We start from the raw sequence: 54755 nt of genomic DNA on the forward strand, positions 1-54755 counted from the left end.
ATTGAGTGACTCGATTTCGCCGCTCTCGCTGCCAAAGCAGAGCGAGTCGACAGCGCCGAGCGCATCCAGCACCGCAACCGAGCCGTACGCGAACAACGTGGCGCTTTGCGTCGAGTAGGCGACGGGCAGTTCAACGACCAAGTCTACGCCTTGCTGCAGGGCCATCTGAGCGCGTGCCCATTTGTTGACGATGGCGGGCTCGCCGCGTTGCAGGAAGTGCCCGCTCATGACGGCGACGACAGCGTCGGCCCCTGTCTCGAGCCGAGACTGTTCTACATGGTAGAGATGCCCGTTGTGCATCGGATTGTATTCCACGATCACGCCGGTGACGTGCATGGGCATTTCCTCCTGTCTTGAGAGACGATTCCAACAGGTCTCATTATAGCAAGCAACCTCTTTATTGACAATTTGCCAACTCCTAGCTATAATGAACTCTGTTGCTTACGAGGTGATATCGTTGAAACTGCGTTGGCGTGACTTGCGCGAAAGCACCGATGGTGTTGATATTCAGGAGACGGTAGAAATGCCGACCCTGGTGAAAGAGAATCGCCAGTTGATTGCCCTGTCGCCCGTTCAAGTGAACGTGCACGGGAGAGAGACGGCCGGTCTCGCAGAGGTTGAAGGGAAACTTTTTGCCAACGTGACGTACCGTTGCTCTCGCTGTCTGGTTGATTTTTCGGAAGAGCTGCACGTCCCGTTTGCGGAGCAGTTCGTCCAAGTTGAGGAGGACAAGCTGGCTGACGTCGAGGCTTCCCTTGAGGGGGACCGCATCCCTGTCGCCGGTGACACGTTTGACTTGACACCGTATGTGGAGCAGGAGGTAGCGCTTGCGTTGCCGTATGCCCCGTTGCACGCGCCAGACTGCAAAGGTCTGTGTCCTGTCTGCGGTGTGAACCTCAACGAGACGACGTGTTCATGCAACACGGAACGAATCGACCCTCGATTAGCGGATCTGGCTAAATTTTTTGAGACTGACAAGTAGAGCATTCTTCTCTTCTTTTTATTAAGGAGGTGTACTTAGAGATGGCAGTACCGCAACATCGTACTTCGAAGACCCGTAAACGCATGCGCCGCACCCACTTCAAGCTTACCCTGCCGGGTATGGTTGAATGCCCGCAATGCCACGAGATGAAGATGGCTCACCGCGTGTGCAAAAACTGCGGCACCTACAAAGGCCGCACGATCGTGGAAAGCAACTAATCTTTCCCGACAAAAAGCGAGTGCTCCTCATGGAGCGCTCGCTTTTTTTGTTTTTTTTCCTCGAAAAATTTTTCTGAGAAACGAGTTGTATTTCTAGAGGCTCTTTTATATACTTCTAATAGCACTAGGTACTAAAGACAGATTAGAGCTAGTACACATGGGGGTTCGGCTGGAGATGGTTGCGAGAAACAAACAGATGAGGCAGCAGGAGTTGACCGCACTGATCGAGACAGAGCCCTTCATGACCGATGAAGAGTTGGCGGAACGCTTTGCTGTAAGTGTCCAGACGATTCGATTGGATCGATTGGCGCTTGGCATCCCTGAGTTGCGGGAGCGAATCAAGTTGGTCGCCGAGAACAACTACGGCAAAGTTCGTTCGCTGGAGTTGGCCGAGGTGATCGGAGAGTTGATCGAACTCGATCTCAACCGCCTGGCGATCTCCATTTTGGATATCGGCCCTGAGCATGTTTTCACTCGCACCAAGATTGCGCGAGGACATCATTTGTTCGCGCAGGCGAATTCATTGGCTGTCTCCGTGATAGACGCCGAAGTTGTGCTGACCGGCACGGCGGAAGTGCGCTTCACCCGTCAGGTTAAACTTGGCGAACGGTTGATCTCCAAGGCGGTCGTCGTGGAGAATCGAGAAGACCGTGCCCATGTGGACGTCACGACCAAGGTTAGTGATGACATCGTGTTCGAAGGGCAGTTTGTTGTCTTCAAGAACAAGTGACATCTGGGATCTACAGAGTGGAGGAAGCAACTGTGAGAATCGCGATCGATGCCATGGGCGGGGATCATGCCCCACACGCTATCGTAGAAGGTACGCTCCAGGCGGCTCGCGCGCATGCAGATGTGACGTTGATCCTCGTCGGTGACGAAGAGGCCATCAAGAAGTGCATCGGCGGCGAGAGACCCTCAAATGTCGAAATTGTACATACAACAGAAGTGATCACCGCAGACGACGAACCTGTGCGCTCTGTCCGTCGCAAAAAAGACGCCTCCATGGTAGTCGCGGCACGAATGGTGAAAGAAAAGCAAGCAGACGGCTTCGTCTCCGCAGGGAACACGGGGGCCTTGATGGCAGCCGGGTTGCTGGTGGTGGGGCGCATCCCGTCGATTGAACGCCCGGCTCTGGCTTCGATCTGGCCGACGTTTGGCGGCAAAGCGATGCTGGTGCTCGATGTCGGGGCGAATATGGATGCAGAAGCCACACACCTGTACCAGTACGGGTTGATGGCAAACGCATTCTCCAAGGAAGTGCTCGGGTTGTCGAAACCGCGCATCGGACTGCTCAATGTCGGTTCAGAACCGGGCAAAGGGGACAAGTTACGCAAGGAGGCGTTTGAACTCCTCCAGAACGGACCGTTCCACTTCGTCGGCAACATCGAAGCTCGAGAAGCGATGCATGACAAATGTGACGTGCTCGTCGCCGATGGTTTCACCGGCAACAACGTCTTGAAGTTAATTGAAGGATTCGGCCTCGGGCTGTTTGATAAGTTGAAGGACGTGTTCATGGCAGGTCCTCTGACCAAAATGGCGGCGTTGATCCTCAAACCGGGTCTTCGCCAGTTTAAGAAAACGTTCGATTACTCCGAGTACGGCGGTGCGCCGTTGCTTGGAATCGACGGCGCAGTGATCAAGGCGCACGGCTCCTCCAATGCCAGAGCGTTCGAAATGGCGATTGAGCAAGCACGTCGTTTCATCGCCGGGCGGGTCCTAGAGCAAATTTACAACGATGTTCAACAGCAGTGATGAGGGGGAGAACAGCATGACGAAACTTTCAGTCGGGATCCTCGGCACCGGGTCTGCTTTGCCGAATCGCGTGGTAACGAACGATGACATGGCGAAGATTGTAGATACTACCGACGAATGGATTCGCACCCGCACCGGCATCAGCGAACGCCGATGGGTTTCAGAGGAGGAAGCGACTTCCGACCTCGCCCTTGAAGCGGCTCGCAAAGCCATTGAAGCCGCCGGGATTACACCGGAAGACATCGGCGTCATCATCGTGGCGACCGTAACGCCGGACTTCGTGTTCCCTGCGACGGCTTGCCTCCTTCAAGATCGTCTCGGTGCGAAGAAAGCAGCAGCTTTTGATGTGTCCGCAGGTTGCAGCGGGTTCCTTTACAGCCTGTCCTGCGCGGTTCCGATGGTTCAGAGCGGCATGTACAAGTACGCGCTCGTCATCGGAGCGGAGACGCTATCCAGAATCACGAACTTTAACGACCGCAGCACGTGCGTGCTGTTCGGTGATGGAGCAGGCGCTGTCGTCATCGGACCGACGACCGAAGGACGCGGGTTCCTATCCTTCGAGATGGGCTCAGACGGTTCCGGTGGCGAGTTGCTGAAGCAAATCGCCGGCGGTTCGCGCAACCCGGCTTCTCAAGAATCCGTGTTGGCAAATGAGCACACGATTGCGATGGCGGGCAGCGATGTGTTCAAGTTCGCGGTTCGGATCTTGGGCTCCGCTTCGGAAGCGGCGCTGGCCAAGGCGGGGCTTACCAAGGATGACATCGACTTCCTAATCCCGCACCAAGCGAACGTCCGCATCATCGATGCGGCGGTCAACCGACTTAAACTTTCATCTGACAAGGTCTACGTCAATCTTGACAAATACGGCAATATGTCGTCTGCCTCCATCCCTGTTGCGCTCGACGAAGCGGTCCGTCTCGGGAAAGTAAAAGAGAACGACTTGCTTGTGCTCGTCGGTTTCGGGGCCGGTTTGACTTGGGGTGCAACGGCAGTGCGCTGGTAAGCTAAAAAGCAGGAGGACGACTGATCATGACCAAAATTGCACTTGTATTCCCGGGTCAAGGCTCCCAAATCGTCGGCATGGGCCGCGAACTGGCGGATGCTCGCCCGGTTACCGCTGAAGCATTCCGCCAAGCGGATGCAGCAATCGGATACAATCTCTCCCAGATCATGTGGGAAGGTCCGCAAGAAACGCTCTCTCTGACCTACAACGCGCAACCGGCGATCTTGACGGCAAGCATCGCGCTCTACCGGGCCCTGTTGCAAGACCACCCAGAATTTGAGTTCGTCTGCACGGCGGGTCACAGTTTGGGTGAGTACACCGCACTGGTGGCGGCAGATGCGCTGTCCTTTGAAGATGCGGTTCGTCTCGTCAACGCACGCGGTCGCTTCATGAACGAAGCGGTTCCGGCGGGCCAAGGCGCGATGAGCGCGGTCATCGGGATGGAGCGCGCTCTGCTCGCTGAAATTTGCGAGCGCGTATCGGCCGAGCATGGTCCGGTCGAGTTGGCCAACGTCAACTGCCCGGGGCAAATCGTCATCTCCGGCAAAGCAGAAGCGGTTGCCCACGCAGGGGAAGTCATTTCGGCAGAGGGAGGTCGTGCCAAAGCGCTCGTCGTCAGCGGTCCGTTCCACTCCTCGTTGATGGCACCTGCTGCGGATCGCCTCGCCGAAGAACTCAAGACGATCGAAATTCGCGATGCAAAAGTCCCGGTGATCGCCAATGCAACGGCGGGTGTGGTACAGGGAGCAGAAGAAATCCGTGAAGCGCTGGTCCGCCAAGTGGTGGCTCCGGTACTTTGGGAGGATTCCGTGCGCCTGATGCTCGATCAGTTCGGTGTGGAAGCGTTCCTTGAAGTCGGTTCGAGTTCCGTTCTTGCCGGGTTGAACCGAAAAATCCACAAAGGCGTTCCGACGCACTTCTTCAAGGACCTCGAAACTCTCGCCAAAGTTGAAACCGCGCTCAAAGGGGAATCCACGCATGCTTAATGACAAAGTAGCACTCGTCACCGGTGGCTCCCGCGGCATCGGCCGTGCCATCTGCCTCGAACTGGCGGAGCAAGGCGCAAAAGTCGTGGTGAACTACTCGGGTTCGCAAGCGGCCGCCGAGGAAGTCGTCGCCGAGATCAAGGAAAAAGGCGGCGAAGCCATCGCTGTCCAAGGGGACGTCGGCACGTTTGCAGACGCAGAGAAAATGGTGTCCGCAACGACCGAAGCTTTCGGTCGCATCGACATCGTGGTCAACAACGCGGGCATTACCCGTGACAACCTCCTCATTCGTATGAAAGAAGAGGAGTGGGACTCTGTCTTGAACACGAACCTCAAAGGCGTGTTCAACGTCACCAAGGCGGTTGCGCGCCCGATGATGAAGCAGCGCTCCGGCCGTATCATCAACATCACCTCCGTCGTCGGGCTGATGGGCAACGCGGGTCAAGCCAACTACGTATCCGCCAAAGCGGGCGTGATCGGTCTGACCAAGTCCAATGCCAAGGAACTCGCATCCCGCGGCATCACCGTCAACGCGATTGCTCCGGGCTATATCGAAACCGATATGACCGACAACCTCGGGGACGATGTGAAGGGCAAATTGTTTGAAGCCATTCCGCTCTCCAGACTGGGTCGTCCGGAAGATATCGCAAACGCGGTTTCCTTCTTGGCGTCAGAACGTTCTGGGTATATCACAGGTCAAGTTCTCACTGTCGACGGTGGCATGGTGATGTAGTATACTAGCACTTTGGGAGGAGGTGAAAGCATGTCCGCAGAAATCTTGGAACGCGTAACAAACATCGTCGTTGACCGACTGGGCGTTGATGCAGCTGTTGTAACTCTTGAAGCATCCTTCAAGGAAGACCTCGGTGCAGACTCCCTCGACGTCGTCGAATTGGTGATGGAACTCGAAGACGAGTTCGATATGGAAATTTCCGATGAAGATGCAGAAAAGATCAACACCGTAGGTGACGTTGTTACTTACATTTCGGCTCAAAAGTAATCCGAAAACCCATCTGTGGTTGAGAAGCCCTGATTCGCTCCATACTAGCATTTGGGGCTTCTCATCTCTGTGATACCTAACCTCACGATAAGCGAAGGTGAACCAACATGAAAAGGCGTGTAGTGATCACCGGTATGGGTGTTATATCCCCCCTTGGTAATGATGTGGAGACGTTTTGGAGCAACTTGAAAAACGGAAGATCGGGAATCCGGAAGATCGAACGCTTTGACACCACAGGACTTGCTACCACCATCGCAGGACTGGCTGACCCGTTCAATCCGGAGGACTTTATCGATAAAAAAGAAGCACGCAAAATGGACCGTTTCGTCCAGTATGCGGTCGCTGCTTCGCAAGAAGCGTTGAAACACGCAGACTTGAGCATCAACGAAGAGAATGCAACACGTATCGGCGTTTACATAGGTTCAGGCATTGGCGGTATCGGGACGTTGCTGGATAACTACGATGTTCTCCAAGAAAAAGGTCCGCGTCGCGTCTCTCCGTTCTTCGTCCCGATGATCATCGGGGACATGGCGTCCGGTCAAGTTTCCATCATGCTCGGGGCGCGCGGCCCGAACTCCTCGCCGATCTCGGCTTGTGCAACCGGCACGAATGCCATCGGGGACGCGTTCAAAATTATTGAACGCGGTGCGGCAGACGTCATGGTCTGCGGCGGTTCGGAAGCGGCTGTGTATCCGCTTACGATTGCTGGGTTCAATTCTGCAAAAGCCATGGCCACCGTGTTCAATGATCGTCCTGAGATTTCCTCTCGTCCGTTCGACCGCGACCGTGACGGCTTCGTTCTCTCCGAAGGCGCAGGCGTTTTGGTCATCGAAGAACTCGAGCACGCCAAGCAGCGCGGCGCGCAGATTCTCGCCGAGATCATTGGCTACGGGATGAGCGGTGACGCTTACCACATCACAGCACCGTCTCCGGAAGGGGATGGCGCGGCACGAGCGATGCAACACGCGCTTGAAGATGCGGAGATCGCACCGGAGATGATCGGGTACATCAACGCACACGGCACCGGCACAGCAGCCGACGTCATCGAGACGCAAGCGATCAAAGCGATCTACGGCGACCATGCTTACAAATTGGCGGTTTCCTCGACCAAGTCGATGACCGGCCACATGCTGGGTGCTGCAGGTGCAGTGGAAGCGATTGCCTGCGTGGAAGCGATGCGTGACGGAATCTTACCGCCGACGATCAACCTTGACAACCCGGACGAAGGCTGTGATCTCGACTATGTTGCGAATCAGGCTCGCCCGGCGAGCGTAGACTATTGCATGTCGAACTCGTTTGGTTTTGGCGGTCACAACGCTTCGATTGTCTTGAAAAAATACACCGAGTAACGACATACAGAAACGACGTTTTGTCCCTGGCAACCCGATCGGTGGTTGCCAGGGTATCTCCATTTTCTAGGGTAAGGTGAAGATGCGGTGGTCATTCAATTTGAAAAATTATTGTCGGACCTCGGGATTCAGTTCCAGAACCGCAAGTTGTTGAAGCAGGCGTTCACGCACGCCTCCTACCGCAACGAGCATCGAACGGAGATCGGGCAGGACAATGAACGGTTGGAATTCTTGGGAGATGCGGTGTTGGAGTTGCTCGTGAGCGAGTATCTGTTCCTCAAGTTTCCGAAGATGCCGGAGGGCGAGTTGACTCGTCTGCGGGCTACGATTGTCTGTGAACCTTCTCTGGTGCGTTTTGCAACCAAGCTGAACTTCGACAAATACATCCGCTTGGGCCGCGGTGAAGAAATTTCCGGTGGGCGCAAGCGTCCGGCCTTGCTTGCGGACGTGTTCGAGGCGTTTGTGGGTGCCTACTACCTCGACCAAGGTCTGCAACCGGTCAAGGAGTTCCTGCATCGCTTCGTCGTTTCGGAATTGCAAGATGTGAATGCACCGCTGTTGACCGATTACAAGACCATGTTGCAGGAACATGTGCAGCGTGAGGGCTTGGGGGCGCTGTCCTATCACATTCTCGAAGAACGCGGCCCGGCACATAACCGCGAGTTTGTAGCGCAAGTGATGTTGGATCAGAAGCCGATGGGGGAAGGGACAGGCCGTTCGAAAAAAGAAGCGGAACAGCATGCCGCTCAGATGACGATGATGATGCTCGGCAAGATCTGAGCGGGGCTTCCTGGGGCGATCAGGAGTTGTGGACAAGTACTGCAGTTGAGGTTTGGCTTGATCGCTTGAGGAAGCCTTCCAGGCTCAGGGCTGACGGGCCGGCTCCGAATGGAGCCCACGTAAAGTTGCGAGTTGACGGCGGAGCATCTGGTTTTCAGACTCCAGCTGGTCTTTGCGGGCTTGCAAGTAAAGGGCATGTCGATGGAGACCTGGTGCAAAGTGACGGGCGATGAGCTCGTCCACTGCATCCAGGTCTTTTTTGTCGAGGGTGATCGGTTCGCTGAGGCCGTCGAGGTTTTCCTGCTCATGCCAGTTGCGGGTATAGAAATAGCCGAGGATGCGACGTTTGTCGATCACTTTGATGGCGTCGAGTTGCAGAGTGGACGGAGCATCGAGCGGGTAATGGGTGGGAAGGTCATAGTGGAGGGGGATGGGATCGCCGTACTTCTTGCTGGTCATCGGCGCGATAAGGGCCCAGTTGCGGCCTTCGTGGATGAGGAGGCAGGGGTGGCGGTAGGAGGTTTCCGAGCCGATGTTGTAGGCGCCGAGGTCGGCGTAGATCAAGCGGCCGCGTTTGTAGCGGGTGTGGTTCTCGGGGAGTTGGTTGCGTTCGAGCCAGAATTCGTGCCAGAGGATCAGGGGGACGGTGCGGCGGAGGTTGTGGGTGTTGAGGTAGAGGAGGAGTTTGCCGACAGACTTCATCATCTCCGGCAGCAGTCCTTCCTGAGCGGCGTTGCGGTCGGGATGGACACGGTAATACTCGAGAAGCAATTTTTTGTTGGGCATGGACATGAGGTCTCCTTACGAGGAAAGTTGAGAGGGTGTACAGGGGAACGTTCGTCCTATTTTAACCACAAACTCGTTTAACATGTCAAGGATGTGTTTGGTAAAAGAATCCCCGACACGCAAACGTGCCGGGGATTTTTTTGTAAAAACTCGCAATCAGGTGCCGGTCGTTGTATCTGCAGCGGGTACAGTACCTGTATCAGGACCTGCAGTTGCCGGAGTTGTCGTATCTGCAGCAGGTGCGGTACCTGTATCAGGACCTGTAGTTGCGGGAGTTGTAGTATCTGCAGCAGGTGCGGTACCTGTATCAGGACCAGTAGTTGCGGGAGTTGTAGTATCTGCAGCAGGTGCGGTACCTGTATCAGGACCTGTAGTTGCCGGAGTTGTAGTATCTGCAGCAGGTGCGGTACCTGTATCAGGACCTGTAGTTGCCGGAGTTGTAGTATCTGCAGCGGGTACGGTACCCGTGTCAGTACCTGTTGTCGTACCCGGTGTCGTCGTGTCACCCGTCGTGGTGCCGGGCGTATTCGCGGCCTTCACGAGATCTGCGGCTTGAGCGGCGAGAGCGGTGTGGTTGGTGTAGAATTTGTGGAGAAGGAGTGCAACGGCTTGTCGTTCTGCATGAGCCGTCGGCTCGAATTTGAATGCGCCGTCACCTGCGGGATTCCCCACGACGAATCCGAGTTGTTGAGCCATCGCAATATTCGGTTTCGCGTAGTCGGCAATATCTTCGTTGTCCACGAATGTCGAGTTTTTCGTTGCGTACGTGGTCGCAAGGTCCGGCTGTCCGAGCGCACGCATGAAGATCGTCGCCATCTGCTCACGAGTCACCTCATGACGGCCGCCGAAGGAGTTGGTTTCTTCGCCTTTCATGAGTCCGGCTTTTTCCACTGCGGCGACGTATGGTTGTGCCCAATCGGAGACGTCGGTGAACGTACTTTTTGCATCCATGTCGATGGTGAGTCCTGCCGCTTTTGCCAAACCGGTTGCGAATTCTTCGCGGGTCATTTCAGCGTTCGGGCGGAATGTGTTGTCTTCGTAGCCCGTCAGAATTCCTGCGCTGACCAATTCGCCAATCTCTTTGGACGCATACGAGCCTTCCAAGTCGGTCAAAGTCCGTCCCGTCACAGTCCCGGTCGTTGTGCCTGTATCCGTACCTGTGGTACCGCCAGTCGTGGTACCTGTATCAGTCCCCGTTGTAGTACCTGTATCCGTGCCAGTAGTACCGCCAGTCGTGGTACCTGTTTCTGTACCAGTCGTCGTGCCTGTATCAGTGCCAGTAGTACCGCCAGTCGTGGTACCGGTTTCAGTCCCTGTGGTCGTGCCGGTCTCGGTCCCCGTAGTACCGCCAGTCGTGGTACCCGTCTCAGTCCCTGTTGTCTCCGAAGTCGTACTCGTATCGGTGGTGTTCTGACCTACCGCTCCGCCGGTGGTCGTGGTGCCCGTATCTCCGGTGGCATTGCCGGCGGTCGCCGTAGTCGTCCCCGGAGTTGCCCCTTGGGTATCGGCAGTCGACCCACTGGCAACCCCGGTGTCCGTTCCCGTCGCAAACGCCGCCGGAGCTGCTGCTGCTCCGACCAACGGAATCGCCGCCACCAACGCAGTCCCGAGCATCACCTTTGCACGGGTCACTTTCGAATTCGGGAAGCGTTCACGCACATACTCCCGAACCCCTTTTTCCAACTCCTGACGTCGCTTGCCTTCGTTTCGCTCCCCCGGCTCAGCCGCAAATTCCTCCAAGTCGCGCTTCAGATGCAAGACAATCGTGAAACTGCCATCATTCATCGGTTGCAACTCATATCGTTCGAACAAGGTAAAACCCCCTCTTGTCGTCGAATTTTGTTCACACAACGCCACTAGCATTCGCAAAAAAGCACAAAAAAAGCCCCCCATTCTCTCTCACAAGAATTCAAACACTATGATAAAATAGATAGGTTGAAAGCCCATTCGATGCTTCTGGAGGGGAACACGTTGTATCTGAAACGAATAGAGGCGATCGGATTCAAGTCGTTTGCCGACCGCACGGAGTTGGAATTCGTTCCGGGCGTTACGGCGGTCGTTGGACCCAACGGTTCCGGCAAATCGAACATCTCCGACGCCATCCGCTGGGTTCTTGGTGAACAGAGTGCCAAGTCCTTGCGCGGGGCCAAGATGGAGGACGTTATTTTCGCAGGTTCTGACGGGCGCAAGGCCGTTAACTTTTGCGAAGTGTCGCTCACGCTCGACAACGCCAACCGCGAACTTGACCTCGATTATAACGAAGTCACCGTCACCCGCCGCGTGTACCGCTCGGGCGATTCCGAATATATGATCAACAAGCAATCGTGCCGCTTGAAGGACATCACCGAACTGTTCATGGACACCGGTCTTGGCAAGGAAGCCTACTCGATCATCGGCCAAGGCCGCATCGACGAGATTTTGTCCAACAAATCGGAGGACCGCCGCGGTATTTTTGAAGAAGCCGCCGGGATCGTCAAATACAAATCCCGCAAAAAAGAAGCGGAGAAAAAACTCGACGAGACAACCGCCAATCTCATCCGAATCGGCGACGTCATCGGCGAACTCGACGCTTCCATGGAACCGATGGGCTACCAAGCGGAGGTCGCCAAGGAAGCCCGCGAACTCCGGCAACAGTTGGAGCGTTACGAAGTCGCGCTCTACGTCCACGACATCGAGGACCTGCACCGCCGTTGGACGGAAGGCAGCGGGGAGGGCGACAAACTCGCCAACGACCACCTCGACAAGTCCGCGATTGTAAGCTCCCAAGAATCGGACTACGAAAAACTGCGCTGGGAACTCACCCAGATTGAAGAGTCGATCGAAACCGCTCAGAAAGCGCTCGTCGAGGTCGTTCAAGAACATGAAAAGTCGGAAGGCCACCGCAAACTTTTGCAGGAGCGCCAACGGAACTTACAAGTCAGCCGAACCGACCTCGACGCCGTCTTGGAAAAACTGCTCCGTGATCGGGAGCAGAACACCGCTTTGTTCACCGAGGAGCAGGCGAAGGCCACTTCTCTGCACAGACATATCGAGAACGTAAAACGCGACTTGGAAGAGAAGCTGAACCTCGCCAAGGGCTTCCTCGACCGCGCCGAACGCGAAGGCGAAGTCGAGCGCATGAAGTCGGACTTGATCGAGAAGCTCAACGACAGCGCCTCCAAGCGCAACGAGCTGAAAAATCTCGAATCCTCGCTAGAAATCCTCCAACGCCGCCTGTCCCGCCAAATGGAGGAGGAGCGCGACTTCACCGAGCGCGTCAAGCAGTTGCGTCAAGCGCTTGAGGAAGCCAACAAACTGCGCGGGGAAGAGGGCGCACAGGAAGCGGAAGTCGTGGAGATGCTCCAAACTCTGCGTCAGAAAGTCGAGTCCGAAACCCGTGACCAAGAAAAACGCAGCGGCATCCTCCGCCAATGGCAGACCGACCACGCTTCGCACCGTTCGCGGCTGGAACTCTTGCGCGACATGGAATCTCAGTACGGAGGCTACCAAGTCGGTGTACGGAACATCCTCCAAGCCGCCCAACGTGGCAACGTGCAAGGGGTAAAAGGCGCCGTCGCCGAACTGATGCAGGTTCCCCGCGAGTACGAATTGGCGATGGAGACCGCTCTGGGCGGCGCCATGCAGAACGTCGTTGTTCGCGACGAGAAAGCCGGCCGCGACGCCATTCATTTTTTGAAAAACAGCGGTGGGGGTCGTGCGACCTTCATGCCGCAAGATGTGATCAAAGGGCGTCCGCTTGGCAAGCATGAGCGCACGACGATCCAAGGTCACAGCGGCTTCGTCGGCATCGCGTCCGAACTTGTCAAATGCGACCCGCAATACCAAAACATCGTGGACAACCTCTTGGGCTCCGTTCTCGTCGCCCGTGCCATTGCCGACGCGAACGCCCTCGCACGCCTGTTGCAATACCGCGTGCGCATCGTCACCCTTGACGGAGACGTCGTCAACCCCGGCGGTTCGATGACCGGGGGTTCTGTTCAGAAAAAAGGCACGTCCCTGCTCGGACGTACCCGCGAGATCGAAGAGATGGAAGAAAAACTGAAAGCGATGAACAAAAAAATCGCCGATGCCCAATCCGTCTACGAAGAAAAAGACAAACAACTTCAACAAGCCAAGTCCGAAATCACCCGACTGTCGGAGCAAAGCGAGCAGCAGCGCGGATCGTTGTACAGCTACGACGCGCAGATTCGTGAACTCACCGTGCAACTTCGCGGGGTTGAAGAGCGCCTCGAACTGGTGACACTGGAATTGGGGCAGTACCGTTTGGAGGAAAAAGACAATCTCAACAAGCAAGACGGGGTCCGCAACTCGCTCGTTGTGCTGGAGTCCGAAACGATCTCTCTGCAAAAAGCGGTCGACGAACTCCAAACCGTGCTTCGAGAACAGCAAAATGTCGCTGCAGACGTCAATGAGGAAGTGACGGCGTTCAAAGTCAAACTGGCGGGCGTCGAGCAAGAGTATGCCAACGTCAAAAGCAACGTCGAACGCCTGGGCGCGCGACTTGCTGAGCTTGCCACCGAAATGGAAGCGCGGGAGCAGGAACGCAACGCGCTGGTTCAGCGTCTCGAAGAGACCGCGCAAGAACTCCAATCCGCCGAGTCTCTCTATACAAACTTTGAAGAGCACCGCAAGGAAGCGGAAGCCAAGTTGGACGCACATCGCGAAGCCAAACTGGCGCTCACGTCCCGGATGAGTGCGACAGAAGCTCAACTGCGGGAAGCTCGTCTGCAATTGAAGAACCTCGAACAACTCGTCCACCACAACGAAGTCAAAGTCAACCGTCTCGACGTTGAGCTGAACAACTCGTTGACCAAACTCGCCGAGGAATACCACATCTCGTTTGAACTCGCCAAGGAACGCTACCCGATGCCGGAGGAACTGGGCATCACCAAGCGCAAAGTGCAAGAATTCCGCCGCGAGATCGAGCGGTTAGGCGATGTCAACTTCGGTGCGATCGAAGAGTACGCGAGGATGCAAGAGCGTCATGCGTACTTGACTGAGCAACGCGATGACTTGGTCAAAGCGGTGGAGCAGTTGTACGAGGTCATCCGCGAGATCGAAGGCGAGATGTCGAAGCGCTTCAATGAAACGTTCTATGCGATCCGTGAACAGTTCTGCGATGTGTTCGTGGCGCTGTTTGGCGGTGGACGTGCCGACTTGATCCTCACCGACCCGGAGAAGCCGCTCACGACAGGCATCGACGTCGTCGCCCAACCGCCGGGGAAAAAGCTGCAGAACCTGCAGCTGCTCTCAGGCGGCGAACGGGCACTGGCGGCGCTTGCGTTGCTGTTTGCGATTTTGCGCATCAAGCCGGTGCCGTTTTGCGTGCTCGATGAAGTCGAAGCGGCGCTCGATGATGCCAACGTGGCCCGTTATTCGATGTACCTGCGCGACTTTTCCAAGCAGACGCAGTTCATCGTCGTCACGCACCGCAAAGGCACGATGGAAGGGGCCGACGTGCTCTACGGCGTGACGATGCAAGAATCGGGCGTCTCCAAGGTCGTCTCGGTACGCCTCATCGACCAAGCGATGGAATTGACGAGTTGATTCTCGCCGCTTTATATAGTAGAAGGGAGTGTTGGGTATGGGTTTTTTCAGCAAGATTAAGGAAGGTCTCGCCAAAACGCGCGATGCCTTCATGGGCAAGGTCGAATCGATCATCTCGTTTGGCCGCAAGATCGACGAAGAGTTTTACGAGGAGTTGGAGGAAGCGCTGATCATGGCAGACGTCGGCGTCAACACCGTCATGGAGATCATGGAGGAATTGCGCTCCGAGGTCAAAAAGCGCAAACTCACCCAAGCGGAAGAGTTGCGCCCCGTCCTCCAAGAGAAGCTCGCAGAGCTGATGGGCACCGAGCAAGAGGGCCTGCGCATGGCGCCAAACGACCAACTGACCGTCATCCTCTTCGTCGGGGTCAACGGCGTCGGCAAAACCACGACGATCGGTAAACTTGCCCACAAGTTCAAATCAGAAGGCAAAAAAGTCATCCTCGCCGCGGGCGATACGTTCCGCGCCGGGGCGATTGAACAGTTGGAAGTCTGGGGCCAACGCGCCGGCGTCGACGTGATCAAGCAGTCGGCAGGCTCCGACCCGGCAGCTGTCATCTTCGACGGTCTGGCCGCTGCACGCGCCCGCAAAGCGGACGTCCTGCTCTGCGACACCGCAGGTCGTCTGCAGAACAAGTCCAACCTCATGGATGAATTGAACAAAGTCTACCGAGTCATCAAGCGCGAAGTGCCGGATGCTCCGCACGAGGTCTTGCTCGTCCTCGATGCCACCACCGGGCAAAATGCACTTCAACAAGCCAAACTGTTTGGCGCGACCGCCGGCGTCACCGGCATCGTGCTGACGAAACTGGACGGCACGGCCAAAGGCGGGATCGTCGTCGCGATCCGCAAAGAGCTGGAATTGCCCGTCAAATTCGTCGGTCTCGGGGAAAAGATCGACGATCTGCAGCCGTTTGCACCGCAAGAATTCGTCTCTGCGCTGTTCACCGGAGACGAGGAAGAGCACGAATAGAAAGATTTTTCACGAGAGAGTTGACAACACGCATGCTTTTCAGTAATATACGTCTGTAAAGCAAATCGACTTGACAGGCAGAGGGGCGTCGGACATGCTAGAAAAGACCACCCAGATGAACCTGTTATACGACTTCTACGGCGTGATGCTCACCGAGAAGCAACGTGAATTTGTAGAATTGTACTACCTGGACGACCTCAGTTTGGCAGAGATTGCCGAGCAGTTTGAGATCTCTCGACAGGCTGTACATGACAACATCCGCCGGGCGAGCGCACAGTTGCTCGACTATGAGGCGAAGTTGCACTTGGTCGAGCGGTTTGAACGCCGCCGCGAAGTCGGAAGTCGGGTGTTGTCGCTCCTCGAGAACAACCCGTCGCAACAGGAGCGTGAGCAGATCTCGGCTCTCGTGCGCGAATTGATCGAGGAATAACCGACACAGAGGAGGATGGCCATGGTCTTCGAAGGATTGGCGAACCGATTACAGGACACCTTTAACCGTTTGCGCGGCAAGGGCAAGCTCAGTGAATCGGACGTAACTGAAGCCATGCGGGAAGTGCGACTCGCACTCCTGGAGGCCGACGTCAACTTCAAAGTCGTCAAAGACTTTGTGGCGAAGGTCAAGGAGCGTGCAGTAGGACAGGAAGTCCTGCAAAGCCTGACTCCGGGACAACATGTCATCAAGATCGTCAACGAAGAACTCACCGCGTTGATGGGGGGCGAGCAAGCCAAGCTCACCGTCTCCTCCAAACCACCGACCGTGTACATGATGGTCGGCTTGCAAGGGGCAGGTAAGACCACCCACACCGGCAAGTTGGCGAAACTTCTGCAGAAAGACCGCAAGAAACCGTTGCTTGTCGCCTGCGACGTCTATCGTCCGGCTGCCATTAAGCAACTCCAAGTGCTCGGCGAACAGCTCGACGTCCCGGTGTTCTCCCTCGGCAACGAGGTCAGCCCGGTCGAGATTGCCCGCCAAGCGATGGAGCACGCAAAGTCGCACGGTCATGACTATGTTCTGATCGACACCGCAGGTCGTTTGCATATTGATGAAGCGTTGATGGACGAACTCAAGCAGATCAAGGAAACCGTGCAACCGGACGAGATCCTGTTGGTCGTCGATGCGATGACCGGTCAAGATGCTGTCAACGTAGCGGAGAGCTTCAACACGCAGCTCGACGTGACGGGCGCGATCCTCACCAAGCTCGACGGGGATACCCGCGGCGGTGCCGCCCTCTCGATCCGTGCCGTCACCGGCACGCCGATCAAGTACGCCGGCATCGGGGAGAAAATCGACGCGATCGAACCTTTCCATCCGGACCGCATGGCGTCCCGCATCCTCGGGATGGGCGACGTATTGACCTTGATCGAGAAAGCGCAAGCGAACATCGACAAGGACAAAGCGCTCGACCTCGAACGGAAGATGCGCAATGCCGACTTCACGCTCGAAGACTTCCTCGATCAGTTGCAGCAGGTCAAGCAAATGGGCCCGCTCGACCAGATCATGGGGATGCTGCCCGGCATGAACAAGATCAAGGGCATGCAGAACGTCAACGTGGATGACAAGCAAATCGGCCGTGTCGAAGCGATTATTCGCTCGATGACGCCGGTGGAGCGCACGGAACCGGGTGTGATCAACTCCAGCCGCCGCAAACGCATCGCGGCCGGGAGCGGAACCTCGGTGCAGGAAGTCAACCGTCTCTTGAAGCAATTCGAAGACATGCAGAAGATGATGAAGCAGTTCTCCGGAATGGCGAAGAAGATGAAAGGCAAGAAGGGCAAGGGTGGTTTCAAACTCCCGTTCATGCCGTAGATTGTCATCATCGCAACAAAATTTGATGAGTTATCAACTTTTCTGTTCCCTTGGAACGGAAGTTATGATATGATTTTGATTCTGTGGAGGTGAAAATAAAATGGCAGTTAAGATTCGTCTCAAGCGTATGGGTCAGAAGAAAGCTCCGTTCTACCGTCTGGTAGTAGCTGATTCCCGTTCTCCGCGTGACGGTCGTTTCATCGAGGAGATCGGTACCTATAACCCGGTTACCCAACCGGCTCAAATCAACATCGATGAAGAGAAAGCAATCGCATGGCTGAACAACGGTGCACAACCGTCCGATACCGTGAAGAACCTCTTCTCTAAGACCGGCATCCTCAAGAAGGTACACGAAGCGAAAGCAGGCAAGTAAGCATGAAGCAATTGGTGGAAACCATTGCGAAGGCTCTTGTCGATCAGCCTGACCAAGTTCGGGTATCCGAAGTGGTTCTGGATGATGCAATCGTGTACGAATTGTCCGTCTTCCCGTCCGATATGGGGAAGATTATCGGCAAACAAGGCCGGGTAGCGAAGGCGCTGCGCACTGTCGTCGCGGCCGCCGCTGCCGGACAAACCAAGAAAGTCACCATTGAAATCGTTTGATTGAAATCGTGTGACGCAACGAAAGCTAGGAAGCAGAGATGCTCCCTAGCTTTTTTGTTTGTGGTATAATAAGGAACATACCAAAGGAGTGTGAATTTCATTGTTTACTGTAAAAGTACCTGTGGCGATTAAGCTGATCTTGACCGAAGGAACCAAGAAAGGCATTACCGGTGAAATCAACCAAGCGATCCAAGGCATCCAGCACGAACTGGAGCAGATCGAATTCCAAGCGCGCAAAGCGTTGCAAGATGCAGAACAACACGGCCCGGAAGCTGTGCAAGGTCTGACCGCGCGCATCAACCAAGAGCGCGGCGCACGCATGGAGCGTCGTGAACAACTGATGCAGCAACTCGTGCAAATTCAGCAATCGGAGATTGGTGCGGAAATCAACGGCGGCCAAGTCGAATCGACGGTCGACATTCGTGTGGGCGACAACTGGGAAGAAAAAGTACAAGTGAACGAAATCGTGCTCAAGGACGGCGTAGTCGTAGAAATTCGCCGCGCGGGTCTTTAATGAAAAAGGAGCAACTGATCCTCGTCGGCCACTTGGTGAACACCCAAGGGGTGCGCGGAGAAGTGCGCGTCGTGTCACGGACAGACTTTGATGATGTCCGTTTTAAGTCAGGCTCGACCGTTCTGCTCGTGCATCCGAACTTCCAAAAGCCAATTGAGTTGAAAATTTCGTCGTCCCGACCGCACAAGCAATTCATCCTACTGACATTTGAGGGGCATTTCAATATCAATGATGTGGAAAAGTACAAAGGCGGCGACCTGATGGTCCGCGAACAAGACCTCGTCGAACTGCCGGAGAACACGTACTACATCTACCAATTGATTGGCTGCCAGGTTGTCACCGATGAAGGAGAAGTGCTTGGCGTCCTCAAGGACGTACTCCAACCGGGGGCGAACGACGTCTACGTCGTGAAGCCGCCCAAGGGCAAGGACATTCTGTTGCCGGTCATTCCGAGTTGTGTGTTGGATGTAGACGTGGAGAACAAAAAAGTTCTTGTACATATCCTGCCGGGCCTGCTGGACTGAGGGTAGGAGGGAACCAACGTGCGCATTGACATCGTGACGATTTTCCCGGAGATGTTCGAAGGTGTGATCAACTCTTCCATTCTCGGCCGCGCCCGCCGCGAGGGCTTGGTGGAGATCAACTTGATCGATTTCCGCGCCTACTCCAACAACAAACATAACACCGTCGACGACACCCCTTACGGTGGCGGCGGCGGCATGGTCCTCAAGCCTGAACCGATTTTCTCTGCCGTCGAATCGCTTACCGAGCAACAGGAGGCGGGGACAAGCTCTCCACGCGTCATCTTGACCTGCCCGCAGGGAGAAGTCTTCTCGCAAGCCAAAGCCCTTGATTTCGCCTCTGAGGAGCATCTGGTGATCATCGCGGGCCACTATGAGGGCTACGATGAACGCATTCGCCAGTATCTCGTCACAGACGAGATCTCGATCGGGGACTATGTGCTGACGGGGGGAGAGCTGCCGGCGATGGTGATCGTGGACAGCGTAACCCGGTTGTTGCCGGGCGTGCTTGGCAACAACACCTCCGCCGTACTGGACTCGTTCCGCGAGGGTCTGCTGGAGTATCCGCACTACACCCGTCCTGCCGAATTTCGCGGCTGGAAGGTGCCTGACGTGCTGCTCTCCGGTCACCACGGCAACGTCGAGCGCTGGCGGCGCAAGGAATCTCTGCGCCGCACGCTGACCCGTCGTCCCGACCTCTTGCAAAGCATGGAGCTTTCCAAGGACGACCGTAAACTTCTCGACGAAGTGAAGCGGGAGCAGGGAACCTCGAAGTAGAAAAAGCCCCGTTCGGCGACGATCGGGGCTTTTTTTACAAGCTTTGCGTATCTCTTTTCGAAAAACGTCGAAATTTGGCGTTTCAAACCCTTGTCCAAACGCCGTGACCCGTGCTATATTTGTCTTGTCGCCGCGAGAGGTTGCGAGATGAGAAATACGCAAACTTGAGGTTGACACGAAATTGAGAGTATGATATCTTAATTCTCGTCACCAGTGATTCAAACGATGGGGAGTCGCCAAGCGGTAAGGCAACGGACTTTGACTCCGTCATGCGAAGGTTCGATCCCTTCCTCCCCAGCCAATATAACTTTACACGCCGGAGTGGCGGAATGGCAGACGCAGTCGACTCAAAATCGACCGGGAAACCGTGGGGGTTCGAGTCCCTTCTCCGGCACCACATTTTCACCCTTGGGGGATTAGCTCAGTTGGTAGAGCACCTGCCTTGCAAGCAGGGGGTCAGCGGTTCGAATCCGCTATTCTCCACCATGTATTATTCCTCGATAGCTCAGTTGGTAGAGCGCCCGACTGTTAATCGGATGGTCGCAAGTTCGAGTCTTGCTCGGGGAGCCATTTGCCTTTTTAGCTCAGTAGGTAGAGCGCATCCATGGTAAGGATGAGGTCATCGGTTCGATTCCGGTAAAAGGCACCATTTGTTTGGCCCGTTGGAGAAGCGGCTTAACTCACCGCCCTTTCAAGGCGGCATTCACGGGTTCGAATCCCGTACGGGTCACCATTTGTTTTTTCCAAACCTCAAACGTTATGCGGAAGTGGCTCAGGGGTAGAGCATCGCCTTGCCAAGGCGAGGGTCGCGGGTTCGAATCCCGTCTTCCGCTCCATTTTTATTTTCGGTGGTATAGCCAAGTGGTAAGGCAAAGGTCTGCAAAACCTTCACTCCCCGGTTCAAATCCGGGTACCACCTCCAAAAGCTTAGCAAATCGAATCGGATGTGCAAATCATCCGATTTTTTTATTGCGAAAGTTCTTATCATGTGATATTCTAAATACTGTTCCTGCGGGTGTGGTGGAATGGCAGACACAACAGACTTAAAATCTGTCGGGGTTTCCCCGTGCCGGTTCGAGTCCGGCCACCCGCACCAAACCTACAAGTCTCACATGAGAAAGCACCTCTCCGGTATGCGGGGAGGTGCTTTTTTTAGGGTACGATCTGTACTTTCGTCCCGATGTCGACTCGTTTGGAAAGGTCGAGTACGTCTTTGTTGTGCATCCGAATGCAACCGTGCGAGACGTACTTGCCAATCGAGGCTTCGTTGTTGGTGCCGTGGATGCCGTAGCCTTTTCTGGAGAGTCCCATCCAAAAGTCTCCGTACACCGTACGGGGTCCGCCGGGACGTCGACCGGGGTTGGGCGCTTTGTTGACGATCGTGAAGGTGCCGGTCGGTGTGCGCGTGGCGATTTTGCCGACTCCGACAGGGTAGGTGCGGACGACTTTGCCGTCGGAAAGCAGGCTTAGTTGCCGCTTGGAGAGCGAGATGCGGATGCTGTTCGCCATGCTGCCATCCCCTTTTTTCCACAGGGTATGCGCGTTTGCCTGTGGGGGGAACCTATGCTACACTTTCGGGAGACTATCTTGAGAGGACGGATTTTCCAATGCTGAAATTGGGTGCCAACGTTTCCATTGCCAAACATGGTCTGCTCGCTGCCGTCGAAGAATCGATCGGCTACGAAGCGGACACCTATATGATTTACACCCGCTCCAACCGAGGGGGCAAGGCTCGCGACATCACCCTTTTTAACCGGGAGAAAGCGTACGAGTTGATGAAAGAACACAACTTGAGCGATCCGGTGGTTCATGCCCCGTACTTGATCAACCTCGCGTCGAGCAAGGAAGAGACGTTCGAATACGGTGTGAATATGCTCCGGGAAGACATTGAGCGCACGACCTATCTGGGTATCAAGCACATCGTGTTCCACCCGGGCTCGCACACGGGCTCCGGCGTTGAATACGGGATCAACCGCATCGCCGAAGGGCTTGATCTCGTGTTGAGCGGGGAAGAGACGGTCAACGTCTGCTTGGAGTTGATGGCGGGGGACGGCTCCAAAGTCGGCTCCAATTTCCAAGAGCTGGCGGAGATCATCAAACGCGTCAAACATCGGGACAAGCTCGGCGTCTGCCTCGATACCTGTCACCTCTATTCGGCGGGCTATGACATCGTCAACGACTTTGACAAAGTCATGCACCAATTCGACGACATCGTGGGCCTCGACCGCTTGAAAGTCTGGCATATCAACGACTCCAAGACCGAGTTCAACTCGCGCAAGGACCGCCATGCCAACATCGGAGAGGGCTCCATCGGGGCCGAGGCGATCAAGCGGATCGTGCATCACGAACTGGCCCAGGACAAACCGCTAATCTTGGAAACGCCGGAAGGAAAGTACAAGGAAGAGATCGCGTTTTTGCGCTCTTGATCGCCCGCTGTGCTTGAAAAAAAAGACCTGTCCCTGCGGCAGGTCTTTTGTCTTTCTTGCCATCTATTGCCCAGACTGCAAGACCCCCTGTCCACAAACAATAGCTATGTGGAATGAATCTTGTAGTCGAGGTGATAGAGATGAACAATCGGAAAAACAAACGCATGGCTTTAGCACTTGTCGCCCTGTTCGCCTTGATGCCGTTGCCAAACGCCCTAAACGCAATGGCTTCGGACATGGATGCAGTTCCAACCGTCAGTTATTCATCAGTTGCAAGAGCGGGTGTCGTGATCAACGGCGTGACCAAGACCGCGATCAACCCGATCTCGATCGGCGGTGTCTACTATGTGCCGTTTAAGAACATGGCACAGATCTTGGACTACGACGCCATTTCCTACAACGCCAAGACCAAGACGTACAGCGCGACCGATGGATCGGTGACCGTTCGTGTGACCATTGGCGGAACGCATGCGATGAAAGGCGATGAGCGGATCAACATCCATGCTCCGCGATTCGTCAACGGCACCACGTATCTCTCGCTGGATGCCGTGAGCTCCGTGTTCAACACGTTCACGTACTTTAACGCGCCGGACGGGTCGGTACGCGTTCAGATGCCGGCGACCACGTACAAAGTTCATTCGGGCGACTCACTGTTCAAAATCGCCCAAGCGCACCATACCACCGCAACCGCCGTTCGTGCTGCCAACGGTCTGCGCTCCGACGTGCTGATGCCGGGGCAAATTCTCCAACTGCCGGTTGAGTCTCTGAAAAAAGAGATGGAGACAGGGTCGTCCGACGTATCTGTCGTGGACCCGAACACCGTCCAAGGACCCGCCGCAACGCCGACTGCGAGCCAATCGGCGACGGCCGCCCGCAAAGCCCAAGCGATCATCACGCTCGGCAAGAAATACATGGGTGTCCCGTACAAGTTCGGGGCGAAGACCTCCGATGCGCCGCGCTTGATGGACTGCTCGTCGTTCATGCAGTACATCTTCGGCAAAAACGGGATCTCCCTGCCGCGCGACTCCCGTCAGCAATCGAACGTCGGGACTCGTGTGTCGAGATCGCAGTTGCAACCGGGTGACCTGATGTTCTTCAAATACCCGGAACGCTATTCGGACGGTCGTGTCGGCCACGTCGGGGTGTACATGGGCAACGGGCAAATCTTGCACACCATCCCGAAACCGGGTGTCACTATTACGAAGTTTGGAACCTCCGGTTATTGGTCGAAAAACTTCCTCTACGGGAAGCGTGTCATTAAGTAGAAGTTTTCGTACTTCATGCGTTGCCAAGCCCTCCAACCCTGTGCTATAATATCGTTTGTGACATCAAGGCGGTCCGCTGTTCGGCGCCCATTTATGAGGCCCGTGATATGAACGCCTGCAGGGAGGAGGTAACACCCATGAACCAAAACCTTTTGGCTCAAATCACTGCGGAACAAATCCGCACGGATATCCCGACTTTCAAGGCAGGCGACACCGTTCGCGTACACGTGAAAGTAAAAGAGGGTAACCGTGAACGTATTCAGGTCTTCGAAGGCGTTGTGATCAAGCGTCGTGGCGGTGGCATTTCTGCTACTTTCACCGTTCGCAAGATTTCCTACGGCGTTGGCGTAGAGCGTACTTTCCCGCTCCACACCCCGAAGTTCGAGAAGATCGAAGTGATGCGCCGTGGCCGCGTACGTCGTGCAAAACTGTACTACCTGCGCAACCTTACCGGTAAAGCTGCTCGTATCAAAGAGATCCGCTAATTACAGCAAAGACCAGGGACTTGTGACTCGTTACAAGTCCCTTCTTTGTATCTGTCACACGGCAGGAGGGCACGCTATATGAGCGAGCAAGTCCATGAAACGACCACGAACGGGTTGGATACCGGCAAGAAGCGCAAGAATGAAGCGTGGGAGTGGACCAAATCCCTGATCATTGCGTTTGTCTTGGCCCTGATCATTCGTCAATTCCTGTTTGCGATCTTCATGGTAGACGGGCAGTCGATGGTGCCGACGCTGCAAGACCGCGAGCGGCTGGTCGTCAACAAATTGGTCTATCATTTACATAAGCCTGAGTACAACGACATCCTCGTGTTCAAATACCCTTCCGATGAGAGCAAGGACTTTATCAAGCGTGTCATCGGCCTGCCGGGAGACAAGATCGAGATGCACGATTACAAAGTCTTCCGCAACGGGCAAGAGCTGGACGAACCGTTTATTGCGGAGCCGACAGCTCCGAACGACAAAGTTTTCACCGTCCCGGACGGAACGATTTTCGTTATGGGCGACAACCGCGGTTTTTCCAAGGACAGTCGCGACCCGCAAGTCGGGTATGTGAAGGACGAAGAGATCGTCGGACGAGCTGAACTTGTCTGGTATCCGTTACCGAATTTCCGCAAAATCTAACAGACAGCAAAGGGGGGACGATACATGACCATTCAATGGTTCCCCGGCCATATGGCGAAAGCGCGCCGGGAAGTCACCGAGAAGCTGAAACTGGTTGACATCGTCATGGAACTGGTGGACGCACGTCTTCCGCTTTCCAGCCGCAATCCGATGATGGACGAGATCGTACAGCACAAGCCGCGCCTGGTGCTTTTGAACAAAGCCGATCTCGCAGACCCGCGTATTACCGATCAATGGGTGAAGTATTTCCGCGCCAAGGGGCTCGATGCGCTGCCGATCAACGCGATCAAGGGCGAAGGACTGCCCAAGGCCGCAGCAGAAGCAAAGCGTCTGTTCGCTCCTAAAATTGAAGCGATGGCGAAAAAGGGCATCCGCCCGCGTGCGACCCGTGCAATGATCCTCGGCATCCCGAACGTCGGCAAATCGTCGCTGATCAACCGCATGGCCAAGAAAACCATCGCCAAAACGGGCGACCGACCGGGCGTTACCCAAGCCCAGCAATGGATCAAAGTCGGCAAGGACTTCGAACTGCTCGATACGCCGGGGATTCTCTGGCCGAAGTTCGAAGACCAGCAAGTGGGTCTTCGTCTCGCTGCCACCGGTGCGATCAAAGAGGAAATTCTCGACACGGAGCCGGTTGCCATCTTCATCGTCAAGCTGATGAACGAGCTGTACAAGGGCGTGTTGGAGAGCCGTTACAACCTCGAATCGTTGCCGGAGGACCCGCGTGAGGCGATCGAAGCGATTGGCCGTAAGCGCGGCTTCCTGCGCCAAGGGAACGTCGTGGACCTCGAAGCGACGTGGAAACTGCTGATCCGCGAGTTTCGTGGCGGGCAGTTTGGGCGGATCTCGTTGGAGAACCCGAACGAACTGAAGGAACAAGTCGAAGAGCAAGTGCAACCGGAGCAAAAGCAAGTGCAAGAAGAGGCAACACCGGAAGAAACCACCGTGGAGTAACGCGGTGGTTTTTTGCTGTATTCTACAGGATTCGACCGGTGGATTGGCGAATGGAATAGGGATAGAGAGGGGAGACCTACGGATGCCGCGCAAGAAGTTTGAAGTTGACACCATGACCGTCGGGGACGTCCGAGACTGGCTCCTGACAAACACCCCGAACGCCCGCCAGATCAAGACGATCCAAGGCGACGAGCGCGCCGGGGTTCGCAAACTGATCGAAACCTATCTGCGGGAACAAAAACGCCTCGTCGACGCAGCGGCGTTTCAAGACCGCATGTGGAGCTATGAACGCAGATGCCGCGAGCAGGGCTTTGAGCTCATCGCGGGAATTGACGAAGCGGGGCGCGGGCCGTTGGCCGGGCCTGTTGTGGCGGCGGCTGTGATGTTGCCGGACGGTATTTTATTACCGGGCCTGAACGACTCCAAACAAGTGAAGGAAGACGTTCGCGAGCGACTGTATGACCTCATCTGCGAAGGTGCGGTGGCGTACGGAGTCGGTGTCGTGGACGAAGCGTATATAGATGAACACAACATTTTGCAGGGAACGTTTGAAGCGGCACGACGAGCGCTGAGGGAGATGCAGGCACGGTTTGGTCTGATGCCGGACTTTTTGTTGACCGACTGCTTGAAGATTCCCGGTGTGACACAACCGTATGAAGCGATTGTCAAAGGGGATGCATCTTCGTTCTCGATTGCAGCGGCTTCGATTCTCGCAAAAGTGACGCGGGATCGGTTGATGGTGGAGTATGCACAGCTCTACCCGCAGTACGGATTCGATCGGAACAAGGGCTATGGAAGTACCGATCACATGGCGGCGTTGGAGGAGTACGGGCCTTGCCCGATTCATCGCACGTCGTTCGCCCCGGTCGGCAAAAAATTGCAGGTGCAGGGGACTTTGTTCGACGGGTTTGATTTGTAGGTAGAGGAGGAGATCGGGATGCGCATCAGCACCGGGCAGATGGCGAAGATCATGATGCAGACGCTCCAAGGGGCGAAGGATGCCGGCGGCCAGTTGGAACTCAAAGTGGGCACCGTGGTTCGGGCCACTCTGATGGAGTTTCTAAGCAACAACAAGTCGGAAGCTTGGCTCATGATCGGCAACACCAAAGTACGGGCGCAAGTCGAAGCGCATCTGCAGCCGGGAGATCAACTGGATCTGTTGGTGACCGGAGAGCAAATGCGCGGGGCGCTTGAATTGAAGCTGGTCGGCCAGCCGATGCGCGGTGATACGGGCAAAGCTATGCAGATGGACCTCGCGAGCATCTTGAACGCCTTGCAAGTGCCCGAGGGGGACGAGATGAAAGCGATGGTACAGGAGTTCGTCTCGCGCAGTCTGCCGTTGAATCCGGATGTTTTGAAGCAGGCGGGGCAGGTGCTGAAGTCGCTGGGAAGTGCGCCGACGCCCGCACAGGTGGCAACGCTTGGCAAGATGGCGGAGCTCGGCATCCCGATCAACCCTTCGACGTTTCAGGCGATGGATGCGCTCGACAACGGACCGAAATTGCATCAACTGCTGACGAGCGTCGCAGCCTCGCTGGACAACATCCTCACCGACGGGGAAAAAAGCGGCGCGTCCGCTACCGCTGTATCGTCAGGGCAGACGGAGGCATCAAAAGGGGCTTCGAGCCCTGCAACGGGCCAAACGCAAGGGACTGGCACGACTACTCAGACTGCAACCTCGGCTACAGAATCGAATGCGCCGAAACCGGCACCCCAAGTTGTATCGAACGCGTCGTCCGCTCAGGCGACAGATGCGACGGCCGACGCTGAGGCAAAGCCGACGGCGTTTCAAGCGCCGACTTCTGCAAGCCCCGACGTCGCCGAACAACCCCCGACTTCGACGACAGAACGGACTCAAGAGCAGACCTCTTCTCCGGCGGCATCTGCGAAAACCGAACCACCGGCTACACACTCCGGTCCTGAGCGAACTCAGTCTGCTTTCCCGGAAAATAAGAATTCTCGACCGCTCCCGACACAAGCGGACGGGAATGCTGTCGATGACAAACTCTCTTCGCCCCGGGAAAGTGCCCGCGACTCCCTCAAGCAACTGTCGAAGGTGGTACACGATCTGGCGAAGGACGCGAACACGTCGGCCGACTCCTTGCGCGACAAAGCCAAGCAACTCGGTCTCGCATTTGAAGAACGCCTCGGAGCGGCCCTGCGCCGTCTCCCGGCAGACAGTGATGCTTCTGTGGTGCGGGACGCCGTTCAGAATGCCTTGAACAGTTTCACGACCGAACAGCAGGGATCGAGTCTCAAAGAAGCTCTTCTCAACGTCCAACGTTCCGCCGCCGAACTGACGGCTGCAGGGCACGGGGCTCTCGCGGATGATGTCAGCACGTTGCTGAACAACTTGACGGGCCAACAGTTGATGAGCACACCGGGACAGACACAGCAAAGGTCTGACCTTTTCTACCAGTTCAGTGCCGTTCCTCTACAGATGAACGGACGAGAGCAGACGGTGGAACTCCACGTGATGTCGCGCAAAGGGCCGGGGCAGAAAAGCCTCGACCCGTCGAACTGCTATGTGTTGTTCCGACTCGACATGCCGAACTTGGGGCCGCTTGATATTCATCTGCACATCGTAGACCGTGTGGTCGGCGTGCGATTCGTTTCGGAGGATAAAGAGACGGTGCAGATTGAAGCGGCCGAGCAGCGCGATCTGCGTGACAAGTTGCAGGGCGTGGGCTATCATCTCGGCGTGCTGAAAGTGGAAGAAAAGCAACCCTTGCAAGAAGGTCGGCAACTTCCGTTGTTGCCGCCGTTGTTGACGCAAAGCAGTCTTGACCTGCGGATGTAGCCGCTGAAAATGGGAGAGCGAAAGGAGGTGGAGGGTTGGCCTCCGACGACAAGAAACCGACACCGCCGAAGAAAGCGGTCGCGCTGCAGTACAACCATGACCGAGACACCGCCCCGCGCATCGTCGCTTCCGGGCGGGGGGCCGTCGCGGATCACATCCTGTCTCTCGCGCAGGACTCCGGCGTCCCGATGCACGAAGACCGAGCGCTGGTCGAAACGTTGCTCGCCTTCGAAATCGGCAAAGAAATCCCCGCCGAACTCTACCAAGTCGTCGCCGAAGTCCTCGCCTTCGTCCAAAGGCTCGACAAACGCGACCGCTGACCCTACAACTTCATACACAACTGAATAGAGGTGCCCAGTCATGAACAACCACGAAACCCACGGGAACAACCCAAAAATCTCGGCGAAAAAGGAAACCGCTACGAGGGCGAAGCAAAAACCTACTTCCAAGCAACGCGTCTCTACCGACCCGCGCAAGCAACTTGGGGATTTTGGAGAGCGTGTGGCGGCAGACTTCTTGCTACACTTGGGCTACCGGATCATCGACCGGAACTGGCGACGACGTGGAGGAGAGTTGGATATCATAGCGATTGACCGCGACGCGTTGGTCTTCGTTGAAGTTCGCACGCGATCCACCCGCACGTTCGGTACCGCCGAAGAGTCTGTAGACTGGCGCAAACAGCGCCAAGTGCGGAAGATGGCCTCCTGCTACCTCCACGAACGCCCGGCGGAGGACACCATCTACCGCGACATTCGCTTCGATGTCATCACCGTCTACGTGGATCGCAATCCGTTTCGAGTTCGTGACTTGTACCACCTCAAACACGCGTTCTAACAAAAAAAGCGCCCACTCATGGGGCGCTTTTTTCTATACCTCGCTCAACACACCGCCCGGTCGAAACCGAGCCATGATGATCTCGTCCACAAACTGCCCCTGCGAAAAATTCGCACCGACCTTGCGACCCTCGACGACAAATCCGAGCCGTTCGTACAACGCTTGAGCCCGTGGATTGTGTGAAAGCACGCCCAACTCCAACCGCTCCAACCGAAGCCAATTGTCGGCGAGGTCGATCACTTTCTTCAACATCTCCGTCCCCACGCCTTGACCCTGACAGGTCGAATCCACGAAGAGATACAGATACCCGATATGCGAGCGACGCCCCGTAAACGCACTCATCCCGATATGCCCCACCACACGACCGTCGATCTCCGCGACAAATTGGTGGGAGTTCGGTTGCGGCTTCGCATACTGCTCCTGCATCGTCTCCACCCGCAAGCTCGGAGTGTTCAAGACATACGGCATTACATCCTCCTGCAAGCTGATCTCCCAAATGCGCTCGGCATCATCGGCCCGCACTGGACGAATGAGAAGGTTGCTCATCTTGCCACGTCCTTTCCAAATGTTCCCTCTATCATACCTTTTCGGCAGGAGTTTGGACAACAGTGGAATTACGTACAAGTTCTGTAGTATACTAGTATGGATTAAGACAAGTAGGGGGCAAACTCTCGATGGTAACAACTCTCGTAGCAATCGGTACCTTTATTCTCGGGCTGGTTCTGGGCGCGCTCGGCGGCGTCTACTACCTGCGCAACAAGATGCAGAACATGACGATGTCCGATACGGAGATCGCGACGATGGCGAAGGGCATGGGCATGAACCTCAACCAGAAGCAATTGGCACAGATTCAGCGCCGGATGAAGAACGCGCAATCCAACCAATCCAAAACCAAAGCCACTGCCAAGAAACAACCGACCAAATCTCCGAAAAAATAAAGCAAAACGGCATGCCTGCGCCTGTGCAGGACATGCCGTTTTTTCGTTGGAAAATAGTTGCTCACCGCTGCGCATATAGATAGGGCAAAAGGAGGGAAGTCCCACGATGAAGATCGGGTCCCCGGTTTGGAAGATGAAAATGCGGTTGCGTCGTCAACCTTGGTTGGCAGCGGCACCGATCTTACTCCTGCTCTCGATTCTGCTCGGCTCTCTCGCGGTGCAGGCCGTCAAAGCCCTCACACTCTTCGCTTCTCTCCTCTGGTTGATCGCCGGACTTCTCGGCGGTTTCTGGCTCGGGCGACTCGGTCAGGGACCCCGCAGACGCAAAAAAACTCGCTCGTGAGAACTCCCGGCGAGTTTTTTTACAAAGCATGTTGCCCCATAGATTGCTGCTGTGCGTCCAGATAGGTTTGCAACGGAACGATATGAAAGCCTTCGCGTTGCAGGTCGTCGAGGATGCGCGGCAGAGATTGTACGGTCAGCGTTCGATCGAGTTCGCCGTCGTGAGCGAGCAAGATGCCGCCGTGACGCTCGTGAATCAAGCTCATCACGCGTTGCTCCACTTGCTGAGGCGTCGTCGTGGTATGGTTCTCGACACAGACGTTCCAGAGAATCAGTTGCTTATTGAGTTGCTCCGTGGTGGTCAAGATCGCGGGCGAGACATTGCCGCGCGGCGGGCGGAAGAAGTGGGGAACCGCGAAGCTCGGGCCAACTACGGCCGTTAGAGCTGCGTCACCGCCTTGCAGTTCAGCGTTGACTTGCGTGGGCTTGAGCGTTTCCAAGTGCGGGTGAGTCAGCGTATGGTTGGCGATGGTGTGACCGTCTCGGGCGATGCGGCGCACGAGGTCCGGGTGTTCCAACGCGTTGCGTCCTACGACAAAGAACGTCGCTTGCAGGTGGCGTTTTTTCAACATGTCCAGAATCTGCGGCGTGAAGCGCGGGTCGGGACCGTCGTCAAATGTGAGCGTGACGGTCTTGTCCGGTACGACCGATACGGTCGGCTCTACAGCCGCCACAGCTCTGGGATGTGCGGGAAGCAGAAGTGCCAGAGTGAGGACGACAGACAGCAGCAAAAACCACTTTTTCACGGGCCATCCCCTCTCTCAAATTCGTGTATCTATCATGTAGAATACGGGTTTGAGAGGGGGGAGAGCAACGCACAAATCTTGTTAGGAAAGGGGGTTTGGATGTCGATCCAGAGTCCTGTACTGCACAGCCTCCGCCACATGAGCTTCCTCGACCCCAACACTTCCCGCCAAGTCTGCAATCGTGCGCGCCACTTTGAGCACCCGTTCATAGGCGCGGGCGGACAACCCCAGCCTGTCGAACGCTTTTTGCAAAAGGGTCCTCGCGTCGACGGACATGTCACAGTACAGGCGGGTATCCGTAGGGGACATGGCTGCATTGTAAGGTGACGTCCGATCGGGAAAGCGTGCCGCTTGCACATCGCGGGCGCGAATCACCCGTGTCAAAATTTCCGAGGAAGACTCTTCAAGTGCCGTGTTCACAATGTCGGAGTACGTCACGCGAGGCACTTCCACATGCAAATCAATCCGGTCCAACAGCGGCCCGGAGATTTTGTTTTGGTAGCGGGCAATCATGGGCGGTGTACACGTGCAGGGCTTGTAGTCCGATCCGTAGAAACCGCACGGACAGGGATTCATCGCCGCCACCAGCAAGAAACGGCTCGGAAACGTATACGTCGCCTGTGTCCGAGAGATCGTCACTTGTGCGTCCTCCATCGGTTGGCGAAGCACTTCCAACACCGACTTGCGAAATTCCGGCAACTCATCGAGAAACAACACGCCTCCATGCGCCAAACTCACTTCGCCGGGGCGGGGAATCGTCCCGCCACCGATCAAGCCCCCTGTTGAAATCGTATGGTGCGGCGTGCGAAACGGTCTCGTCCGCAACAGTCCGATTTCCTCCGCCAACAAGCCCGCCACGCTGTGTACTTGCGTCACGTCAAGCGACTCGCGCGACGTGAGAGCGGGCAAGATCGTCGGCATCCGTTTGGCGAGCATCGTCTTGCCGCTGCCGGGCGGGCCGATCAACAGGATGTTGTGATTGCCCGCAGCAGAGATCTCGAAAGCCCGCTTCACGTGCGGTTGACCTTTGATTTCTGAAAAATCCTCTCCACCCGCTGAAGCGGTCTCTTCGGATGCAGGATGGACTGCGGTCGGCAACAATTCCAAACGACCTGTCAGCCAACGAAACACGTCCCCAAGCGAATCCACACCGATCACTTTCAACCCGCTGACCAACGCGGCTTCCGGCGCACAAGCTGAGGAGACGACCAGCGTATGAAGCTTATGCTCCCGAGCTCCCAACGCCAGCGACAACATCCCGCGCACGGGACGGATGCTGCCGTCCAACGCCAACTCCCCGACAAGTGCCACGCCGGAGAGAGCATTCGCAGGCACAAGCTCCGCCGCGAGGAGGATGCCGAGCGCCAAGCCCAAATCAAAACCGGAACCCTCTTTGCGCAGATGAGCGGGGGCAAGGTTCGCCGTGATGCGCTTCTGTGGAAACTCCAGCCCGCAATTGCGCATGGCGGCCCGCACGCGGTCTTTGGCCTCGCGCACCGAATTATCGGGCAACCCGACGATTTCAAAGCCCGGCAGACCTTGGGCCAGGTCGATTTCCACTTGCACCAACACCCCTTGCAACCCATACAACGCCAATGTGTTTACTTGCGCATACATGTGTCGAAAAACCCCCTAGAAAATAGAGAGAGAGCCTAAAAGGCTCTCTCGTGCATGGTTCCACCGAAGGAGTTCCCACGCAACATATCATGAGGTTGAAAGGGGTGAGGTACGAGACATCCCGCACTTACATGCCGAACGTTGTCGCGCCGCCGTCCACGAATAAGTTCTGTCCAGTCACATACCCGGAGCTCTCCGAGCAGAAGAACAGCACCGGTGCTACGAGGTCCTCCGGATTTCCGATGCGGCCAATCGGGGTTCTCGTGGTGGAGAATTCGCGGAATTCTTCCGTTTTCAACGCTTCTTCGGTCATCGCCGTCTTGATAAACCAGGGGGAGATCGAGTTGACGGTGACCCCGTGACGCCCCAAGTCGTTGCCGAGCATCTGGGTGAGGTTGACGAGCCCTGCCTTGCTGGGGCCATAGGCGTTGAGCATGCCGAACGTCAAACCGGCGCTGACGGAAGCGACGTTGACGATGCGACCCCAGCCGCGCTCGATCATTTGGCGGCCGATGCGCTGCGACAAGAGGAGTGCTGAGCGCAAATTGGTATCCATCACATGGCTCCATTCCTCAGCCGTTACGTCCATAACGGACTTCACAAAGCCAATTCCGGCGTTGTTGATCAAGATATCAATGTGTCCAAAACGCTCCATGGCTTGGTTTACAGCCGTTTCGATTTTGGCGGGGTCGCTTACATCACAACACAGAGCCAGCGTGTTGCGTCCGGTCATCTCGGCGATTTCTCGTGCGGCGACGGTCACTTCGTCTTTCGTATTGGCTACCACGATGACGTCGGCACCGGCTTGAGCCAACCCGAGCGCAAGCGCTTTCCCGATGCCGCGGCCACCTCCCGTGACGAATGCAATCTTACCATCTAAGCGAAAGGACACTTCTTGCATAGTCTCAGCCCCCAGTAAAGATTGATTTTTTTACTACTCCATTACTTCGATTAATAAAATGAAAATCCTTCCATCGCAAATATTTCGAGTCGATTCGGCAAAAAATGGGAAAGTATTGTACAGAATCGTCAACTTCTGCATAAGGATAGAGGGAGGGAAGTTCGGAGGATTGGCACTCTGGCAGAGTGTGACAATTTTTCTACTTGAGGTGATGAAGGTCGCACAATTGAAGAGTTTCGTTTATAATGGAAGTATAGATAAGTGGAAGGAGGTGAAAGGGTTGGAATACGTGTGCCTCGACTGTGGTGGCTTCTTCGAGGGTGACGAAATCCGCCGATCCCAAAACCGATGCGAATCCTGTGAGGGCGTCAAATCGACAGAGGAACAAGGAGAGAGTCATGCTCAACGCGGACTGTAAAATCGAAGAAGATCACGAAACATAAACGCCCCCGACGGCAAAAGTTGGGGGCGTTACGTTTTTGTTCGATTACATATGCTATAGGTACTTCAAATCAAGGAGGAGGCCCGTCCATGTTCAAAGTCCAATTGTACAACGATGCCTTCCACCACATGATGCAGCATGACAAGACGATGGATGGCTTCTACCCGAAAAACAGCGCCGTCGTCCAGAAAGACATGACGAACGAGGAATTCGAACAGTTTTGCAGAAAGCACAACCTCGTGCAGTACAAAAATCATCTGCGCAACTATCACCACAACTACATCGCGGGTGACTTTAGCGAGACTTGATCTGCTGGTAGGACGACAGTTTTTTCAACTGCTCCATCAGTTCGTTATGCCACGTCGTGTCTCCCATGGATTTGGCGACGTTGATCAAGTCGAGCACAGAGTCGAATTGCTGGGGCACGACACGGCGGCCGGTGCGAATCCGCTCATCCTCCGGGTACTTGGCGAGTGCGTCAACCACTTTGCTCTCTCCGACCGTTTCCCGAAGCGACGTGGCTTTCACGCGGTCCGTTTCACAGTAGTGGGTGAGCATGATGTAGTCAAACTCCAGATCCGGCACGATGTGGCTCTTGTGACAGGTCGGGCAGACGAGCATCGGCACGTCGTGCACGAGGACGCCGCCTTCGGAGTAGATGCTCCGAAGGAGTGCGACCATCGTCAATCCACAGCAAAAGTCCTGTTGGTTCATCGGGCACCACCCTTTCTGCTGACAATAGGTAGACCTTTGTACCAATGTAGCATATCGACCCCCGTCTCACCAGCGGGGGTTTTCTTGCTACAACTCGGTCGGTGCGACGAGGTTTTTGAAACCGAATGTCGCTTTCTCTTCGGGCTCTGTATGGTGGACGAACTCGATTTTGACGACCGATTTGACGTTCAAGCATTCGCTCGACCCGTTCGGGACGATCAGGCGCACGGGGAAGCCTTTTTTCAACGGCTTCTCGTCTTGTTGGAAGAGCAGGAGCGCATGTTGAAGTTCTTCAAGTGGAATCGTGGCTTGAAATTCGTCGCTAGCGTGAAAAATAACGTGTGTGCTCTCGGAAAGCGGAGAAACCATTTCGAAAAGCGAAGAAATGGGAGTCGCAATTCCCGTAAACTGAGGTACAATTGGATGTACATCCAGATGCGGACTCAGTGGTCCCTCCGTGAAGTCAGAATATTGCAAGTTGGCTTCACGTGTGACCAGACCACGCACTTGTACGAGAAATTCGGTTGTAGAAGACATGATGGGACGTCACCTGGCCTTTTGATCGTTTTGTCTTGAGGTGATTGTACATCATAGAAAGAAGGAAAGTCTATGCAACTTTGGAAACGCAATCTGTTGGTGCTGTGGTTCGCCAACTTCACCGTCATGGCCGGGATGAGCCTCGTCATGCCCTTTTTGCCTCTCTACATAAAGGATCTCGGGGTGACCGATCCGGAGGAGTTGACGAAATGGGCGGGCTTGGTGTTCTCCGCCACGTTTATGGCGTCGGCGATCTTTGCCCCGATCTGGGGGGCACTGTCTGACAAAACCGGGCGCAAAGTGATGTTGCTTCGCTCGTCTCTTGGCATGGCGGTCGTCATGGCACTTATGGGGTTCACGACCGATGTGACGCAGTTGTTCTTTTTGCGTTTGGCCATGGGAGTTGTCTCCGGCTTCATCCCAGCGGCCGTGTCGCTGATGGCGACGAATACTCCGAAAGAGCATGTCGGCTATGCGCTGGGCACGTTGGCAACAGGCGGGGTGTCCGGGCAAATCATCGGTCCGCTGATGGGCGGCGTATTGGCGAACTTCCTCGGGTTCCGCCATGTCTTTCTCGTCACGGCAGGACTGCTGCTGACGGCCACGCTCATCGTGTTCCTCCTCGTCAAGGAAGAATTCAAAGTACCGGCGAAAAAAGCGGACGTGGCCGCAAACGGCCTCACTCCTGCCAAGAAAAGCCGCCTCGGCGGTCTCGTCACGGAAATTCGTAAATTAAAACCGGTGTGGCCGATGTTCGTCGTGGCGTTTCTGATCACGTTCTCGATGATGATGATCGACCCGCTGATGTCGGTGTATGTCTCGCAGTTGTCTCCAAACTCGCAGAACGTGGCACTGCTGGCGGGGATGGTAACCGCTTCAACGGGGCTTGCGAACATTTTGTTCTCCCCGCGACTCGGGAAACTTGGCGATCGCATCGGCTACAAGCGCGTGCTCTTGCTTGCTCTCTGCGGCGCGGCGCTGATGTACTTGCCGCAAGCTTTCGTCACCGCCCCGTGGCAGTTGATGATCTGTCGCTTCGGTCTTGGCATGTGCATGGGAGGTTTGATGCCGCAAGTCAACTCGTTGTTGCGCTCCGTGGCACCAACGGAGATGCAAGGGCGGATCTTTGGCTACAGCACATCCGCGATGTTCATCGGCAATTTATGCGGACCGAACGTCGGCGGGTATATTGGAGGCCATTTCGGCATCTCGACTTTGTTTTTTGTCTCCTGCACGTTCTTGCTCGTCAACGCCGTCTGGTTGCGCTTCGTCGTGCCGGACCCGCGTCCCGAATTGGTAAAAACGGCTTGACAAGCTCGCGGTCGAGAGCGAAAGTAAGGAATGAGTCTCAACATCGTGAACGGAGGAACTCCCATGCGTCAAACTTGGACCCTCATCCTCGGAGCTGCCGTGCTCCTGGCAACGGCGGGCTGCTCATCGCAACCCGGCACTCCATCCGGCAATTCCGGTCAACAACAATCGACACAAGCGGCTACTTTGGATGACCTTTCCAGCGCAACTCGCTTGGAGATGCTCACCAAGACCGATACCGACTTGCGCAATAACTGGATTTTTCAAGATCAAGAAGCCAAGGACAAAGTGGCACTTCTCGTCCCTGTGCTGAAGAGCGCGACGAAGCTCGATATCAAAGACGTCGTCAAAAGCCCGCCGACGGTGACGTTCATCGCCGACACGGCGAACGGCAAGCGGATCGTCAACGTCTTCGAAGACCGCTTCGAATACCAAGGTACTTGGTATCAACTGGACAGTGCGCCTGAGAAGACGTACGGCCCGATCGTGCCGAAGTAAGAGCCGGACAAGCGGGGCTATGAAAAAAGACACCTCTCCACATCTGTGGGGAGGTGTCTTTTTTCGGTTACGGCAGGTCTTTGATCTTGGTAACGATGGGCGCACGCTCTTTGGGAGCAGGTTCTGCTTCGGGATAGCCGACGGGGATGATGCCGACGACTTCGTAGCCCGGTTGGACGCCCAGAATGTGGCGGACTTTTTCCGAGAGGCCGGCGGACGACCAGCCGGTGCCGACGCCCTCCGCATGGGCCGCCAACATGAAGTTCTGGAGAAAGCAGGAGACGGCGGCATAGTGCTCGTCGCGGTCTACGGATGTGTGGGCGGGCGTCGAGAGCACGGCGAGCAGGGTGGGGGCACCGCCGAAGTTGTTTTTGTGCGGGATTTGGGCGCGTGTTTCCGGACCGATCCAGAGAATTTCCCACGGTTGGGTCATCCGATGGTTCGGGGCAAAGGAAGCGGCGTGCAACCATTCCTGCACTTTATCACGGGGAACGGGGTCCGGTTTGAATTGTTTTACGTTGCGACGGGTCAGGATCGCGTCAAGAACGTTCACAGATTCCAACTCCAATCTGACTAGTCTCGGTTGGTGTAGCCGTAGATGGTGATCGACTGGGTCGTTTCATCCCATTTGACGTCGCCGCCGAGGTTTTCGATGATGAAGCGCAGCGGGACGAGCATGCGGTTATTTTTCACAACCGGCTCGACATCCATTTGCACGGGTTTGAGGTTGACGAGCGCTTCTTTGTCGCCTTCGACGATGCCGATGACATCGTTGCCTTTGTCAATCAGAGTCATGTTCAGGGCACCTTCCCAAGAGACGTTCGCTCCGAGGAATTCGGCGATCAGGCGCAGGGGAACCATCGTTCGGTCGTTTTCCACGTACGGAGCCACGTCTTCGTAGGTGGTTTCTTGGGTGCCGGCTTTGAGCGGAGTTCTGTTCCAGTAGGTTTCAGCAGAACCGATCTTGATCGTGAGCTGTTGGCGGTCCATTTTGTTGTCTTTGACCCATTGGGCGTATTTGGCGGCGTCTTCGTCCGCTTTTTGCTGGTCTGCTTCGGCTTTGGCGGCGTCTTCGATCGCTTTTTTGTCAGCGTCGATCTTGTCGATGATGGTTTGGGCGAGGTTGGCTTTTTGTACGGTGACCAAACCGTCCTCATCCGTCCACCAATAACCGGCTCCACTATAGAAGTTTATGCTGTCGCTGATGGTGTGATCCTTGGACAGATGCATCGGCGTGATGTCGGTGTGCGTCGGGTCGTAGAGTTCGACGCGACCCCCGTTGTTGAGAAGCACACGGCCGTCATCGTCTGCGTTGACATCGGTGACGAGCGCGCTGAGTTTGCTGCTTGGCAGTACGGTCGAATAAGTTTGGCTCTGAATGTTGAATTTCTCCAGAATGTTCTGGCTCGGTTGGTCAAAGGTCGTGTCTTTCGTCGGGTGCGCGAAGTAGAGGTCGCCCTTGGCGTTGATCGTAAAGCCGAGCGTGCCGTACTCCAGATCTTTGGTTTTAAACGTCTGCTTGGTGGCGATGTTATAGCCCGTGACGGCTTTGTGCGAAGTGATCGTCTCTGCGTAGGACGTTCTCGTCTTGGTGACCGGCGCGGTCAAGATCCAGTCGCCGACGAGACGGCCGTAGAGGGCGTTGTTTTGTTGCGGGAAATTCGTGAGGGTGACGGAAGACTTTGATTTCAGGTCATAGAAGAATTCCGTCGGAGCGGTGTAGTTGTAGTTTTCGTAGTCGGAGGTGTTTTCGTACATCTCGACTTGTTCGTATTTGGCGGTCACGAATGCCAGTTTGCCGTTGGCAATCCCTTGGACGAAACCGGCGCGTGCGTCGGTGGAGACTTTTTTCACCGATTTCGAAGTCAGGTCGTAGGTGTAGACGCCGTCTGCATCGCCGAATGCGACCGTGGAGTTGTCGAGAGCGACGGAACTCAGCAGGCTTTGTTCCGATGTGTAGATGGCGGTTTCCACGTTGGTTTTGATATCTAAGAGAATGACTTGGGAGCGGTCTGCTGTGAGGTAGACGGCGTAGTTGTCATTGATGGCACGTGTCGGGTAGAAGTTATGTAGGTCGACGAACGCTTCTTGCTTAATGAGGGAATGAGTGGGTGTAGCATATGCAAATGCTTGTTGCGGAAGGGTTGCGGCCAGTGGAGCTGCCAAGACGGCCGTGGCAAGCAAGAGGGAATGTAACTTTTTTTTCACAGAGAATTCAGCCCTTTCTTATGATAATGATTCAAGTATACTCTTCCAAATTGTTCCTGACAATCAAGAGGTTTGTGTTTTGCTAACAACTGAATTATGATAGGAGAGGAGTTTTTGTGGGAAGGGAGGCTGTGCTTATGGAGAAGTCTGCCGTCCGCGAGATGGTTGTTCAAAAGGTTTCCAAGGAACTCTATCTCGACGAACAATTTGTACTTGATGTCATGGACGCGATGGAGAAAGAACTGGGCGACGAACTGTATGGACGCGATACGATCGCAGAGGTCGTAGCCCGCATCTTGGACATCATGGACGACACCGACGAAAACTGGGAGAGCGACAAGTCCGGCTTGACAGACAAAGGTGTCAAGAAGGTCAACCATTAGTTCCACCCCGCCTGCAAGGGATGACGGAAGGCGAAAACTTGCATACTATGTACCATCTGTGACCATTCTTGCACAAGGAGTGACCACCTATGGCGAACGAGTATGCACTGCGCTGCACGATGTGCGGTTCCACCTCGGATATCGAGGCATCTGTAATCGGGGATCTCAATCAAGCGAAGTATGGGGACGCCCCCGTCCATGTCTGTGAAGCCTGCAAAGCCCGCGTACAATACGAGAGCGAGCAGAAGTTTAAGTAAAGATTTCGACTATTTACGGGCATGCAGGGAAGTGGCGAATGGAGTCGAATATACAGTTTTGGTGTAAAACCATTTTTTCGCATGTGATCATGCATAGAACGTGGAGGAGGAAGCGGAATGAACATTCACGAGTATCAAGGCAAAGCCGTCTTGAAAAAGTATGGCGTCGCTGTTCCGAATGGCCGTGTGGCTTTCACTGTAGATGAGGCAGTTGCAATCGCAGAAGAACTCGGCGGCAAAGGCGTCGTCAAAGCGCAAATTCACGCAGGCGGCCGTGGTAAGGCAGGCGGCGTTAAAGTTGCCAAAACCCTGGACGAAGTTCGTACATATGCAGAACAAATTTTGGGGATGACGTTGGTCACTCACCAAACCGGTCCGGAAGGCAAAGTAGTCAAGCGCCTCTTGGTCGAAGAACTGTCCGACATCAAGAAGGAATACTACATCGGCGTCGTTGTAGACCGCGCGACCCAGCGCGTTGTCCTCATGGCATCTGAAGAGGGCGGCACCGAAATCGAGGAAGTCGCAGCTGCGACTCCGGAGAAAATCTTCAAAGAAGCAATCGACCCGGCTGTCGGTCTCTCGGCGTTCCAAGCTCGCAAGCTCGCGTTTGCGATCAACATCCCGAAGGAACTCGTCAACCAAGCTGTCAAGTTCATGCAAGCGCTCTACGCTGCATTTGTTGACAACGACTGCTCGATCGCGGAAATTAACCCGCTCGTCGTTACCGGCGACGGCAAAGTTGTCGCGCTCGACGCGAAGCTGAACTTCGACTCCAACGCGCTGTTCCGTCACACCGACATCTCCGAACTGCGCGACCTCGACGAAGAAGATCCGAAGGAAATCGAAGCTTCCAAGTTCGACCTGACCTACATCGCACTCGATGGCACCATCGGTTGCATGGTAAACGGCGCAGGTCTGGCGATGGCGACCATGGACACCATCAACCACTTCGGCGGCACGCCTGCGAACTTCCTCGACGTTGGGGGCGGTGCGACCACGGAGAAAGTAACCGCAGCCTTCAAGATCATCTTGGCTGACCCGAACGTAAAAGGCATTCTCGTCAACATCTTCGGCGGCATCATGAAGTGCGACACCATCGCAGAAGGCGTTATCGCAGCTGCGAAGGAAGTCAAACTGAGCCACCCGCTCGTCGTTCGTCTGGAAGGTACCAACGTTGAGAAAGGCAAGCAATTGCTCAACGAATCCGGTCTGGACATCGTAGCGGCTGACTCTCTGGCTGACGCTGCGAAGAAGATCGTTGAACTGGTGAAATAATTACCGAGCGGAGGAGGTATTCCAATGTCGATTCTGATCAATAAAGACACGAAGGTCATGACCATCAACCTGACCGGCAAAACGGGTCGTTTCCATGCACAAGGTGCAGTCGAATACGGCACGCAAATGGTAGCGGGCGTCAACCCGGGCAAGGGCGGCATGGAAGTAGACGGCATCCCGGTGTTCGACACCATCCAAGAAGCAAAGGACAAAACCGGCGCAACGGTTGCCGTTGTCTACGTACCGCCGGTTGGCGCAGCTGACTCCATCCTGGAAGCGGTAGACGCTGACCTCGACCTCGTCATCTGCATCACCGAAGGCATTCCGGTTCTCGATATGGTGAAAGTGCGCCGTTACATGGAAGGCAAGCGCACCCGCCTGATCGGTCCGAACTGCCCGGGCGTTATCACGCCGGGCGAATGCAAGATCGGCATCATGCCGGGCTACATCCACACCCCGGGCCGCGTAGGCGTTGTTTCCCGTTCCGGTACCCTCACCTACGAAGCTGTGTACCAGCTCACCGTTGAGAACATCGGCCAATCGACCGCAGTCGGTATCGGCGGCGACCCGATCAACGGCACGAACTTCATCGACGTTCTGGAACTGTTCCAAAACGACCCGGACACCGACGCGATCATCATGATCGGCGAAATCGGCGGTACGGCTGAAGAAGAAGCGGCTGAGTGGATCAAAGCGAACTGCACCAAGCCGGTTGTCGGCTTCATCGCAGGCGCAACGGCACCTCCGGGCAAGCGCATGGGTCATGCCGGCGCGATCATCTCCGGCGGCAAAGGCACCGCAGCTGAGAAAATCGCTGCAATGGAAGCAGCTGGCATCAAAGTTGCTCCGACCCCGTCCGACCTCGGTTCCACCATGGTGGCACTGCTCAAGGAAAAGGGTATGTACGACCAAGTTCTCGTCAAGAAATAAGCATCGTATTTCTGGAAAAGGGGCTCCCGTAGAGGGAGCCTCTTTTTTCACCGTTTGATCGTGAGAGGAGCGTTGGATGATGCAGGATCGTGATGTCATTCTCTGGCTTTGCACGACACAGGGGGTAGGCTCTCTCAGTGTGCGGGCTCTGCAGGATTATTTCGGGGATTGGAGGGCGATTTGGACAGCCGATGCGGACGAGATGATTCGCGGCGCAGGGGTGCGCAAAAACATCGTGCAGGCGCTCGCCAAGGGCCGAGCGGCTTTTGATCCGGTGGCTCTGCGGAGGTTGTATGAACCCCACGGCATTGCGTTTGTCACCGTGCTCGACCCCGAATTTCCCACTTCGCTGTACAACCTCTACGACCCGCCGAGCGGGTTGTTCATTTTGGGGGACCTTCCACCCACAGGAGACAGTGCCCTCGGCGTTGTCGGCTCCCGCAATCCCACTTCCTATGGCAAACTCGTGACCCGAAAGCTCGTCTCAGACCTCGCTTCCCGCGCGTTGACGATCGTCTCCGGATTTGCCCGAGGCATCGACACCATCGCTCATTCGGCTGCGGTGGGAGCCGGGGGTCGAACGCTCGCCGTGCTTGGCAGCGGACTTTTGAAACTCTATCCCCGTGAGAACACACCACTCGCACGCGCCATCGCCGACGGACACGGCTGTCTGTTGTCTGAACACCATCCGCTCATGGATGCCCGCCCTGGCAACTTTCCCGCCCGCAACCGACTGATTTCCGGCCTCTCCCAAGGCGTTCTCGTCGTCGAAGCAGGAGCGCGAAGCGGTTCGTTGATCACCGCCGACCAAGCTCTTGAACAAGGTCGCGACGTCTATGCCATCCCCGGCCTGATCACCTCCGATCAAAGTGCGGGCACCAACCGCTTGATTCAACAAGGGGCGAAATTGGTGCTCTCTTCACAGGACATCCTCGAAGACTTTAATGTCTCTCCTCAAGAGACAATCAACACCTCCACTTCTACCTCTACTTCCCTCATGCAAAATCTCCCACCTGAAGCTCTCAAAATTCTCGAAATGATCGGCCCGTTTGAACGTCAGCTCGACGATCTGTTGCTTGGAACCGGGCTTTCTACAGGCGTTCTCCATACGCAATTGTTGCAGTTGCAACTGCTGGGTCTTGTGAATGCGCTTCCCGGAGGTCGTTACATCCGATCTTGAAATTAAGGACGAAAACGAATAAAGTGGTAGGCAGAGGAATACAAACTCCGTGACATCACGAGGATACTGTGTTATAAATTGGTACATATTGCTTATAGCTGGAAGGTACCAATTCCACACAAATTAGAGAAGAAAGGGGGAGAGAGTCGTGGCTGCTGACTACCTAGTCATTGTCGAATCTCCGGCAAAAGCGAAGACCATCGGGAAGTATCTGGGCAAGAAATACGTCGTAAAAGCCTCGATGGGTCATGTCCGCGACCTGCCTAAGTCTCAAATAGGGGTCGATGTGGAGAGCGACTTCTCTCCGAAATATATAACCATTCGTGGCAAAGGCGACGTGCTCAAGGAACTCCGCGACACGCGCAAGAAAGTCAAAAAAGTCTTTCTGGCGGCCGACCCCGATCGCGAAGGGGAAGCCATCGCCTGGCACCTGGCTCATATCTTGGATGTAGACACGTCGGGCGACTGCCGCGTCGTGTTCAACGAGATCACCAAGGACGCTGTCAAAGACGCGTTCAAACACCCGCGTTCGATCAACATGAACCTCGTCAACGCGCAACAAGCACGCCGGATTCTCGACCGCCTCGTCGGGTATCAAATCAGCCCATTATTATGGAAGAAAGTCAAAAAAGGGCTGTCGGCCGGACGTGTACAATCGGTTGCGTGTCGCTTGATCATCGACCGTGAGAACGAGATCCGTGAGTTCACACCGGAAGAGTATTGGACGCTTACTGCGAACTTCCAGATGGACAAATCCAAGTTTGACGCCAGATTCCACGGATTCGGAGAGGAAAAAAAGGAACTTACATCGGAATCCGACGTTCAAGAGATTCTAAAAAAGCTGGAGGGCGCCGAATACCGCGTTCACTCCGTCAAGCAGACCGAACGCCGCCGCAACCCGTCCGCGCCGTTCACCACCTCGACTCTGCAACAGGAAGCAGCCCGCAAGCTGAACTTCCGTGCAGCGAAGACGATGTCGCTCGCGCAACAGCTCTACGAGGGGATCGACATCGGGGAGGAAGGAACCGTCGGTTTGATCACGTACATGCGTACCGACTCTGTCCGCATCTCGCCGGTCGCCCAAGAAGAAGCCCGCGAATACATCATCGAAAGTTTTGGGGCCGACTATTACCCGCCGGAAACCCGCAACTACAACACCAAGTCCAAGGGCGCACAAGAAGCGCATGAGGCGGTTCGACCGACCTCCGTTCTTCGTCACCCGGACAAGGTCAAGGAATACCTCAGCCGTGACCAGTTCCGTCTCTACAAGCTAGTCTGGGATCGCTTCGTTGCGTCGCAGATGGCGTCGGCCGTGCTCGACACGATGACCGTCGACATCCTCGCCGGCGATGTGAAGTTCCGGGCAACCGGTTCGAAGATCAAGTTCCCCGGGTTTATGACCCTTTATATTGAAGGAAACGACGAAGGCAAGGAAGGCAAAGACGAGGACGAGAAGTTCCTCCCGCCGCTGGAAGAGGGCCAAGTTCTCCAGATACCGCCGCTCGATCCCAAGCAGCACTTCACGCAGCCTCCGCCGCGCTACACCGAAGCACGACTCGTCAAGACGATGGAAGAGATCGGCATCGGCCGTCCTTCGACCTACGCACCGACGCTGGAGACGATCCAGAAACGCGGCTACGTCTTGCTTGAGGAAAAACGCTTCGTCCCGACCGAACTTGGCGAGATCGTCCATGAAATGATGGAAGAGTTTTTCCCGCAGATCATCGACGTTGACTTCACTGCAAACATGGAGCAGAACCTCGACGAAGTGGAGGACGGCGACATCGATTGGGTGAAAGTGCTCAAGGAGTTCTACGGCGACTTTGAGAAAGACCTGAAAGTCGCTGAGGAAGAAATGAAGCACGTCGTGCTCGAAGACGAAGTGTCGGACGTCGAGTGCGAAAAGTGCGGCAAACTGATGGTCTACAAACACGGACGCTTCGGCAAGTTCCTCGCTTGCCCGGGCTTCCCGGATTGCCGCAACACCAAGCCGATTCTCAAAGAAATCGGCGTGGCGTGCCCGAAATGTGCCGAAGGACAACTGGTGGAACGCCGTGGCAAACGCCGTCGTGTCTTCTTCGGTTGCAACCACTATCCGGAATGCGATTTCATCATCTGGGATCGCCCGGTCGGCAAGGCCTGCCCGGAATGTTCGCAGCCGATGGTGCTCAAGCGTTCCGGCAAAGGCGATGGCAAGGAAACGATCGCCTGCTCGTCAGCAGAGTGCGATCACAAAGAAGAAGTCGAATCAGCGGAAAGCAAACAGGGCTCCTAGCAGCCCTGTGCTTTTTTCTGATGGGGCTTCTCCATTGAAAGGAGTTTACACACCATGACTCAACCCATCACCGTCATCGGGGCAGGTCTCGCAGGTTCGGAAGCCGCATGGCAAATCGCGAAACGCGGTCACCTTGTCAACCTCTACGAGATGCGTCCCGTTCGCAAGACGGATGCTCATAAAACGGAAAACTTCGCCGAGCTCGTCTGCTCCAACTCCCTGCGCGGCGCGTCGCTGACCAACGCCGTCGGTTTGCTCAAGGAAGAGATGCGCCGCTTGGATTCCGTCATCATCACCTCGGCGGACGCGACCGCAGTTCCTGCAGGTGGCGCGCTGGCGGTAGACCGCGACACTTTTTCCGAGAACGTCACTCAGCGTGTGCTGAACCACCCGAACATCAACGTCATCCGCGATGAACTCACCGAGATTCCGCAAGACGGCATCGTGATCATCGCGTCGGGTCCGCTGACTTCGCCCGACCTCTCGAAAGCGATTGCGGATCTGACCGGCGAGGAGTATCTGTACTTCTACGACGCGGCGGCTCCGATCATCTCGAAGGACACCATCGATTTTGAAAAAGTGTTCGTGGCTTCTCGCTATGACAAGGGCGAAGCGGCGTACATCAACTGCCCGATGACGGAGGAGGAGTTCAATGCTTTCTATGAAGCGTTGATCACCGCCGAAGTGGTGCAGCTCAAGGAATTCGAGAAGGAAGTGTTCTTCGAAGGTTGTATGCCGATCGAAGTCATGGCGAAGCGCGGACGTCAGACGATGCTGTTCGGCCCGTTGAAGCCGGTCGGTCTGCCTGACCCGCGCACGGGCAAAACTCCGTTTGCCGTCGTGCAGTTGCGCCAAGACAACGGAGCGGCGACCTTGTACAACATGGTCGGCTTCCAGACGCACTTGAAGTGGGGCGACCAGTCCCGTGTCTTCAAGCTGATTCCGGGGCTTGAGAACGCGGAGATCGTGCGATTTGGCGTCATGCATCGCAACACGTACATCAACTCGCCGAACTTCTTGCGCCCGACCTATCAGACCAAGGTGCGGGACAACCTGTTCTTCGCCGGGCAGATCACCGGTGTAGAAGGGTACGTTGAGTCGGCGGCGGCCGGCCTCATCGCAGGGATCAACGCGTCCCGACTGCTTGAAGGCAAGGAACCGCTGGTCTTCCCGGACATCACGGCGATCGGGTCGCTTGCGCACTACATCACGCACACGTCTTCGAAAAACTTCCAGCCGATGAACGCAACGTTCGGCCTGTTGCCGCCGCTGGAGAAAAAGATTCGCAACAAAGCGGAGAAGAACGAAAAAATCTCTGAGCGCGCACTGGCCGCACTCGCAGATTTCACTTCCACGCACGAACTGTAAACGACGATCCAAGCGAAAAGGTGTTTCGAGGCGGAGGAGTGCCGAAACGCCTTTTCGCGTACTTGCATAAACGTTGGTTTTTGTACATAGGGATGCAGGAAAGGCAGGGAGAGTCGATGGAAGAACCGAGAGAGGATCTGCATTGGCCGGCGGCTATGGAACACCAAGTCGACCTATACATGCAGTATCTCGCCGTTGAGAAGCGCGTGTCCGACCATACGCTCGACCATTATTTTTCTGACATCGAGCAATTCGTGAATTTCATGCTGAGAGAAGAGCTTCGTGAGTTTGAGCGGGTGTCCTATCTGGATGTCCGCACGTTCATGGGCCGTCTCTCCCGAACGCATGAGAAAAAATCAATCGCCCGCAAACTGTCGGCGTTGCGCTCTCTGTATGAGTTTTTGCGCCGGGAGGGGTGGGTGGAGAAGAACCCCGCCAAAGAAGTGCGGTCACCGAAATTGGAGAAGAAGCTCCCGACCTTTCTCTATCAGGATGCCGTCGACCGGTTGCTGAACACCCCGGATACCTCGACGCCGCTGGGTCTGCGCGATCGTGCTTTGCTTGAAGTTCTGTACGCCTCGGGCGTTCGGGTCAGCGAGTTGGTCGCGTTGGACATTCCGGATCTCGATTTGAGCCAAGGCATGGCGCTCGTGTTCGGCAAAGGGGCCAAGGAACGGCTCGTGCTGCTGGGAAGTCAAGCTCTGAAAGCGCTGCAGAACTATCTGGCCCACGGACGTCCGTCGCTTTGGCAAGTCGCGGGAGGCGTTGCCGGGCACGCGCTTTTTTTGAACAAAAACGGCACGAGATTGTCTGACCGCAGTGTGCGACGAATTCTCGATAAGTACGTACTACTATGTGCGGACATGCAACACATCTCGCCGCACACCTTGCGGCACACGTTTGCCACGCACCTGCTCGACAACGGAGCCGACCTGCGCGCCATCCAAGAATTGCTCGGGCACAGCTCGCTGTCGAGTACGCAAATCTACACCCACACGGCGCGTGAACACCTGGAACGCGTGTATACACAAGCCCATCCGCGGGCCTGAGAGAGAGGAGCCAATCTAGATGAGCGCTAGTCAATTCCATTCCACAACGATCTTCGCCTGCCGACGCAACGGGCAAGCTGCGATGGCCGGAGATGGTCAGGTGACGTTTGGACAGAATATGGTCATGAAAAACGGAGCGAAAAAAGTCCGCCGCCTCTACCGGGGCGAAGTCGTCGCCGGATTCGCCGGGGCGGTTGCGGACGCTTTTACCCTTTTTGAAAAGTTTGAAGGCAAGTTGGAGGAGTTCCACGGCAATTTGCAACGTGCCTCCGTCGAACTGGCAAAGGAATGGCGCATGAACAAGATGATGCGCAACCTCGAAGCGATGCTGATCGTCATGAACCGCGAGACGCTGCTGCTCGTCTCGGGCAACGGGGAAGTCATCGAGCCGGACGACGATGTGATCGCCATCGGATCGGGCGGCAGTTTCGCGCTGGCCGCAGGTCGTGCGCTGATGCAGCACACGGACTTGTCTGCGCGCGACGTGGCCCGCAACGCCCTGCAGATCGCCGCTGACATCTGCGTGTACACCAACGACAACATCATCGTCGAAGAGATCGGAGGAGAGAGCCTGTGATCAACAACAACTTGACTCCGCGTCGCATCGTGGAAGAACTCGACCGCTACATCGTCGGACAGAAAGCTGCGAAAAAAGCGGTCGCCGTTGCCCTGCGCAACCGCTACCGCCGAGCGCTGCTCGCCGATGACATCCGCGATGAAGTCACGCCGAAAAACATTCTCATGATCGGGCCGACCGGCGTGGGCAAGACCGAGATCGCGCGACGGCTGGCGAAGCTGGTCGGAGCGCCTTTTATCAAAGTGGAAGCGACGAAGTTCACCGAAGTCGGCTATGTAGGCCGCGACGTCGAATCGATGGTGCGCGACTTGGTCGAGACGGCGATTCGGATCGTCAAGCAAGAGCGCATGGAATCGGTCAAGGAAAAAGCGGGCCGCATGGCGGAAGACCGCCTCGTCTCCGTGCTCGTTCCTGATCCTGCAAAAACAAAAAATTTCAAAAACCCGTTAGAAATGCTCTTTAGTGGCAATGCTGGTATTCAACAAGACGACAGCGCACAGGAATCTTATGAGATCCGCCAAAAGCGCAATGAAGTTCGTCAGAAGTTGGAGCGCGGCGAGTTGGAAGAACAACTCGTCGAAGTGGAAGTCGAGGACAACTCTCCCGGCATGATGGATATGCCGGGCATGGAAGGGCTTGGCATGAACAACTTGCAGGAGATGCTCGGCAACATGATGCCCAAGCGCCGCAAGAAGCGCAAAGTCCAAGTCCGTGAAGCGCGCAAATTGCTTGCCCAAGAGGAAGCTCAGAAACTGATCGACATGGACGACGTGACCACCGAAGCCGTCTACCGTGCCGAACAGTCGGGCATGATCTTCATCGACGAAATCGACAAGATCGCAGGCAAGGAGCGCGGAGGCGGTCCCGACGTGTCTCGTGAAGGCGTGCAGCGCGACATCCTGCCGATTGTGGAAGGCTCGACCGTCAACACCAAGTACGGCCCGGTCAAGACCGACCACATCCTGTTCGTTGCAGCAGGTGCCTTCCACATCTCCAAACCGAGCGACCTGATCCCGGAGCTGCAAGGCCGCTTCCCGATCCGTGTCGAACTGACGAGCCTCACTGCGGACGATTTCCGCCGCATCCTCACCGAACCGCAGAACGCCCTGATCAAGCAATACATCGCGCTGCTTGAAACAGAAGGCATCAAAGTCGAGTTCACCGAGGACGCGATTCAAAAACTCGCCGAGCTGGCGACGACGGTCAACCAAGAAACGGACAACATCGGGGCGCGCCGACTGCACACCCTGTTGGAGAAGTTGTTGGAAGATCTTTCGTTTGAAGCGCCGGACGTGATGCTTGAGAAAGTGGTCATCACGCCGATCTACGTGCAAGAGAAATTGGAAGGAATCGTGAAGAACAAGGATCTCAGCCAGTTCATCCTGTAGCGCACACAGGAGGGTACCAGGCTTTATGGAATTGTTGAGCAAAACGCGGGTGATCAATAAGTTGTTGCAACGAGCTGAAGGCATGCGAGTGAGCTTCGAGGAATTGGTTGGAACGATGCGGGACATCGTGTTCTGCAACGTGTTTCTGATCACTCCCGAAGGAACGGTGCTTGGGCACGCGCTGGCGGAGACGAGCGATTTCGTCCAGATGCCGCGCGACCTGTCCGGCGCACACGCGGTTCCGCGCGATTTCGTGCAACGGATGCTGCGCGAAGACCGCACGCTCACGAACATCCGGGAGGCCACCCCGTTTTGCGCGGTGGGCGCCGACATCGGCTGCTGGACGATGATCCCGATCTCTTCAAGCAACGACCGGATCGGGACGCTTTTGATGACGCGTCACAGCGGGGAGTTTTTGGAGGAGGACATCGTCTTGGCGGAGTACAGCGCGACGGTGATCGGGATGGAGATGATGCGCCAGACCGTCGACCGCCAAGTTCAAGAGGGTCGCGAGCGTTCCGTCGTCCAGATGGCCGTCTCGTCGCTTTCCTACAGCGAACTGGAAGCGGTGGATCACATTTTCGCTGAACTCAACGGCCGTGAGGGTCTGCTGGTCGCCAGCCGCATCGCCGACCGCGCCGGCATCACCCGTTCGGTGATCGTCAATGCGCTGCGCAAATTGGAAAGCGCAGGTGTTGTCGAAGCGCGTTCGCTTGGCATGAAAGGCACGCACATCAAGATCTTGAACGAAAAATTAATGCCAATGCTGGAAGCGATCAAGTCTCGCTAATCGAATACTGTTTTTTAATTCGTGAAAAAAAGGAAGCACTCCCAATTGGAGGCTTCCTTTTTTTTATTTTTCATGTAAAAAAGTAGGTTTATGTGCAGGAAACTGTCGAGTCAGGGCGAAAGTCCCTAGTAATTCGACTAATCAGGGAATAAAATGGTGAATGTTGGTTTGAACACGATGTCGTAATTTGCAGGATTTTCGTGTATCGCATCGAATTAAAATACGATAAAATCTCAGGGTAAGGATGATGAAGAATGTCTTTACTGGATTCCCGTTCGATCACCTTGCTGGAGCGAACGCTCGACTCGTCCAGTCTGCGCCAAAAAGTGTTGTCCAACAACATTGCCAATATCGACACGCCGAACTTTAAACGAAGTGATGTCTCGTTCCAAGACGCGCTTTCGAACGCGATCTCCGAAGGAGACACGCTGGAAGGTCGCACGACGGACGCTCGCCATATCAAAATCAATTCGAAAAGTCTCGACGACGTCAAACCGACCGTGTTCCAAGAGAACTCCACCTCGCTTCGTACCGACGGCAACAACGTTGACATCGACGCTGAGATGACAAACTTGGCAGAGAACCAAATCCTGTACAATGCCATGACGCAGCAGATCAACTCGAAGTTCGGGCTTCTGAAATACGCGATTAACGAAGGGAAGCGATAGTCATGGGGATGTTCGACAGCATTAACATTTCTGCATCGGGATTGACCGCACAGCGGTTGCGTCTTGATGTTGTATCGTCCAACATCGCAAACGCCAACACCACGCGCGGCGTGGACGGCAAGCCGTACCGCCGCCAGTTGGTCTCCCTTGGCGAGCGCACGGCACCGAGCTTCCAAGACGCGCTCAACGGGCAGTTGCAACAAGCGCCGAGCCAAGGCGTTCGCGTGACCGAGATCACCCGCGACAACGCGCCGTTCAAACTCGTGTACGACCCGAGCCACCCGGATGCGGAGAAGAACCCGAGTTCCCCGATGTACGGGTATGTTCAGATGCCCAATGTGGACATCTCCACGGAGATGGTCGACATGATCTCTGCTTCCCGTTCTTACGAAGCCAACATCACCGCAATCAACTCTGCAAAATCGATGGCGCTCAAAGCGCTTGAGATCGGCAGATAAGAGGGGGGCACGTCTGAATGATTAACTCTGTGACCAACATGCTGCCGTTGCAAGGGACAGGCTCTGTGCAAACTCTGCAACCGGCTGATGTGAAGAAGACCACCGGGCCTTCTTTTTCTGATTTTCTGAGCCAAGCGATCGAAGGAATCAACACCGAACAACTTCAGGCGGACAACATGACCGCTTTGATGGCGGCGGGGAAAGCGCCTGACCTGCACAGTGTGATGATCGCCACGGAGAAAGCGACTCTTTCCTTCCAAATGGGCGTTCAGATTCGGAACAAAGCGCTGGAATCGTACCAAGAAATTATGAGAATGCAGATGTAGCGTGGTTTTTGGGAGTAAGAAGTGATGACGGGGTGACATTGTGAACCAACAGATCAAAGCACTAATAGAAAAACTCACAGGTTACTGGAAAAACCTTCAGAAGCACCAGCGTCGCAACTTGATCATCGTCGCTGTGTTGTTCGTTCTTACGGTGGCCTTTCTGAGCTGGTTCGCATTGCGACCGAATTATCAAACCGTTTTGGTCAATCAGACGCCCGCCTCGCTTGGCGAAGTGACCACCAAGTTGGACGAACTGAAAATCCCTTATCAAACCAGTGGAGACAACCTCCAAGTACCGGAACAATACGTGGATGAAGCCCGGATGAAACTTGCGATGGCGGGTTTGCCGAACACGGGCACCGCTTCGGGGTACTCGGTTTTTGACAACCAGAACCTTGGCATGACCGAGAACGAATTCAATGTGCGATCCAAGCAAGCGATTGAGACGCAGATTCAGAACTCGATCCTCACGCTCAAAGGCGTCAAGGAAGCACGAGTCAACCTCGTCATGCCGGAGAAGAAATTGTTCGTCTCCCAACAAGAAGACAACGCGAAGGCATCTGTTGTCCTCTTGCTAGATACGGGTGTGAAACTGTCGGCAGATCAAGTGACCGGCATCCAACAGCTCGTCTCGCACTCCGTTCCGGGACTTACGCCGCAGAACATCTCGCTGGTCGACCAGAACGGGGTCCGCTTGCTCGACGAATCGGGTCAGCCGATTCCGGACGGCACGGCGAACCCGCAACTTACGAAACAACAGCTCGTCCAAAACCAAGTGGAGTCGGAAGCTAAGAATAGAATTCGAGATTCGCTGGAGCGTTTGGTCGGTCCTGGTAACGTAGAAGTGGTCGTGCATGCGGATCTGAACTTCGATCAACGCACGTGGAAAACTCACGAAGTGAGCCCGATGAAGGACAGCAACACCGGAGCGGTCGTGTCCGAGCACAACTCTAGCGAAGAGACCACCGGAAACTCCGGAGCGTCCGGCGTCGCCGGCACCCAGTCCACCGACCCGGGAGCAACGCCGACCGCGAAGTCGGCCGACAGTGGAGCCAGCACCTCGTCGAAAAAGGATTCCACGATCAACCGTGACTGGAACACGTACGATGAGAACGGACAATCGGCTCCTTACCAAGTGAAGACGTACACCGTTTCCGTTTTGATCAACAACGAGCAACTCGTCAAAGACCGCGAAGCGGACATCCGCAAGTTTGTCTCCACCGCCATTGGTGCGAACAACGACGGAACGGCCGATGCGCAGATCACGGTCACCGGAGGAACGTTCCAAGCTCCGGCAAATCCGTTCACCGCTACTACCTCGTGGTACAAACAACCGTGGTTCCTCGGTGCCTTGTCCGCAGCGCTCGTGCTGCTCGGCGGCGGTGTGTACGCATTCTCTCGCCGACGCAAAGTGGCAGAGGTTCCGGTACTCGAAAGACCGCGCATCACCGATGTGGGCGCAGTCGTAGAAGAGACCGAGAACATGAAGATGAAAAAGCAGCTGGAGAAGTTGGCTGGACAAAAACCGGAAGAATTTGTCAACCTGTTGCGTACTTGGTTGGTAGAAGAGTAGGAGTGACATGCTTGTGGCACGACAACAGAAATTATCTGGTCGTCAAAAGGCCGCCGTGCTGCTGGTCTCTTTGGGTCCCGAAATTGCGTCCAAAGTATTCAAACATTTGCGTGATGACGAAATAGAGCAATTGACTCTGGAGATTGCGAACGTTCGCAAGATCGAATTCGAACAGCGCGAGGACGTGCTCGAAGAGTTCCACTCGATCGTTCAGGCCCAAGAATACATCGCCCAAGGCGGGATCGAGTACGCCAAGGACGTCTTGGAAAAAGCACTCGGTTCGCAAAAAGCACTCGAAGTGATCAACCGCTTGACCGCCTCGCTGCAAGTCAGACCGTTTGACTTTGCGCGCAAGGCGGACCCGAACCAGATCCTCAACTTCATTCAGAACGAGCATCCGCAGACGATTGCGTTGGTGCTTTCCTATCTCGATCCGCAACAGGCGGCGATGATTCTCTCGGCGCTTCCGCAAGATCACCAAGCGGACGTGGCTCGACGTATCGCCTTGATGGATCGTACTTCTCCGGAGGTCATCAACCAAGTGGAGCGCGTCTTGGAGAACAAACTGTCCCAGATGTCGTTGCACGATTTCTCCTCCGGCGGCGGGATCGACGCCATCGTTCAAGTGCTCAACGGCGTCGACCGTTCCACGGAGAAGACGATTCTCGAATCGCTCGAATTGCAAGATCCGGAGTTGGCGGAAGAAATCAAGAAACGCATGTTCGTTTTCGAAGACATCGTCAACATCGACAACCGTTCCATCCAACGTGTCATTCGCGACGTCGAAACCCAAGACCTCGCGCTGGCGCTCAAAGTCTCCAGCGAGGAAGTGCAGGAAGTCATCTTCCGCAACATGTCGAAGCGAATGGTCGAAACCTTCAAGCAAGACATGGAATTCATGGGACCTGTTCGACTTCGCGATGTCGAAGAAGCACAGCAACGCATCGTAGGCATTATCCGTCGTCTCGAAGAGAGCGGCGAGATCGTGATCGCACGT

At 55.5% G+C, this 54755-nt stretch carries 61 protein-coding genes and 9 tRNA genes (2 of these 70 running past the window's edge); 58 read left to right on the top strand and 12 right to left on the bottom strand.

Annotated elements, in window-relative coordinates; genetic code table 11:
• A protein-coding gene (locus JJB07_RS19795) for a nucleotidyltransferase (RefSeq protein ID WP_201637851.1) crosses the window boundary here: on the bottom strand, positions 1-336 show its start. 891 nt of this gene lie to the left of the window's left edge; the window shows 336 of its 1227 coding nt (coding positions 1-336); its start codon is at positions 334-336; the stop codon falls past the left edge of the window.
• A gap of 121 nt (positions 337-457) precedes the next feature.
• Here JJB07_RS19795 and JJB07_RS19800 point away from each other — a divergent pair, with 121 nt between their 5' ends.
• The 10 genes from JJB07_RS19800 (at position 458) to rnc (ending at position 8070) form a co-directional block, all read left to right on the top strand.
• Positions 458-982, top strand: a complete 525-nt coding sequence (locus JJB07_RS19800) for a YceD family protein (protein WP_201637852.1) — start codon at positions 458-460, stop codon at positions 980-982.
• Between the two features lie 41 nt (positions 983-1023).
• Entirely contained in the window at positions 1024-1200 is a 177-nt protein-coding gene (gene rpmF, locus JJB07_RS19805; protein ID WP_201637853.1) for a 50S ribosomal protein L32, read from the top strand.
• A 175-nt stretch (positions 1201-1375) separates the two neighbouring features.
• Entirely contained in the window at positions 1376-1930 is a 555-nt protein-coding gene (gene fapR, locus JJB07_RS19810) for a transcription factor FapR (RefSeq protein WP_201637854.1), read from the top strand.
• 32 nt (positions 1931-1962) lie between these two features.
• Positions 1963-2952 carry a phosphate acyltransferase PlsX gene (plsX, locus tag JJB07_RS19815; RefSeq protein ID WP_201637855.1) on the top strand — a complete coding sequence of 330 codons (990 nt, stop codon included), beginning with the start codon at positions 1963-1965 and terminating at the stop codon, positions 2950-2952.
• Positions 2953-2968: 16 nt separating this feature from the next.
• Entirely contained in the window at positions 2969-3955 is a 987-nt protein-coding gene (locus JJB07_RS19820) for a beta-ketoacyl-ACP synthase III (protein ID WP_201637856.1), read from the top strand.
• A 26-nt stretch (positions 3956-3981) separates the two neighbouring features.
• Positions 3982-4941, top strand: a complete 960-nt coding sequence (gene fabD, locus JJB07_RS19825; protein WP_201637857.1) for an ACP S-malonyltransferase — start codon at positions 3982-3984, stop codon at positions 4939-4941.
• Entirely contained in the window at positions 4934-5674 is a 741-nt protein-coding gene (gene fabG, locus JJB07_RS19830) for a 3-oxoacyl-[acyl-carrier-protein] reductase (RefSeq protein ID WP_201637858.1), read from the top strand. The genes fabD and fabG overlap by 8 nt, the downstream gene beginning before the upstream one ends.
• Before the next feature lie 30 nt (positions 5675-5704).
• Positions 5705-5941, top strand: coding sequence for an acyl carrier protein (gene acpP, locus JJB07_RS19835; protein ID WP_201637859.1), 237 nt, complete (start codon positions 5705-5707; stop codon positions 5939-5941).
• Positions 5942-6048: 107 nt separating this feature from the next.
• Positions 6049-7290 carry a beta-ketoacyl-ACP synthase II gene (fabF, locus tag JJB07_RS19840; RefSeq protein ID WP_201637860.1) on the top strand — a complete coding sequence of 414 codons (1242 nt, stop codon included), beginning with the start codon at positions 6049-6051 and terminating at the stop codon, positions 7288-7290.
• A gap of 87 nt (positions 7291-7377) precedes the next feature.
• Positions 7378-8070: a ribonuclease III gene (gene rnc, locus JJB07_RS19845; RefSeq protein WP_201637861.1), complete on the top strand. Its 693-nt coding sequence runs from the start codon at positions 7378-7380 to the stop codon at positions 8068-8070.
• Positions 8071-8154: 84 nt separating this feature from the next.
• On the opposite strand, the gene JJB07_RS19850 is transcribed toward rnc, so the two are convergent.
• Together JJB07_RS19850 and JJB07_RS19855 are read right to left on the bottom strand one after the other, a co-directional pair.
• Positions 8155-8856: a type II toxin-antitoxin system PemK/MazF family toxin gene (locus tag JJB07_RS19850; protein WP_201637862.1), complete on the bottom strand. Its 702-nt coding sequence runs from the start codon at positions 8854-8856 to the stop codon at positions 8155-8157.
• Between the two features lie 156 nt (positions 8857-9012).
• Positions 9013-10668: an S-layer homology domain-containing protein gene (locus JJB07_RS19855; RefSeq protein ID WP_201637863.1), complete on the bottom strand. Its 1656-nt coding sequence runs from the start codon at positions 10666-10668 to the stop codon at positions 9013-9015.
• Between the two features lie 159 nt (positions 10669-10827).
• On the opposite strand from JJB07_RS19855, the gene smc reads away from it, so the two are divergent.
• From smc to JJB07_RS19945, 18 genes are all read left to right on the top strand, one after another.
• A complete protein-coding gene (gene smc / locus JJB07_RS19860; RefSeq protein WP_201637864.1) occupies positions 10828-14403 on the top strand; it encodes a chromosome segregation protein SMC in 3576 nt (1191 codons plus the stop codon).
• A gap of 37 nt (positions 14404-14440) precedes the next feature.
• Entirely contained in the window at positions 14441-15376 is a 936-nt protein-coding gene (ftsY, locus tag JJB07_RS19865) for a signal recognition particle-docking protein FtsY (protein WP_201637865.1), read from the top strand.
• Positions 15377-15470: 94 nt separating this feature from the next.
• Positions 15471-15806: a putative DNA-binding protein gene (locus JJB07_RS19870; RefSeq protein ID WP_201637866.1), complete on the top strand. Its 336-nt coding sequence runs from the start codon at positions 15471-15473 to the stop codon at positions 15804-15806.
• Positions 15807-15827: 21 nt separating this feature from the next.
• Positions 15828-17183, top strand: coding sequence for a signal recognition particle protein (ffh, locus tag JJB07_RS19875; RefSeq protein WP_201637867.1), 1356 nt, complete (start codon positions 15828-15830; stop codon positions 17181-17183).
• A 100-nt stretch (positions 17184-17283) separates the two neighbouring features.
• Positions 17284-17556, top strand: coding sequence for a 30S ribosomal protein S16 (gene rpsP, locus JJB07_RS19880; RefSeq protein ID WP_038091672.1), 273 nt, complete (start codon positions 17284-17286; stop codon positions 17554-17556).
• A 2-nt stretch (positions 17557-17558) separates the two neighbouring features.
• A complete protein-coding gene (locus JJB07_RS19885) occupies positions 17559-17786 on the top strand; it encodes a KH domain-containing protein (protein ID WP_201637868.1) in 228 nt (75 codons plus the stop codon).
• Positions 17787-17886: 100 nt separating this feature from the next.
• Positions 17887-18300 (top strand): YlqD family protein, encoded by a 414-nt coding sequence (locus JJB07_RS19890; protein WP_201637869.1) that lies wholly within the window; start codon positions 17887-17889, stop codon positions 18298-18300.
• Positions 18300-18824 (top strand): ribosome maturation factor RimM, encoded by a 525-nt coding sequence (gene rimM, locus JJB07_RS19895; protein ID WP_201637870.1) that lies wholly within the window; start codon positions 18300-18302, stop codon positions 18822-18824. Before JJB07_RS19890 ends, rimM begins: the two co-directional genes overlap by 1 nt.
• Before the next feature lie 18 nt (positions 18825-18842).
• Positions 18843-19598, top strand: coding sequence for a tRNA (guanosine(37)-N1)-methyltransferase TrmD (gene trmD, locus JJB07_RS19900; RefSeq protein WP_201637871.1), 756 nt, complete (start codon positions 18843-18845; stop codon positions 19596-19598).
• A gap of 226 nt (positions 19599-19824) precedes the next feature.
• Positions 19825-19899, top strand: a tRNA-Gln gene (locus JJB07_RS19905).
• Positions 19900-19913: 14 nt separating this feature from the next.
• Positions 19914-19995, top strand: a tRNA-Leu gene (locus JJB07_RS19910).
• Positions 19996-20008: 13 nt separating this feature from the next.
• Positions 20009-20084 (top strand) — tRNA-Ala (locus tag JJB07_RS19915).
• A gap of 8 nt (positions 20085-20092) precedes the next feature.
• Positions 20093-20168: transfer RNA gene (locus JJB07_RS19920), tRNA-Asn, on the top strand.
• Between the two features lie 3 nt (positions 20169-20171).
• Positions 20172-20247: transfer RNA gene (locus tag JJB07_RS19925), tRNA-Thr, on the top strand.
• A gap of 7 nt (positions 20248-20254) precedes the next feature.
• A tRNA-Glu gene (locus JJB07_RS19930) sits at positions 20255-20331 on the top strand.
• A 28-nt stretch (positions 20332-20359) separates the two neighbouring features.
• Positions 20360-20434 (top strand) — tRNA-Gly (locus JJB07_RS19935).
• Between the two features lie 11 nt (positions 20435-20445).
• Positions 20446-20520: transfer RNA gene (locus tag JJB07_RS19940), tRNA-Cys, on the top strand.
• Between the two features lie 89 nt (positions 20521-20609).
• Positions 20610-20694, top strand: a tRNA-Leu gene (locus JJB07_RS19945).
• A gap of 56 nt (positions 20695-20750) precedes the next feature.
• On the opposite strand, the gene JJB07_RS19950 is transcribed toward JJB07_RS19945, so the two are convergent.
• Positions 20751-21107 (bottom strand): L,D-transpeptidase, encoded by a 357-nt coding sequence (locus tag JJB07_RS19950; protein ID WP_201637872.1) that lies wholly within the window; start codon positions 21105-21107, stop codon positions 20751-20753.
• Positions 21108-21205: 98 nt separating this feature from the next.
• On the opposite strand from JJB07_RS19950, the gene JJB07_RS19955 reads away from it, so the two are divergent.
• From JJB07_RS19955 to JJB07_RS19995, 9 genes are all read left to right on the top strand, one after another.
• Positions 21206-22024, top strand: a complete 819-nt coding sequence (locus JJB07_RS19955) for a deoxyribonuclease IV (RefSeq protein ID WP_201637873.1) — start codon at positions 21206-21208, stop codon at positions 22022-22024.
• Between the two features lie 140 nt (positions 22025-22164).
• Complete coding sequence (locus tag JJB07_RS19960; protein ID WP_236588241.1) at positions 22165-23289, top strand: C40 family peptidase; 1125 nt, start codon at positions 22165-22167, stop codon at positions 23287-23289.
• A 137-nt stretch (positions 23290-23426) separates the two neighbouring features.
• Positions 23427-23774 carry a 50S ribosomal protein L19 gene (rplS, locus tag JJB07_RS19965; protein ID WP_201637874.1) on the top strand — a complete coding sequence of 116 codons (348 nt, stop codon included), beginning with the start codon at positions 23427-23429 and terminating at the stop codon, positions 23772-23774.
• 78 nt (positions 23775-23852) lie between these two features.
• The gene (lepB, locus tag JJB07_RS19970) at positions 23853-24416 is read left to right on the top strand and encodes a signal peptidase I (protein ID WP_201637875.1); all 564 of its coding nucleotides are present in this window, start codon (positions 23853-23855) and stop codon (positions 24414-24416) included.
• 24 nt (positions 24417-24440) lie between these two features.
• Positions 24441-25373 carry a ribosome biogenesis GTPase YlqF gene (gene ylqF / locus JJB07_RS19975; protein ID WP_201637876.1) on the top strand — a complete coding sequence of 311 codons (933 nt, stop codon included), beginning with the start codon at positions 24441-24443 and terminating at the stop codon, positions 25371-25373.
• A gap of 82 nt (positions 25374-25455) precedes the next feature.
• Positions 25456-26292 (top strand): ribonuclease HII, encoded by an 837-nt coding sequence (gene rnhB, locus JJB07_RS19980; protein ID WP_236588242.1) that lies wholly within the window; start codon positions 25456-25458, stop codon positions 26290-26292.
• Positions 26293-26310: 18 nt separating this feature from the next.
• Positions 26311-28173, top strand: coding sequence for a flagellar hook-length control protein FliK (fliK, locus tag JJB07_RS19985; RefSeq protein WP_201637877.1), 1863 nt, complete (start codon positions 26311-26313; stop codon positions 28171-28173).
• Between the two features lie 35 nt (positions 28174-28208).
• Positions 28209-28493, top strand: a complete 285-nt coding sequence (locus JJB07_RS19990; RefSeq protein WP_201637878.1) for an EscU/YscU/HrcU family type III secretion system export apparatus switch protein — start codon at positions 28209-28211, stop codon at positions 28491-28493.
• Between the two features lie 40 nt (positions 28494-28533).
• A complete protein-coding gene (locus JJB07_RS19995; RefSeq protein ID WP_201637879.1) occupies positions 28534-29007 on the top strand; it encodes a YraN family protein in 474 nt (157 codons plus the stop codon).
• Between the two features lie 33 nt (positions 29008-29040).
• Here JJB07_RS19995 and JJB07_RS20000 read toward each other — a convergent pair whose 3' ends face one another.
• Positions 29041-29553 (bottom strand): GNAT family N-acetyltransferase, encoded by a 513-nt coding sequence (locus JJB07_RS20000; protein ID WP_201637880.1) that lies wholly within the window; start codon positions 29551-29553, stop codon positions 29041-29043.
• A 128-nt stretch (positions 29554-29681) separates the two neighbouring features.
• Here JJB07_RS20000 and JJB07_RS20005 point away from each other — a divergent pair, with 128 nt between their 5' ends.
• Together JJB07_RS20005 and JJB07_RS20010 are read left to right on the top strand one after the other, a co-directional pair.
• Positions 29682-29945, top strand: a complete 264-nt coding sequence (locus tag JJB07_RS20005; RefSeq protein ID WP_201637881.1) for a YneF family protein — start codon at positions 29682-29684, stop codon at positions 29943-29945.
• 106 nt (positions 29946-30051) lie between these two features.
• The gene (locus tag JJB07_RS20010) at positions 30052-30288 is read left to right on the top strand and encodes a hypothetical protein (RefSeq protein ID WP_201637882.1); all 237 of its coding nucleotides are present in this window, start codon (positions 30052-30054) and stop codon (positions 30286-30288) included.
• 19 nt (positions 30289-30307) lie between these two features.
• Here JJB07_RS20010 and JJB07_RS20015 read toward each other — a convergent pair whose 3' ends face one another.
• The 3 genes from JJB07_RS20015 to JJB07_RS20025 form a co-directional block, all read right to left on the bottom strand.
• Positions 30308-31033 carry a polysaccharide deacetylase family protein gene (locus JJB07_RS20015; RefSeq protein WP_201637883.1) on the bottom strand — a complete coding sequence of 242 codons (726 nt, stop codon included), beginning with the start codon at positions 31031-31033 and terminating at the stop codon, positions 30308-30310.
• Positions 31034-31114: 81 nt separating this feature from the next.
• Positions 31115-32650, bottom strand: coding sequence for a YifB family Mg chelatase-like AAA ATPase (locus tag JJB07_RS20020; protein ID WP_201637884.1), 1536 nt, complete (start codon positions 32648-32650; stop codon positions 31115-31117).
• Positions 32651-32777: 127 nt separating this feature from the next.
• Positions 32778-33551 carry an SDR family NAD(P)-dependent oxidoreductase gene (locus JJB07_RS20025; RefSeq protein WP_201637885.1) on the bottom strand — a complete coding sequence of 258 codons (774 nt, stop codon included), beginning with the start codon at positions 33549-33551 and terminating at the stop codon, positions 32778-32780.
• 531 nt (positions 33552-34082) lie between these two features.
• On the opposite strand from JJB07_RS20025, the gene JJB07_RS20030 reads away from it, so the two are divergent.
• Positions 34083-34301, top strand: a complete 219-nt coding sequence (locus JJB07_RS20030; RefSeq protein ID WP_201637886.1) for a hypothetical protein — start codon at positions 34083-34085, stop codon at positions 34299-34301.
• Here JJB07_RS20030 and JJB07_RS20035 read toward each other — a convergent pair.
• Together JJB07_RS20035 and JJB07_RS20040 are read right to left on the bottom strand one after the other, a co-directional pair.
• Complete coding sequence (locus JJB07_RS20035; RefSeq protein WP_201637887.1) at positions 34288-34707, bottom strand: hypothetical protein; 420 nt, start codon at positions 34705-34707, stop codon at positions 34288-34290. The genes JJB07_RS20030 and JJB07_RS20035 overlap by 14 nt on opposite strands.
• A gap of 87 nt (positions 34708-34794) precedes the next feature.
• A complete protein-coding gene (locus JJB07_RS20040) occupies positions 34795-35244 on the bottom strand; it encodes a molybdopterin-dependent oxidoreductase (protein WP_201637888.1) in 450 nt (149 codons plus the stop codon).
• A gap of 72 nt (positions 35245-35316) precedes the next feature.
• Between JJB07_RS20040 and JJB07_RS20045 the strand changes: the two genes are divergently transcribed.
• Both JJB07_RS20045 and JJB07_RS20050 read left to right on the top strand, forming a co-directional pair.
• Entirely contained in the window at positions 35317-36555 is a 1239-nt protein-coding gene (locus JJB07_RS20045; protein ID WP_201637889.1) for an MFS transporter, read from the top strand.
• Positions 36556-36618: 63 nt separating this feature from the next.
• Positions 36619-37053, top strand: coding sequence for a hypothetical protein (locus JJB07_RS20050; RefSeq protein WP_201637890.1), 435 nt, complete (start codon positions 36619-36621; stop codon positions 37051-37053).
• Positions 37054-37120: 67 nt separating this feature from the next.
• Here JJB07_RS20050 and JJB07_RS20055 read toward each other — a convergent pair whose 3' ends face one another.
• Entirely contained in the window at positions 37121-37606 is a 486-nt protein-coding gene (locus JJB07_RS20055) for a nitroreductase family protein (protein ID WP_201637891.1), read from the bottom strand.
• 20 nt (positions 37607-37626) lie between these two features.
• On the bottom strand, positions 37627-39261 hold the full coding sequence (locus JJB07_RS24445) for a stalk domain-containing protein (RefSeq protein ID WP_201637892.1): 1635 nt from the start codon (positions 39259-39261) through the stop codon (positions 37627-37629).
• 137 nt (positions 39262-39398) lie between these two features.
• Between JJB07_RS24445 and JJB07_RS20065 the strand changes: the two genes are divergently transcribed.
• The 16 genes from JJB07_RS20065 to fliG all read left to right on the top strand — a co-directional run.
• A complete protein-coding gene (locus JJB07_RS20065; protein WP_201637893.1) occupies positions 39399-39644 on the top strand; it encodes a hypothetical protein in 246 nt (81 codons plus the stop codon).
• 89 nt (positions 39645-39733) lie between these two features.
• Positions 39734-39901: a hypothetical protein gene (locus JJB07_RS20070; RefSeq protein WP_201637894.1), complete on the top strand. Its 168-nt coding sequence runs from the start codon at positions 39734-39736 to the stop codon at positions 39899-39901.
• A gap of 117 nt (positions 39902-40018) precedes the next feature.
• Positions 40019-41176 carry an ADP-forming succinate--CoA ligase subunit beta gene (sucC, locus tag JJB07_RS20075; RefSeq protein WP_201637895.1) on the top strand — a complete coding sequence of 386 codons (1158 nt, stop codon included), beginning with the start codon at positions 40019-40021 and terminating at the stop codon, positions 41174-41176.
• A gap of 24 nt (positions 41177-41200) precedes the next feature.
• Positions 41201-42106 (top strand): succinate--CoA ligase subunit alpha, encoded by a 906-nt coding sequence (gene sucD, locus JJB07_RS20080; protein ID WP_201637896.1) that lies wholly within the window; start codon positions 41201-41203, stop codon positions 42104-42106.
• A gap of 76 nt (positions 42107-42182) precedes the next feature.
• Positions 42183-43286, top strand: coding sequence for a DNA-processing protein DprA (dprA, locus tag JJB07_RS20085; protein WP_201637897.1), 1104 nt, complete (start codon positions 42183-42185; stop codon positions 43284-43286).
• Between the two features lie 148 nt (positions 43287-43434).
• Positions 43435-45561: a type I DNA topoisomerase gene (gene topA, locus JJB07_RS20090; protein WP_201637898.1), complete on the top strand. Its 2127-nt coding sequence runs from the start codon at positions 43435-43437 to the stop codon at positions 45559-45561.
• 54 nt (positions 45562-45615) lie between these two features.
• On the top strand, positions 45616-46929 hold the full coding sequence (gene trmFO, locus JJB07_RS20095) for an FADH(2)-oxidizing methylenetetrahydrofolate--tRNA-(uracil(54)-C(5))-methyltransferase TrmFO (RefSeq protein ID WP_201637899.1): 1314 nt from the start codon (positions 45616-45618) through the stop codon (positions 46927-46929).
• Between the two features lie 116 nt (positions 46930-47045).
• A complete protein-coding gene (gene xerC, locus JJB07_RS20100; RefSeq protein WP_236588243.1) occupies positions 47046-47978 on the top strand; it encodes a tyrosine recombinase XerC in 933 nt (310 codons plus the stop codon).
• 19 nt (positions 47979-47997) lie between these two features.
• Positions 47998-48555 carry an ATP-dependent protease subunit HslV gene (hslV, locus tag JJB07_RS20105; protein ID WP_201637900.1) on the top strand — a complete coding sequence of 186 codons (558 nt, stop codon included), beginning with the start codon at positions 47998-48000 and terminating at the stop codon, positions 48553-48555.
• Complete coding sequence (hslU, locus tag JJB07_RS20110; protein WP_347338379.1) at positions 48552-49943, top strand: ATP-dependent protease ATPase subunit HslU; 1392 nt, start codon at positions 48552-48554, stop codon at positions 49941-49943. Before hslV ends, hslU begins: the two co-directional genes overlap by 4 nt.
• 25 nt (positions 49944-49968) lie before the next feature.
• A complete protein-coding gene (gene codY / locus JJB07_RS20115; RefSeq protein WP_201637901.1) occupies positions 49969-50733 on the top strand; it encodes a GTP-sensing pleiotropic transcriptional regulator CodY in 765 nt (254 codons plus the stop codon).
• 254 nt (positions 50734-50987) lie between these two features.
• A complete protein-coding gene (gene flgB, locus JJB07_RS20120) occupies positions 50988-51401 on the top strand; it encodes a flagellar basal body rod protein FlgB (RefSeq protein ID WP_201637902.1) in 414 nt (137 codons plus the stop codon).
• A 2-nt stretch (positions 51402-51403) separates the two neighbouring features.
• Positions 51404-51859 carry a flagellar basal body rod protein FlgC gene (flgC, locus tag JJB07_RS20125; RefSeq protein ID WP_201637903.1) on the top strand — a complete coding sequence of 152 codons (456 nt, stop codon included), beginning with the start codon at positions 51404-51406 and terminating at the stop codon, positions 51857-51859.
• 17 nt (positions 51860-51876) lie between these two features.
• The gene (gene fliE / locus JJB07_RS20130; protein ID WP_201637904.1) at positions 51877-52185 is read left to right on the top strand and encodes a flagellar hook-basal body complex protein FliE; all 309 of its coding nucleotides are present in this window, start codon (positions 51877-51879) and stop codon (positions 52183-52185) included.
• Positions 52186-52225: 40 nt separating this feature from the next.
• Positions 52226-53758, top strand: coding sequence for a flagellar basal-body MS-ring/collar protein FliF (gene fliF / locus JJB07_RS20135; RefSeq protein WP_201637905.1), 1533 nt, complete (start codon positions 52226-52228; stop codon positions 53756-53758).
• A gap of 13 nt (positions 53759-53771) precedes the next feature.
• Positions 53772-54755 carry the 5' portion of a flagellar motor switch protein FliG gene (gene fliG / locus JJB07_RS20140; RefSeq protein WP_430727236.1) on the top strand. The gene runs 27 nt beyond the window's last position, so 984 of the gene's 1011 nt are visible here — the first part of the coding sequence; the start codon lies at positions 53772-53774; its stop codon lies off the right edge, out of view.

The sequence above is a fragment of the Tumebacillus amylolyticus genome, assembly GCF_016722965.1.
Classification (GTDB): domain Bacteria; phylum Bacillota; class Bacilli; order Tumebacillales; family Tumebacillaceae; genus Tumebacillus; species Tumebacillus amylolyticus.

What these genes read in the sequence shown, in the direction of transcription:
- rpmF (WP_201637853.1), top strand. Translation starts at nt 1,024, where the DNA reads ATGGCAGTACCGCAACATCGTACTTCGAAGACCCGTAAACGCATGCGC.
- fapR (WP_201637854.1), top strand. Translation starts at nt 1,376, where the DNA reads ATGGTTGCGAGAAACAAACAGATGAGGCAGCAGGAGTTGACCGCACTG.
- JJB07_RS19820 (WP_201637856.1), top strand. Translation starts at nt 2,969, where the DNA reads ATGACGAAACTTTCAGTCGGGATCCTCGGCACCGGGTCTGCTTTGCCG.
- fabD (WP_201637857.1), top strand. Translation starts at nt 3,982, where the DNA reads ATGACCAAAATTGCACTTGTATTCCCGGGTCAAGGCTCCCAAATCGTC.
- fabG (WP_201637858.1), top strand. Translation starts at nt 4,934, where the DNA reads ATGCTTAATGACAAAGTAGCACTCGTCACCGGTGGCTCCCGCGGCATC.
- acpP (WP_201637859.1), top strand. Translation starts at nt 5,705, where the DNA reads ATGTCCGCAGAAATCTTGGAACGCGTAACAAACATCGTCGTTGACCGA.
- fabF (WP_201637860.1), top strand. Translation starts at nt 6,049, where the DNA reads ATGAAAAGGCGTGTAGTGATCACCGGTATGGGTGTTATATCCCCCCTT.
- JJB07_RS19850 (WP_201637862.1), bottom strand. Translation starts at nt 8,856, where the DNA reads ATGCCCAACAAAAAATTGCTTCTCGAGTATTACCGTGTCCATCCCGAC.
- ftsY (WP_201637865.1), top strand. Translation starts at nt 14,441, where the DNA reads ATGGGTTTTTTCAGCAAGATTAAGGAAGGTCTCGCCAAAACGCGCGAT.
- JJB07_RS19870 (WP_201637866.1), top strand. Translation starts at nt 15,471, where the DNA reads ATGCTAGAAAAGACCACCCAGATGAACCTGTTATACGACTTCTACGGC.
- ffh (WP_201637867.1), top strand. Translation starts at nt 15,828, where the DNA reads ATGGTCTTCGAAGGATTGGCGAACCGATTACAGGACACCTTTAACCGT.
- rpsP (WP_038091672.1), top strand. Translation starts at nt 17,284, where the DNA reads ATGGCAGTTAAGATTCGTCTCAAGCGTATGGGTCAGAAGAAAGCTCCG.
- JJB07_RS19885 (WP_201637868.1), top strand. Translation starts at nt 17,559, where the DNA reads ATGAAGCAATTGGTGGAAACCATTGCGAAGGCTCTTGTCGATCAGCCT.
- rimM (WP_201637870.1), top strand. Translation starts at nt 18,300, where the DNA reads ATGAAAAAGGAGCAACTGATCCTCGTCGGCCACTTGGTGAACACCCAA.
- JJB07_RS19950 (WP_201637872.1), bottom strand. Translation starts at nt 21,107, where the DNA reads ATGGCGAACAGCATCCGCATCTCGCTCTCCAAGCGGCAACTAAGCCTG.
- JJB07_RS19955 (WP_201637873.1), top strand. Translation starts at nt 21,206, where the DNA reads ATGCTGAAATTGGGTGCCAACGTTTCCATTGCCAAACATGGTCTGCTC.
- JJB07_RS19960 (WP_236588241.1), top strand. Translation starts at nt 22,165, where the DNA reads ATGAACAATCGGAAAAACAAACGCATGGCTTTAGCACTTGTCGCCCTG.
- rplS (WP_201637874.1), top strand. Translation starts at nt 23,427, where the DNA reads ATGAACCAAAACCTTTTGGCTCAAATCACTGCGGAACAAATCCGCACG.
- lepB (WP_201637875.1), top strand. Translation starts at nt 23,853, where the DNA reads ATGAGCGAGCAAGTCCATGAAACGACCACGAACGGGTTGGATACCGGC.
- ylqF (WP_201637876.1), top strand. Translation starts at nt 24,441, where the DNA reads ATGACCATTCAATGGTTCCCCGGCCATATGGCGAAAGCGCGCCGGGAA.
- rnhB (WP_236588242.1), top strand. Translation starts at nt 25,456, where the DNA reads ATGCCGCGCAAGAAGTTTGAAGTTGACACCATGACCGTCGGGGACGTC.
- fliK (WP_201637877.1), top strand. Translation starts at nt 26,311, where the DNA reads ATGCGCATCAGCACCGGGCAGATGGCGAAGATCATGATGCAGACGCTC.
- JJB07_RS19995 (WP_201637879.1), top strand. Translation starts at nt 28,534, where the DNA reads ATGAACAACCACGAAACCCACGGGAACAACCCAAAAATCTCGGCGAAA.
- JJB07_RS20000 (WP_201637880.1), bottom strand. Translation starts at nt 29,553, where the DNA reads ATGAGCAACCTTCTCATTCGTCCAGTGCGGGCCGATGATGCCGAGCGC.
- JJB07_RS20005 (WP_201637881.1), top strand. Translation starts at nt 29,682, where the DNA reads ATGGTAACAACTCTCGTAGCAATCGGTACCTTTATTCTCGGGCTGGTT.
- JJB07_RS20010 (WP_201637882.1), top strand. Translation starts at nt 30,052, where the DNA reads ATGAAGATCGGGTCCCCGGTTTGGAAGATGAAAATGCGGTTGCGTCGT.
- JJB07_RS20020 (WP_201637884.1), bottom strand. Translation starts at nt 32,650, where the DNA reads ATGTATGCGCAAGTAAACACATTGGCGTTGTATGGGTTGCAAGGGGTG.
- JJB07_RS20025 (WP_201637885.1), bottom strand. Translation starts at nt 33,551, where the DNA reads ATGCAAGAAGTGTCCTTTCGCTTAGATGGTAAGATTGCATTCGTCACG.
- JJB07_RS20030 (WP_201637886.1), top strand. Translation starts at nt 34,083, where the DNA reads ATGTTCAAAGTCCAATTGTACAACGATGCCTTCCACCACATGATGCAG.
- JJB07_RS20035 (WP_201637887.1), bottom strand. Translation starts at nt 34,707, where the DNA reads ATGAACCAACAGGACTTTTGCTGTGGATTGACGATGGTCGCACTCCTT.
- JJB07_RS20040 (WP_201637888.1), bottom strand. Translation starts at nt 35,244, where the DNA reads ATGTCTTCTACAACCGAATTTCTCGTACAAGTGCGTGGTCTGGTCACA.
- JJB07_RS20045 (WP_201637889.1), top strand. Translation starts at nt 35,317, where the DNA reads ATGCAACTTTGGAAACGCAATCTGTTGGTGCTGTGGTTCGCCAACTTC.
- JJB07_RS20050 (WP_201637890.1), top strand. Translation starts at nt 36,619, where the DNA reads ATGCGTCAAACTTGGACCCTCATCCTCGGAGCTGCCGTGCTCCTGGCA.
- JJB07_RS20065 (WP_201637893.1), top strand. Translation starts at nt 39,399, where the DNA reads ATGGAGAAGTCTGCCGTCCGCGAGATGGTTGTTCAAAAGGTTTCCAAG.
- JJB07_RS20070 (WP_201637894.1), top strand. Translation starts at nt 39,734, where the DNA reads ATGGCGAACGAGTATGCACTGCGCTGCACGATGTGCGGTTCCACCTCG.
- sucC (WP_201637895.1), top strand. Translation starts at nt 40,019, where the DNA reads ATGAACATTCACGAGTATCAAGGCAAAGCCGTCTTGAAAAAGTATGGC.
- sucD (WP_201637896.1), top strand. Translation starts at nt 41,201, where the DNA reads ATGTCGATTCTGATCAATAAAGACACGAAGGTCATGACCATCAACCTG.
- dprA (WP_201637897.1), top strand. Translation starts at nt 42,183, where the DNA reads ATGATGCAGGATCGTGATGTCATTCTCTGGCTTTGCACGACACAGGGG.
- trmFO (WP_201637899.1), top strand. Translation starts at nt 45,616, where the DNA reads ATGACTCAACCCATCACCGTCATCGGGGCAGGTCTCGCAGGTTCGGAA.
- xerC (WP_236588243.1), top strand. Translation starts at nt 47,046, where the DNA reads ATGGAAGAACCGAGAGAGGATCTGCATTGGCCGGCGGCTATGGAACAC.
- hslV (WP_201637900.1), top strand. Translation starts at nt 47,998, where the DNA reads ATGAGCGCTAGTCAATTCCATTCCACAACGATCTTCGCCTGCCGACGC.
- codY (WP_201637901.1), top strand. Translation starts at nt 49,969, where the DNA reads ATGGAATTGTTGAGCAAAACGCGGGTGATCAATAAGTTGTTGCAACGA.
- flgB (WP_201637902.1), top strand. Translation starts at nt 50,988, where the DNA reads ATGTCTTTACTGGATTCCCGTTCGATCACCTTGCTGGAGCGAACGCTC.
- flgC (WP_201637903.1), top strand. Translation starts at nt 51,404, where the DNA reads ATGGGGATGTTCGACAGCATTAACATTTCTGCATCGGGATTGACCGCA.
- fliE (WP_201637904.1), top strand. Translation starts at nt 51,877, where the DNA reads ATGATTAACTCTGTGACCAACATGCTGCCGTTGCAAGGGACAGGCTCT.